At 72.0% G+C, this 55,858-nt stretch carries 50 protein-coding genes (2 of these 50 running past the window's edge); 24 read left to right on the top strand and 26 right to left on the bottom strand.

From position 1 onward, the window contains the following. From ACRWK7_RS02940 to ACRWK7_RS02925, 4 genes are all read right to left on the bottom strand, one after another. On the bottom strand, positions 1–812 hold the beginning of the coding sequence (locus ACRWK7_RS02940) for a PAS domain-containing sensor histidine kinase (RefSeq protein ID WP_431854677.1). The gene continues 1,000 nt to the left of window position 1, outside the view; 812 of the gene's 1,812 nt are visible here — the first part of the coding sequence; it begins with the start codon at positions 810–812; the stop codon falls past the left edge of the window. A gap of 120 nt (positions 813–932) precedes the next feature. Then, entirely contained in the window at positions 933–2,543 is a 1,611-nt protein-coding gene (locus tag ACRWK7_RS02935; protein ID WP_431854676.1) for an ABC transporter ATP-binding protein, read from the bottom strand. Next, on the bottom strand, positions 2,540–3,310 hold the full coding sequence (locus ACRWK7_RS02930; RefSeq protein ID WP_431854675.1) for an ABC transporter permease subunit: 771 nt from the start codon (positions 3,308–3,310) through the stop codon (positions 2,540–2,542). The genes ACRWK7_RS02935 and ACRWK7_RS02930 overlap by 4 nt, the downstream gene beginning before the upstream one ends. 3 nt (positions 3,311–3,313) lie before the next feature. Beyond that, positions 3,314–4,009 carry an ABC transporter permease subunit gene (locus ACRWK7_RS02925; RefSeq protein WP_431854674.1) on the bottom strand — a complete coding sequence of 232 codons (696 nt, stop codon included), beginning with the start codon at positions 4,007–4,009 and terminating at the stop codon, positions 3,314–3,316. A gap of 185 nt (positions 4,010–4,194) precedes the next feature. On the opposite strand from ACRWK7_RS02925, the gene ACRWK7_RS02920 reads away from it, so the two are divergent. Together ACRWK7_RS02920 and ACRWK7_RS02915 are read left to right on the top strand one after the other, a co-directional pair. Continuing rightward, positions 4,195–6,375 carry a VTT domain-containing protein gene (locus tag ACRWK7_RS02920; RefSeq protein WP_431854673.1) on the top strand — a complete coding sequence of 727 codons (2,181 nt, stop codon included), beginning with the start codon at positions 4,195–4,197 and terminating at the stop codon, positions 6,373–6,375. Further along, on the top strand, positions 6,372–7,184 hold the full coding sequence (locus ACRWK7_RS02915) for an endonuclease/exonuclease/phosphatase family protein (RefSeq protein ID WP_431854672.1): 813 nt from the start codon (positions 6,372–6,374) through the stop codon (positions 7,182–7,184). The genes ACRWK7_RS02920 and ACRWK7_RS02915 overlap by 4 nt, the downstream gene beginning before the upstream one ends. Before the next feature lie 294 nt (positions 7,185–7,478). On the opposite strand, the gene ACRWK7_RS02910 is transcribed toward ACRWK7_RS02915, so the two are convergent. After that, the gene (locus ACRWK7_RS02910; RefSeq protein ID WP_431854671.1) at positions 7,479–8,552 is read right to left on the bottom strand and encodes a COX15/CtaA family protein; all 1,074 of its coding nucleotides are present in this window, start codon (positions 8,550–8,552) and stop codon (positions 7,479–7,481) included. A 169-nt stretch (positions 8,553–8,721) separates the two neighbouring features. Between ACRWK7_RS02910 and ACRWK7_RS02905 the strand changes: the two genes are divergently transcribed. Continuing rightward, positions 8,722–12,213 carry an FAD-dependent oxidoreductase gene (locus tag ACRWK7_RS02905; RefSeq protein ID WP_431854670.1) on the top strand — a complete coding sequence of 1,164 codons (3,492 nt, stop codon included), beginning with the start codon at positions 8,722–8,724 and terminating at the stop codon, positions 12,211–12,213. A gap of 100 nt (positions 12,214–12,313) precedes the next feature. Here ACRWK7_RS02905 and ACRWK7_RS02900 read toward each other — a convergent pair whose 3' ends face one another. The 3 genes from ACRWK7_RS02900 to ACRWK7_RS02890 form a co-directional block, all read right to left on the bottom strand. Next, positions 12,314–12,802 (bottom strand): lysozyme, encoded by a 489-nt coding sequence (locus tag ACRWK7_RS02900; protein WP_431854669.1) that lies wholly within the window; start codon positions 12,800–12,802, stop codon positions 12,314–12,316. A gap of 96 nt (positions 12,803–12,898) precedes the next feature. Next, positions 12,899–13,036 (bottom strand): hypothetical protein, encoded by a 138-nt coding sequence (locus tag ACRWK7_RS02895; RefSeq protein WP_431854667.1) that lies wholly within the window; start codon positions 13,034–13,036, stop codon positions 12,899–12,901. A 109-nt stretch (positions 13,037–13,145) separates the two neighbouring features. Next, a complete protein-coding gene (locus ACRWK7_RS02890; RefSeq protein WP_431854666.1) occupies positions 13,146–13,409 on the bottom strand; it encodes an usg protein in 264 nt (87 codons plus the stop codon). Between the two features lie 275 nt (positions 13,410–13,684). Here ACRWK7_RS02890 and groES point away from each other — a divergent pair, with 275 nt between their 5' ends. Beyond that, the gene (groES, locus tag ACRWK7_RS02885) at positions 13,685–13,975 is read left to right on the top strand and encodes a co-chaperone GroES (RefSeq protein WP_431854665.1); all 291 of its coding nucleotides are present in this window, start codon (positions 13,685–13,687) and stop codon (positions 13,973–13,975) included. A gap of 57 nt (positions 13,976–14,032) precedes the next feature. Continuing rightward, positions 14,033–15,676, top strand: a complete 1,644-nt coding sequence (gene groL, locus ACRWK7_RS02880; RefSeq protein WP_431854664.1) for a chaperonin GroEL — start codon at positions 14,033–14,035, stop codon at positions 15,674–15,676. 244 nt (positions 15,677–15,920) lie between these two features. On the opposite strand, the gene ACRWK7_RS02875 is transcribed toward groL, so the two are convergent. Further along, positions 15,921–16,946 carry an NAD(P)/FAD-dependent oxidoreductase gene (locus tag ACRWK7_RS02875; protein ID WP_431854663.1) on the bottom strand — a complete coding sequence of 342 codons (1,026 nt, stop codon included), beginning with the start codon at positions 16,944–16,946 and terminating at the stop codon, positions 15,921–15,923. A gap of 244 nt (positions 16,947–17,190) precedes the next feature. Here ACRWK7_RS02875 and ACRWK7_RS02870 point away from each other — a divergent pair, with 244 nt between their 5' ends. Then, entirely contained in the window at positions 17,191–17,589 is a 399-nt protein-coding gene (locus ACRWK7_RS02870) for a hypothetical protein (RefSeq protein WP_431854662.1), read from the top strand. A 44-nt stretch (positions 17,590–17,633) separates the two neighbouring features. Here ACRWK7_RS02870 and ACRWK7_RS02865 read toward each other — a convergent pair whose 3' ends face one another. Further along, positions 17,634–17,936 (bottom strand): hypothetical protein, encoded by a 303-nt coding sequence (locus ACRWK7_RS02865; RefSeq protein ID WP_431854661.1) that lies wholly within the window; start codon positions 17,934–17,936, stop codon positions 17,634–17,636. Between the two features lie 228 nt (positions 17,937–18,164). Here ACRWK7_RS02865 and ACRWK7_RS02860 point away from each other — a divergent pair, with 228 nt between their 5' ends. After that, complete coding sequence (locus ACRWK7_RS02860; protein WP_431854660.1) at positions 18,165–18,554, top strand: hypothetical protein; 390 nt, start codon at positions 18,165–18,167, stop codon at positions 18,552–18,554. Between the two features lie 15 nt (positions 18,555–18,569). On the opposite strand, the gene ACRWK7_RS02855 is transcribed toward ACRWK7_RS02860, so the two are convergent. Next, on the bottom strand, positions 18,570–19,370 hold the full coding sequence (locus tag ACRWK7_RS02855) for a hypothetical protein (protein ID WP_431854659.1): 801 nt from the start codon (positions 19,368–19,370) through the stop codon (positions 18,570–18,572). Between the two features lie 158 nt (positions 19,371–19,528). Here ACRWK7_RS02855 and tsaE point away from each other — a divergent pair, with 158 nt between their 5' ends. The 8 genes from tsaE (at position 19,529) to ACRWK7_RS02815 (ending at position 29,983) form a co-directional block, all read left to right on the top strand. Further along, complete coding sequence (tsaE, locus tag ACRWK7_RS02850; protein ID WP_431854658.1) at positions 19,529–20,005, top strand: tRNA (adenosine(37)-N6)-threonylcarbamoyltransferase complex ATPase subunit type 1 TsaE; 477 nt, start codon at positions 19,529–19,531, stop codon at positions 20,003–20,005. Further along, positions 20,002–21,003, top strand: coding sequence for an aminoglycoside phosphotransferase family protein (locus ACRWK7_RS02845; RefSeq protein WP_431854657.1), 1,002 nt, complete (start codon positions 20,002–20,004; stop codon positions 21,001–21,003). Before tsaE ends, ACRWK7_RS02845 begins: the two co-directional genes overlap by 4 nt. Next, the gene (locus tag ACRWK7_RS02840; RefSeq protein ID WP_431854656.1) at positions 21,000–21,746 is read left to right on the top strand and encodes a nucleotidyltransferase family protein; all 747 of its coding nucleotides are present in this window, start codon (positions 21,000–21,002) and stop codon (positions 21,744–21,746) included. The genes ACRWK7_RS02845 and ACRWK7_RS02840 overlap by 4 nt, the downstream gene beginning before the upstream one ends. Then, a complete protein-coding gene (addB, locus tag ACRWK7_RS02835) occupies positions 21,743–24,730 on the top strand; it encodes a double-strand break repair protein AddB (RefSeq protein ID WP_431854655.1) in 2,988 nt (995 codons plus the stop codon). Before ACRWK7_RS02840 ends, addB begins: the two co-directional genes overlap by 4 nt. Further along, positions 24,727–28,212 carry a double-strand break repair helicase AddA gene (gene addA, locus ACRWK7_RS02830; protein WP_431854654.1) on the top strand — a complete coding sequence of 1,162 codons (3,486 nt, stop codon included), beginning with the start codon at positions 24,727–24,729 and terminating at the stop codon, positions 28,210–28,212. The genes addB and addA overlap by 4 nt, the downstream gene beginning before the upstream one ends. Before the next feature lie 161 nt (positions 28,213–28,373). Continuing rightward, positions 28,374–28,700, top strand: coding sequence for a thioredoxin TrxA (gene trxA / locus ACRWK7_RS02825; protein ID WP_431854653.1), 327 nt, complete (start codon positions 28,374–28,376; stop codon positions 28,698–28,700). Between the two features lie 103 nt (positions 28,701–28,803). After that, positions 28,804–29,691, top strand: a complete 888-nt coding sequence (gcvA, locus tag ACRWK7_RS02820; protein WP_431854652.1) for a transcriptional regulator GcvA — start codon at positions 28,804–28,806, stop codon at positions 29,689–29,691. Positions 29,692–29,794: 103 nt separating this feature from the next. Next, positions 29,795–29,983: a DUF1127 domain-containing protein gene (locus ACRWK7_RS02815; protein ID WP_431854651.1), complete on the top strand. Its 189-nt coding sequence runs from the start codon at positions 29,795–29,797 to the stop codon at positions 29,981–29,983. Positions 29,984–29,985: 2 nt separating this feature from the next. Here the strand turns inward: ACRWK7_RS02815 and ACRWK7_RS02810 are convergent, their stop codons facing one another. Then, the gene (locus tag ACRWK7_RS02810) at positions 29,986–30,237 is read right to left on the bottom strand and encodes a hypothetical protein (RefSeq protein WP_431854650.1); all 252 of its coding nucleotides are present in this window, start codon (positions 30,235–30,237) and stop codon (positions 29,986–29,988) included. A 211-nt stretch (positions 30,238–30,448) separates the two neighbouring features. Here ACRWK7_RS02810 and ACRWK7_RS02805 point away from each other — a divergent pair, with 211 nt between their 5' ends. Further along, a complete protein-coding gene (locus ACRWK7_RS02805; RefSeq protein ID WP_431854649.1) occupies positions 30,449–31,261 on the top strand; it encodes a Crp/Fnr family transcriptional regulator in 813 nt (270 codons plus the stop codon). On the opposite strand, the gene ACRWK7_RS02800 is transcribed toward ACRWK7_RS02805, so the two are convergent. Both ACRWK7_RS02800 and ACRWK7_RS02795 read right to left on the bottom strand, forming a co-directional pair. Further along, on the bottom strand, positions 31,216–32,061 hold the full coding sequence (locus tag ACRWK7_RS02800; protein WP_431854648.1) for a fructosamine kinase family protein: 846 nt from the start codon (positions 32,059–32,061) through the stop codon (positions 31,216–31,218). The two genes, ACRWK7_RS02805 and ACRWK7_RS02800, sit on opposite strands and share 46 nt — an antisense overlap. Beyond that, entirely contained in the window at positions 32,058–32,531 is a 474-nt protein-coding gene (locus tag ACRWK7_RS02795) for a low molecular weight protein-tyrosine-phosphatase (RefSeq protein WP_431854647.1), read from the bottom strand. The genes ACRWK7_RS02800 and ACRWK7_RS02795 overlap by 4 nt, the downstream gene beginning before the upstream one ends. A 76-nt stretch (positions 32,532–32,607) precedes the next feature. Between ACRWK7_RS02795 and cobB the strand changes: the two genes are divergently transcribed. Next, entirely contained in the window at positions 32,608–33,330 is a 723-nt protein-coding gene (cobB, locus tag ACRWK7_RS02790; RefSeq protein WP_431854646.1) for a Sir2 family NAD+-dependent deacetylase, read from the top strand. Further along, positions 33,327–33,911: a uracil-DNA glycosylase family protein gene (locus ACRWK7_RS02785; RefSeq protein WP_431854645.1), complete on the top strand. Its 585-nt coding sequence runs from the start codon at positions 33,327–33,329 to the stop codon at positions 33,909–33,911. The genes cobB and ACRWK7_RS02785 overlap by 4 nt, the downstream gene beginning before the upstream one ends. A gap of 4 nt (positions 33,912–33,915) precedes the next feature. Here ACRWK7_RS02785 and ACRWK7_RS02780 read toward each other — a convergent pair whose 3' ends face one another. Both ACRWK7_RS02780 and ACRWK7_RS02775 read right to left on the bottom strand, forming a co-directional pair. Further along, positions 33,916–34,674, bottom strand: a complete 759-nt coding sequence (locus tag ACRWK7_RS02780; protein WP_431854644.1) for an SAM-dependent methyltransferase — start codon at positions 34,672–34,674, stop codon at positions 33,916–33,918. Beyond that, positions 34,674–35,090: a metallopeptidase family protein gene (locus ACRWK7_RS02775; protein WP_431854643.1), complete on the bottom strand. Its 417-nt coding sequence runs from the start codon at positions 35,088–35,090 to the stop codon at positions 34,674–34,676. The genes ACRWK7_RS02780 and ACRWK7_RS02775 overlap by 1 nt, the downstream gene beginning before the upstream one ends. An 84-nt stretch (positions 35,091–35,174) precedes the next feature. Between ACRWK7_RS02775 and ACRWK7_RS02770 the strand changes: the two genes are divergently transcribed. Next, positions 35,175–35,477, top strand: a complete 303-nt coding sequence (locus tag ACRWK7_RS02770; protein WP_431854642.1) for a 4a-hydroxytetrahydrobiopterin dehydratase — start codon at positions 35,175–35,177, stop codon at positions 35,475–35,477. A gap of 176 nt (positions 35,478–35,653) precedes the next feature. Here the strand turns inward: ACRWK7_RS02770 and ACRWK7_RS02765 are convergent, their stop codons facing one another. The 5 genes from ACRWK7_RS02765 to ACRWK7_RS02745 form a co-directional block, all read right to left on the bottom strand. After that, positions 35,654–36,931 (bottom strand): bifunctional folylpolyglutamate synthase/dihydrofolate synthase, encoded by a 1,278-nt coding sequence (locus ACRWK7_RS02765; protein WP_431854641.1) that lies wholly within the window; start codon positions 36,929–36,931, stop codon positions 35,654–35,656. A gap of 124 nt (positions 36,932–37,055) precedes the next feature. Then, positions 37,056–38,033, bottom strand: coding sequence for an acetyl-CoA carboxylase, carboxyltransferase subunit beta (accD, locus tag ACRWK7_RS02760; protein WP_431854640.1), 978 nt, complete (start codon positions 38,031–38,033; stop codon positions 37,056–37,058). Between the two features lie 24 nt (positions 38,034–38,057). Beyond that, positions 38,058–38,891, bottom strand: coding sequence for a tryptophan synthase subunit alpha (gene trpA, locus ACRWK7_RS02755; RefSeq protein ID WP_431854639.1), 834 nt, complete (start codon positions 38,889–38,891; stop codon positions 38,058–38,060). Continuing rightward, entirely contained in the window at positions 38,888–40,105 is a 1,218-nt protein-coding gene (gene trpB, locus ACRWK7_RS02750) for a tryptophan synthase subunit beta (protein ID WP_431854638.1), read from the bottom strand. Before trpB ends, trpA begins: the two co-directional genes overlap by 4 nt. Before the next feature lie 116 nt (positions 40,106–40,221). Beyond that, complete coding sequence (locus tag ACRWK7_RS02745; RefSeq protein ID WP_431854637.1) at positions 40,222–41,256, bottom strand: amino acid ABC transporter substrate-binding protein; 1,035 nt, start codon at positions 41,254–41,256, stop codon at positions 40,222–40,224. Between the two features lie 124 nt (positions 41,257–41,380). On the opposite strand from ACRWK7_RS02745, the gene ACRWK7_RS02740 reads away from it, so the two are divergent. Continuing rightward, positions 41,381–44,932, top strand: a complete 3,552-nt coding sequence (locus ACRWK7_RS02740) for a response regulator (RefSeq protein ID WP_431854636.1) — start codon at positions 41,381–41,383, stop codon at positions 44,930–44,932. Positions 44,933–44,935: 3 nt separating this feature from the next. On the opposite strand, the gene nadE is transcribed toward ACRWK7_RS02740, so the two are convergent. Then, complete coding sequence (gene nadE / locus ACRWK7_RS02735; RefSeq protein ID WP_431854635.1) at positions 44,936–46,438, bottom strand: NAD(+) synthase; 1,503 nt, start codon at positions 46,436–46,438, stop codon at positions 44,936–44,938. A 155-nt stretch (positions 46,439–46,593) separates the two neighbouring features. Here nadE and ACRWK7_RS02730 point away from each other — a divergent pair, with 155 nt between their 5' ends. Next, positions 46,594–48,993, top strand: coding sequence for a PAS-domain containing protein (locus ACRWK7_RS02730; protein WP_431854634.1), 2,400 nt, complete (start codon positions 46,594–46,596; stop codon positions 48,991–48,993). Between the two features lie 56 nt (positions 48,994–49,049). Here ACRWK7_RS02730 and ACRWK7_RS02725 read toward each other — a convergent pair whose 3' ends face one another. Then, a complete protein-coding gene (locus ACRWK7_RS02725; protein ID WP_431854633.1) occupies positions 49,050–49,574 on the bottom strand; it encodes a Spy/CpxP family protein refolding chaperone in 525 nt (174 codons plus the stop codon). A gap of 187 nt (positions 49,575–49,761) precedes the next feature. On the opposite strand from ACRWK7_RS02725, the gene ACRWK7_RS02720 reads away from it, so the two are divergent. Both ACRWK7_RS02720 and ACRWK7_RS02715 read left to right on the top strand, forming a co-directional pair. Further along, positions 49,762–50,478, top strand: coding sequence for a response regulator (locus ACRWK7_RS02720; protein ID WP_431854632.1), 717 nt, complete (start codon positions 49,762–49,764; stop codon positions 50,476–50,478). An 8-nt stretch (positions 50,479–50,486) separates the two neighbouring features. After that, complete coding sequence (locus ACRWK7_RS02715) at positions 50,487–51,845, top strand: ATP-binding protein (protein ID WP_431854631.1); 1,359 nt, start codon at positions 50,487–50,489, stop codon at positions 51,843–51,845. 78 nt (positions 51,846–51,923) lie between these two features. Here ACRWK7_RS02715 and ACRWK7_RS02710 read toward each other — a convergent pair whose 3' ends face one another. Continuing rightward, positions 51,924–53,312, bottom strand: a complete 1,389-nt coding sequence (locus ACRWK7_RS02710; protein ID WP_431854629.1) for an ATP-binding protein — start codon at positions 53,310–53,312, stop codon at positions 51,924–51,926. Positions 53,313–53,455: 143 nt separating this feature from the next. Between ACRWK7_RS02710 and ACRWK7_RS02705 the strand changes: the two genes are divergently transcribed. After that, positions 53,456–54,364 (top strand): DUF6976 family protein, encoded by a 909-nt coding sequence (locus ACRWK7_RS02705; RefSeq protein ID WP_431854628.1) that lies wholly within the window; start codon positions 53,456–53,458, stop codon positions 54,362–54,364. Between the two features lie 3 nt (positions 54,365–54,367). Here ACRWK7_RS02705 and ACRWK7_RS02700 read toward each other — a convergent pair whose 3' ends face one another. After that, positions 54,368–55,357, bottom strand: a complete 990-nt coding sequence (locus tag ACRWK7_RS02700) for a magnesium transporter CorA family protein (protein WP_431854627.1) — start codon at positions 55,355–55,357, stop codon at positions 54,368–54,370. Then, positions 55,354–55,858: the 3' portion of a bifunctional methylenetetrahydrofolate dehydrogenase/methenyltetrahydrofolate cyclohydrolase FolD gene (folD, locus tag ACRWK7_RS02695; RefSeq protein ID WP_431854626.1), read on the bottom strand. Its footprint extends 401 nt past the window's final position; 505 of the gene's 906 nt are visible here — the last part of the coding sequence; its start codon lies beyond the right edge, outside the window; it ends in the stop codon at positions 55,354–55,356. The genes ACRWK7_RS02700 and folD overlap by 4 nt, the downstream gene beginning before the upstream one ends.

The raw sequence follows: 55,858 nt of genomic DNA, 5'->3' as shown, positions 1-55,858 counted from the left end.
TCGCTCAGCGCGTACAGCTCGCGGTACTTGGCGTTGCACAGCACCAGCCGGTCGTCGGCGTCGTACAGCACGAAGCCGTCGGCGATGCTCTCGATGGCGTCCACCAGCAACTCGTGCGCGCGGAGCGCCTGCCGCTCGGCCTGCGCCTTGCCGGTGACGTTGCGCACGCTGCACAGCACCCGCGCGCCGTCCAGCAGCGCCACCAGCCGCGCCTCGAAACAGCGCTCACCGTCCGGAGATCCATCTGGCCCGGGCAGCGCGAAGTCCACCCCCGCCACCTCCTCGCCCTGATTCAGACGGTCGAGCGCGGCACCAACCAGCCCGCCGGCCGGCTCGGGCAGCACGTCCTGCACCCGGCTGTTGAGGAAGCGCTCCGCCGGCACGTTCAGCTCGGCCGGGCTGGCAGCGGCGAAGTCGAGGATGGTGCCGTCGCGCGCCAGCTCGAAGCGCATGTCGGGGTAGGCGTAGGACAGCGCCACCAGCTGCTCGGTCAGCCGCAGCACCTCCTGGCGCGCCGGCGTGTCGGGCATCACCTCGACCAGAACCAGGGGCACCCCGCCCGCGGTGCCGGCGGGCGAGAGCCGGATGTCCACTTCCAGCGCGGCGGCGCCCCGGCGCAGCGTCACCCGCGGCTCCGCGGCCCCGGCCGGCAGCGCGACGCTCACCGGACCGCCGTCCCCGATCAACGCCCGGGCCGCGCCGTTCAGCCAGATCGCCGACCCGGCCGGGTCAACCAGGAGCAGGGGCGTCGCCAGCCCTTCGAGCAGACCGAGCCCGTCCGGGTCGGGGTCATCGAGCTGGACACGGGTCATCGGCGCGCGTTCTGGTTAAGGGGCGTTTACCTGGATACCACATCCCCACGCAGCGCTGAAACCTGGGCGCGCACGCACCAGCCCCGCAGGGTGCGGCGTATTGTCCGCCCAGTCTCGCCCTCAGCCGACCTCCGGCTCGTCCCAGCGGTGGCAGGCGACGCGGTGGCCGGGGCGGACCGTCTCCAGCACCGGGACGCTGTCGGCGCAGACGTCGGCGGCGCGCGGGCAGCGGAGCCTCAGCGGACAGCCCCCGGGCGGCCGCAGCGCCGACGGCGGGTCGCCGCGCAGCTCCGGCTTGCGCCCCTCGGCGACGGCGAGCAGCGCCTGCGTGTAAGGATGGCGCGCGTCGGCGCGCAGAGCGGCGGGGTCCGCCTCCTCGACCACGCGACCGGCCAGCAGCACCAGCACGCGGTGCGCCATGCGGAAGGCCAGCGCCGCGTCCTCGGTGGCGAGCACCAGCGTGGTGCGCTGCTGGCCCTGCAGGTGCAGCAGGTGGCCGACCAGCGCCTCGCGGTCGGCGGCGTCGAGGCTCGCCGTGGGCTCGTCGCACACCAGCAGACCGGGATGCGTGACCAGCGCCCGCGCCAGCCCGGCGCGCGCCGCCTCCCCCACCGTCAGCGCCGCCGGGTAGAGGTCGGCGGCGGCCAGTGGCAGCCCCGCGCGCGCCAGCGCGTCGGCGACGCGCACCGGGCGCATCGCCGCGTCCTCCTCCGGAACCAGCGCGGCGTGCGTCTCGGCGACGTGCCCGCCGACGCTGCACAGCGGGTCGAGCGCGGCGCGCGGGTCGGGGAACAGCGCCTGCACGTCGCGCCGCTCGTGCCGCATCGCCGCCTCGTCGAGGATGAGCAGGTCGCGGCCATGCCACGCCACCCGCCCGCCCGCCGCCGGAACCAGCCGCAGGATGGCGCGCGCCACCATCGCCTTGCCGCTGCCGGTCTCGCCGAGCAGCGCCGCCGTCTCGCCCTCCGCCAGCTCGAAGCCGACGCCCTCCACCACGCTGAGCCAGCGCGTGCCGCCCAGCCATGTCCGCCCAACCGGGAAGGCGACGCGCAGGTCGCGCACCGACAGCACCGGCGCGCCGCCGGCCGAGGGCGCGGCCTCGGGATGCTCGCCCGGCTCCGGCGGCGGGCCCAGGCGCCCCAGATCCAGGTGCAGCGCGCGGTCTGCCGGCGCCGCGGCGTCGCGCCCGGCGATCACCAGCCCGGCCCGGCGCTCGCGCGCCCACGCCGCCAGCAGCCACAGCAGCCGCGCCCGCACCGTCGGGTCCAGCCCGGCGCCCGGCGCGTCGGCCAGCAGCACCTGCGGGTCGGACGCCACCGCAAGCGCCAGCGCGACGCGCACCCGCAGCCCCTCCGGCAGCTCGTGCGGATAGAGGGAGAGCCGGCGCGCCGCCATCGGCACCTCCAGCCTTTCCAGCGCCAGCACGGCGCGGGCCGGCGCATCCCCGCCCAGCACCTCGGTGAACTGGGCGCCAAGCGTGCGGTGCGGGGTGAGACGCGCCGTCTGCGGCACCAGCGCAATCCGTTCCGGCCGCGAAACATGACCGTCAGCGACGTAGCCCGTAGGGAGCAGCCCCCCGGCGGCGCGCAGCAGCAGGCTCTTGCCGGCACCGGCCGGTCCGCTGATCGCCAGCACCGCGCCGGGTTCCACCGCAAAGTCGGCGTTCAGCACGATCACCGTTCCGCCGCAGCGCACGGTCAGCCCGTCGGCCAGCAGCAGCGGCGCGCTCATGGACGCTCCGGCGCGAAGGCGGCCTCGATGCCGTGGCCGATGGCGTGCAGCGCCGCCAGAGTCGCCGCCAGCAGCAGCGCCGGCGGCAACAGCGCGGCCAAGCTCCTGGCGGCGCCGATCTGCGCCCCCCAGGTGCCGACCCCGCCCACGCCGAGGACGGCGCCCAGGCTCAGCACCAGCACCGCGCGCGGCAGCGCCGGCCACAGCGCCACCAGCAGCGGCCCCAGGGCGTTCGGCAGCGTGTGCCGCCGCCAGACCTCATACCGCCCCAACCCGGCGGCCCGCGCCGCCGCGTTGATGCCGTGCCGTCCGGCCTCCATCGCAACACCGTGCGTCGCCAGCGCCGCGCCGGGCACCAGCGACAGGAGCACCGCCGCGTCGAACGGCAGCGGCCCGCCCCCGCCCAACCCGGCCGCCACAACCGGCAGCAGCGCCAGCGGCAGCGCCGTCAGCCCGGTCGCGGTCCGCACCAAGGCCCGCCCGACCGGCCCGCCGAGCAGCGCCGCCAGCCCGCCCCACGCTCCGCCGAGCAGCGCCCCGCCCAGCGCCGCCGCGACGGCGAAGGCCAGCGTCGCGTGGCCGCCCTGCAGGGCGTCGGCGATCGGCTCGTCACCGACGACGCCGCGCAGTTGCGGCGCCAGCGCATCGGCCAACACCACCGCCATCAGCAGCGCCAGCCCCTGCATGGCGCCGCGATGGTGCGCGAAGCGGTGGCGCGCGATCCGCCAGGGCGATTCCGTTGCCATGTCGAAGCGGGTGCGCTCCATGGCTCACTCCACCCGCGCGCGCGGGTCGAGGCCGCCGCGCAGCACGGCGCCCAGCCCGCGCAGCAGGAGAACCAGTCCCGCGAGCAGCGCCGCCGCCGCCGCGGTCCCGGCCGCATCCCCGGCGCGCGCCGCCTGCACCAGCATGGATCCGGTGCCCGGCAGCCCGAACAGCGCCTCGGCGGCTGCCCCGCTGGCCACCGTCGCGGCGGCGAGCGGCCCCAGCGCGCCGGCCAGCGGCGCCAGCGCCGCCGGCATCGTGTGGCGCAGGAACGTCTCCCGCGCCGGCACGCCACGCCCGCGCGCGGTCAGCGCAAAGCCCTGCCGATCCGCCGTCACGGCGCCCGCGCGCCCGATCCGCGCCGCCTCGCCCAGCACCGGCACCGCGAGCGCCAAGGCCGCCAGCGCCGGCGTCTTCACACCCAGCGCCACGACCACCAGCGCCACCGCCAGGAACCCCGGCACCGCCGCCCCCACGGTGGCCGCCGCCTCGCCCAAACGCCCCCCGGCCAAGCCAAGGGGCGCGCCGAACGCCAGTCCAAGCGCCAGCGCCCCGCCGACCAGCGCCAGCGTCGCCGGCAGCCCAGCCGCGGCGCGGCCCAGCGCCGCCGTCCCTCCGGGCACGCCGAAGGCCGCCGCGGCCGCGAGCAGCAGCACCGCCGTCAGGGCGGCGGCGAAACGGCGCAGCGCGAAACTCACCATGGGCGGAGGTCGGAACGGGCGGTTGGCAACGGCATCGGGCGCGGTAACTCGTCCGGCGGACGGCAAGGCCCGACCGTAGCGGCGAAGCGCGGCTGCGGGCAACGGGAATCGCTCCCGTGCCGGAGCGGAACGCACCGGTCAGGTGTTCGTTGTCTACCGGCCCTCCTTCCGCGAGCCAACCGCGCATGCCGCTTCCGTCGCCCCACGCCACCACCCTGCCCGTCCCCGTCGCGGCCGAACCCAGCCTGTTCGTGCCGGGCCGCACCTGCTGGCGGGTCGAGCAGGCCCGGCGCATCGGCATCGCCATCGACGCGGAGAACTACTTCACCATCGCCAAGGAGGCGATGCGGCGTGCCCGGCGCTCGATCCTGCTGACCGCGTGGGACCTCGACCCGCGCATGCGCCTGACCCCGCACGAGCGCCCGCCGCGCCGCCCCGACCGGCTCGGCCACTTCCTGAACTGGCTGGCCACCAAGCGCCCGCACCTGGAGATCCGGGTGCTCAAATGGGACTATGCGGAATTGTTCGACATCGGGCGGGGGCAGCACCCGCTGTCGATCCGCCGGCTGTTCACCCACCCCCGCCTGGACTACCGCCTCGACAGCGACCATCCCACCGGCGCCTGCCACCATCAGAAGCTGCTGATCGTCGATGACGCGCTGGCCTTCTGCGGCGGCCTCGACCTCACCGCCAACCGCTGGGACACCCGCGCCCACCGCCGCGACGAGCCCAACCGCCGCCAGCCCGACGGGCAGTGCTACGAGCCGTTCCACGACATCATGATGGCGGTGGACGGCGACGCCGCCCGCGCGCTCGGCGACCTGTTCCGCGAGCGCTGGCTGCGCGCCACCGGCCAGCCGCTGGCCCCGACGCCGCCCGGCTACGACCCCTGGCCGGCCGAGCTGCTGCCGGTTCTGCTGCGCGAGCATCCGGTGGCGGTGGCGCGCACCGACCCGCACTGGGGGGGGCGGCCGGAGGTGCGCGAGGTGGAGGCGCTCTACCTCGACGGCATCGCGGCCGCGAAGCGAACCATCTACCTGGAAAGCCAGTATTTCGCCGCCCAGGCCGTCGCCGAGGCGCTGCGCAAGCGTCTGGCCGAGCCGGACGGGCCAGAGGTGGTGGTGGTCAACCCGGTGCGCGCCAACAGCTGGCTGGAGAACCAGGTGATGGTCTCCGCCCGCAACCGGCTGGCCCGCCAGCTCAAGGAGTGCGACCCGCACGGCCGCTTCCGCCTGTACGCGCCGGTCACCGACCAGACGCACATCACCGTGCACGCCAAGGTGATGGTGATCGACGACCGGCTGCTGCGCATCGGTTCGGCCAACCTCAACAACCGCTCCATGGGCCTGGACACCGAATGCGACCTCGCCATCGAGGCGCGCGCCGGCGACCCGCGCGAGGCCGAGGTGCGCGCCGCCGTCACCGCGGTGCGCGACGACCTGCTGGGCGAGCACCTGGGCGTCGCGCCGGAGGCGCTGGGCCGAGCGGTGCAGCGCACCGGCTCGTTGATCGGCGCCATCGAGTCGCTGCGCCGCCCCGGCGGCATGGGCCGCACGCTGGAGGTGCTGGAGACGCCGGATCCCGGCGTCATCGGCGCCACAATGGCCGATACCGGCGTTCTCGATCCCGAGCGGCCGGTGCCGGCGACCGAGCTGGTCGGTCGCGTGCTGCCCTCGCTGATCCCGCGCCAGCACACCGTGCTGGCGGGGCTGGCGATCCTGCTGGTGCTGGGCGGGCTGTACGCGCTGTGGAGCGTCACCGACCTCAAGGTGCTGGCGACGCTGGACGCGGTGATGGCCGGGCTGGAGTCGCTGCGCGGCACGCCGCTGGGACCGGTGTGGCTGGTGGCGCTCTACGTGCTGGCGGGGCTGGTGGTGTTCCCGATCACCGTGCTGATCGCCGCCACCGCCATCGTGCTCGGCCCGCTGGAAGGTTTCGTGGTCGCAATGACCGGCGCGCTGGCCTCGTCGGCGGTGCTGTTCTGGATCGGGCGCACGCTGGGGCGCCGGCACATCGAGCGGTTCGGCGGGCCGGCGGTGGCGCGGGCCAGCGCGCGGCTGGCGCGCAGCGGAATTCTCGCGGTGGCGACGATCCGGGTTGTCCCGGTGGCCCCGTTCACCGTAATCAATCTGGTGGCCGGGGCGTCGCGCATCCGCTTCCGCGACTTCGTCGTCGGCACCCTGGCCGGCATCGCGCCGGGAACGCTGGCGTTCAGCCTGCTGGGCAACCAGTTGGAACGGACGCTGCGCAATCCGACCGGGGCCGACGTGGCGCTGCTGGTCGGACTCGCCGCCGTGGCGGTCGGGCTGGGCTGGGCGGCGAGCCGGGTGTTGGGCAGGACAGGCTGGGGAGGCAGGGACTCGTGATCCGGTTCACCGACGAGCGGGTTCGGCGCATCGCGTCGGCCCTGCGGGCCGCCCGCGCCCGCCGCCACCTGCGCCCGCCGGACAGCCGGTCGAACCCGCTGCCCGAGGGCATGGCGGCGCTGCGCATCGCCACCTGGAACATCCACAGCTGCGTCGGCCTCGACGCCCGCTTCGCGCCCGACCGCATCGCCGAGGTGATCCGCGGCCTCGACGTCGATTTGATCGGCCTGCAGGAGGTCGGCTGGCACCACCGCGGCGAGGTCGGGCTGGACCAGTTCGACTACCTCGCCAGGGCCACCGGCCTGACGGCGCACGCCGCGCCCACCAAGCACAACGCCCGCGCCCACTACGGCAACTGCATCCTGACGCGGCTGCCGGTGCGTTCGGTGACGCCGATCGACCTGTGCGTCCGCCACCGCGAGCCGCGCGGCGGCGTCGATGTGGTGGTGGAGGTGGAGGGCCGCCCGGTGCGGGTGATCGCCGCCCACCTCGGCCTCGACCCATGGGAGCGCGCCAGCCAGATCGCCCGGATCATCGGCCTGCTCGACCAGCAGCCGGAGCTGCCGTCGCTGTTCATGGGCGATCTGAACGAGTGGACGCCCACCTCGCCGCGCCTGCGCCGCCTGGCCGAGTCCTTTGAGGATTGGGCGAGCCCGCGCAGCTTCCACGCCAAGATGCCGACGCTGCGGCTGGACCGCATGTACGTCCGTGGCGGCCTGAAGATCCCGGCCTTCGAGGTGATCCGCACGCCGATGACCCGGCGGGCGTCGGACCATTTGCCGGTGCGGGCGGTGGTGGCGGTTCCGTAACGGGTGCGTGTCGGATCCTTGCAGGCAACCCGGTCTACACGGATTTCACGGATTTGAGGCACGGATTACACGGATTTTTTTGAGGCTTGAGGCGCGTGCACGATCCCGCAAGCCTTTGCCGGATAGACTTCCCCAGTTGCGGCAACCTCTTTCAATCGTCATCCCGGCGAAGGCGGGGATGACGTGTAAGGAAGCACTCAGGCTGACGAGAAGCTGCGGCTGAACCACGAATAAAAAATCCGTGTAATCCGTGCTTAAATCCGTGAAATCCGTGTGACCCCGTTGTTCCCCGGATCACCGCACCGGCTTCAACTCGTAGATCAGCCACACCAGCAGCCCGACCACGACCAGCGCCCCGCCCTGGTGCGCCGCCGCCAGCGGGATCGCCACCACGCTGAGCAGGGTCGCCACACCCAGCGCGATCTGCACCAGCACCATAGCGCCGAGCAGCAGCGCCACCCGCCCGGCGCGCCCCGGCAGACCGGCCGCCCACACCCGCGCCGCCAGGACCAGCGCCATCGCGCCGGTGGTCAGCGCCAGCACGCGGTGCAGGAACTGCACCGTCGCGGTGTTCTCGAAGGCGTTGATCCACCAGGGCGACAGGTTCCACACCTCGGGCGGCACGACGTGCCCGGCCATCAGCGGGAAAGTGTTGTAGGCGAAGCCGGCGCGGATGCCGGCGACGAACGCGCCCCAGACGATGGTCACCGCCGCCAGCCCCAGGGCCCAGCGGGCGACGCGGCGCAGGCCCGCCGCCTCCGGCCGCCAGCCGGCCAGCGGGGCGGGGTCGAGGACGCCCAGCGCCACCCGGATCAGCGCGGCGTAGATCAGGATCGCCGTGCCCAGGTGCAGCGCCAGTCGGTAATGGCTGACGTGCGGCGCGTCGGCCAGCCCGCTCTTCACCATGAACCAGCCGATGACGCCCTGCAGCCCGCCCAGCAGGAACAGTCCGGCCAGCTGCGGCGCCAGCGCCCGCGGCACCCGCCCGCGCGCCAGGAACCACAGGAACGGCAGCAGGAACACGAAGCCGATCAGCTGCCCCCACAGGCGGTGGAACCACTCCCAGAAGAAGATCTGCTTGAACCCGGCGAGGTCCATCCAGGCGTTGTAGACGCGAAACTCCGGCGTCTGGCGGTACAGGTCGAAGACGCGCTGCCATTCCCCTTCCGACAACGGCGGCAGGATGCCGATCAGCGGCTTCCACTCCACCATCGACAGGCCGGATTCGGTCAGCCGGGTGATCGCCCCGATCACCGCCATGGCGAACACCATGCCGGCGCAGGCCAGCAGCCACACGGCGATCGGCCGCAACGCCCGTTCGGCATGGGGTTCGGCGCGGGAAACGTAAGTGTCGGTCAGGCTCGTCACGGGCAGCGATCCATTGGGGGTAGGCGGCCGGGAGAATGTGGGGACGGGGCCGGGCTGCGTCAAATGGGCCCCGCCCATCGGCGGGATTTGGCTGTACGCTGGTCCCGGGAATGTTACAAATTCGATTGAGCAACCAACAATTTGGGGCAGAAGCCCCCGGCAGGCGGCGATGACGGACCTCACGCTGGGCTACGGCCTCCAGTTCGCGGATCTGTATGAGCGGGAGGGGCTGCTGCGCATCGACCGCGCGTTCCTCGACCATCTCGCCGGCGCCGACGCCGATCTGGCGACCCGGCTGGAGGCGGGGCGCACCGCTCCCGACGCGCTGGAGCGCAAGGCGGAGAGCGAGCTGCTGATCGCCGTCGCCCCACACCTGGAAGATTTCCTCGGCCGGCTCTTCGGCATCCGCGCCGAACTGGACGAGCTGCGCGCCCGCCACCACGAGCTGGCGCCTCTCTACGCTGCCAAGCGCCTGTTCGTGCAGCGCCGCGCCGCCAAGGCGGTGGCGCCCGAGGCGATCCCCGGCCTGGACGGCGCCGAGCTGGCGGCGCGGCTGGAGGACTGGCTGGCCGGCCCGCTGACCGAGATCGCCTTCGCCCGCCAAGTGCTCGCCTGGATGGACGCCGAGGCCGAGCACGCCGACAAGCTCGACACCGCCGCGCAGTACGCGGCCTGGGCGGTGTTCGCCGAGGCCGGCCGCGCCAAGCATGGCAGGGGCGTGCTGTTCCAGGTGCCGCACAAGACCGATCCGCTGCACCTCGTGCCGCTGGCCGTGGAGGAGCGGCACGGCGCCCCCATGGCCAAGGCGCCGGAGGAGCGCTGCCGCCAACGCCAGGGCTTCCACCTCACCGACCCGGGCACCGACCTGAAGGGCGCGCTCGACCAAGCCAACTACTGCATCTGGTGCCACAACCAGGGCAAGGACAGCTGCTCGCACGGTCTGGTGGACCGCAAGGCCGGCGGCTACGCCAAGAGTGCCTTCGGCGTGACGCTGCACGGCTGCCCGCTCGACGAGAAGATTTCGGAGATGCACGCCCTCAAGGCCGAGGGGGCGCCGGTCGGCGCGCTGGCCGCGGTCGTCATCGACAACCCGATGTGCGCGGCCACCGGCCACCGCATCTGCAACGACTGCATGAAAGCCTGCATCTATCAGAAGCAGGAGCCGGTCGACATCCCGCAGGCCGAGACCCGCACGCTGAAGGACGTGCTGGAGCTGCCCTGGGGCTTCGAGATCTACAGCCTGCTGACGCGCTGGAACCCGCTCGACCTGCGGCGCCCGGTGATGAAGGCGACGAGCGGCTACAAGGTGCTGGTGGTCGGGCTGGGGCCGGCCGGCTTCACGCTGGCGCACCACCTGATGAACGACGGCCACACCGTGGTCGGCATCGACGGCCTGAAGATCGAGCCGCTGCCCGCCGACCTCTCCGGCGTGCTGCCCAGCGGCACGCGCGTCGGCTTCCGGCCGATCCGCGACGTGCACGACCTCTACGACCGGCTGGACGAGCGCGTCATGGCCGGCTTTGGCGGCGTGGCCGAGTACGGCATCACCGTGCGCTGGAACAAGAACTTCCTGAAGGTCGTCCGCCTGCTGCTGGAGCGGCGCAGCCGGATGACCATCGTCGGCGGCGTGCGCTTCGGCGGCACGCTGACCATCGACGACGCGTTCGAGCTGGGCTTCGACCACATCGCGCTGTGCATGGGCGCCGGCAAGCCGACCGTGGTGCCGATGAAGAACGGGCTGGCGCGCGGGGTGCGGCAGGCCTCGGACTTCCTGATGGCGCTGCAGTTGACCGGGGCGGCGAAGACCGAATCCATCGCCAACCTGCAGGTCCGCCTGCCCATCGTGGTGATCGGCGGCGGCCTGACCGCCATCGACACCGCCACCGAGTCGCTGGCCTACTATCCCGTCCAGGTCGAGAAGTTCCTGGCGCGCTACGAGACCCTCGTCGCCGAGCGTGGCGAGCCTGCGGTGCGGGGGCGCTGGACGCCGGAGGAGGCGGTGCTGGCCGACGAGTTCCTCGGTCACGCCCGCGCCATCCGCGCCGAGCGCGCCGCCGCCGCGGAGGAGGCCCGTGCCCCCCGCATCGCCGCGCTGCTGGAGTCCTGGGGCGGCGCCACCATCGCCTACCGCCGCCGGCTGATCGACGCGCCGAGCTACACGCTGAACCACGAGGAGGTGGCGCACGGCCTCGCCGAGGGCATTCGCTTCCTGGAGTGCGTCACCCCGCGCGCCGTGGAGATGGACGAGCATGGCGCCGCCAGGGCGCTGCACCTCGCCCACAACCCGGTCGGGCCGGACGGCGTGGTCGCCCCGGCCGCAGTGGACGTCACCCTGCCCGCCCGCACCATCCTGGTTGCCGCCGGCACCCAGCCCAACACCGTGCTGGCCCGCGAGGAGCCGGAGTGGGTGGAACTGGATGGCCGCACCTTCCGCGCCCTGGACGAGGACGGCAACCCGGTAAAGCCGGAGCCGATGCCGAAGCCGGCCGCGACCCACGTGTTGATGGCGAAGGCGCCCGACGGACGCTTCCTGTCCTTCTTCGGCGACCTGCACCCGTCCTTCTCCGGCAACGTGGTGAAGGCGATGGGCGGGGCGAAGCGCGGCTACCCGGTGGTCAGCCGGGTGCTGGAGAAGCGCTCGCCCACCGCGGTGGCGCCGGAGCGGCTGGTGCAGACGCTGAACCACGACCTGCGCCCCAGCGTGCACGCGGTGCACCGGCTGACGCCGACCATCGTCGAGGTGGTGGTGAAGGCCCCCGCCGCCGCCCGCCGCTTCGAGCCGGGCCAGTTCTACCGCCTGCAGAACTTCGAGACGCTGGCCTACCGCGTGGGGCACACCACGCTGGCCATGGAGGGGCTGGCGCTGACCGGCGCCTGGGTGGACAAGCAGCGCGGCCTGCTGTCGATGATCGTGCTGGAGATGGGCGGCTCGTCCGACCTGTGCGCGACGCTGAAGACCGGCGACCCGGTCATCGTCATGGGCCCAACCGGCACGCCGACCGAGGTGCCGGAGGGCGAGACCATTTGTCTGGTCGGCGGCGGCCTCGGCAACGCGGTGCTGTTCTCCATCGGGCAGGCGGCGCGCGCCCGCGGCTGCCGGGTGGTCTACTTCGCCGGCTACAAGAAGCTGATCGACCGCTACAAGGTGGACCAGATCGAGGCCGCCGCCGATCGCGTCATCTGGTGCAGCGACGAGGCGCCGGGCTTCGAGCCCTCGCGGCCGGGCGACAAGACCTTCGTCGGCAACATCGTCGAGGCGATGCGCGCCTATGCGTCGGGCGAATTGGGCCGGACGGACATCCCGCTGTCGGACGTAGACCGCATCGTTGCCATCGGCTCCGACCGCATGATGGCGGCGGTGGGGGCTGCACGGCACGGGGTGCTGAAGCCTTACCTGAAGCCGGGGCACGTGGGCATCGGCTCGATCAACTCCCCCATGCAGTGCATGATGAAGGAGATCTGCGCCCAGTGCCTGCAGCGCCACCGCGACCTGGAGACGGGCGAGGAGAGCGTGGTGTTCTCCTGCTTCAACCAGGACCAGAACCTGGACCGCGTGGACTTCGCCAATCTCAACGACCGCCTGAAGCAGAACGCCGTGCAGGAGAAGCTGACCGCGCAGTGGATCGACCGCTGTCTGCGGCAGATGGGCGCGCGACGGTAAGGAGTGCGCCGCTCCCCAGCCCTCCCCCGCTTGCGCGGTGGAGGGGGCAGAGCAACGGAGTTCCCTCTCCCGCGTGAGCGGGGGAGGGTTAGGGAGGGGGCTAGGCCGTCGCCGCCGGCGTCGGTTCGGCGTTCAGGAAGTCCGCCTCGCCCTGGAAGAGCGCGGCCTCGGCGGCGCGGCGCTTGACGAGACCCTGCAGGACCACCTTGCGGCCATCCACCGTGCTGTAGACCCACTTGCCGAACTCACCGGCAGCACCCGCGAAGTCCTCGGCGTTGACCTTCTTCAGCAGGGTGGACTCTTCGAGATTTCCGACCCCCAGGTTGAACGCGAAGGACGCCAGCGCGCCGCGCTGCTGCGGGTTGATCGTCACTCTCACCAGCCGGTCCACGCCGGCCGCGGCGCCGGTCAAGTCCTCGGCCAGATAGGAGTCGGCCTGCGCCTCGGTGATCGTATCGCCCAGTTTCACGCCCGCCGTGTGGCCATAGCCGATGGTCGGCACGCCGGCCGGGCACAGGTAGGCCTTCAGGTACAGGCCTTCGAAATGCTTCACCAGGTCGACGGCGTCCTGGCAGACCGGCTCTGTCATCGCACACCTCTTTGCGGGAATGAGCCGGAATGCTAACAGATCATGCGTTGTAAGTAAAATTTGATCCGCATCCGAGGCGTTTCCCTCGGCCGGATATCACACCGGCAGATCTTCCAGTGCGTGCAGCAGGAAGAACAGGCCGAAGAAGATGGCGAACAGCCCGGCGATCGTGGCGAACTCCAGAGCCGCCTCGGCCAGCCAGGCGTCGGACTCGTCATGGTCGGTGTGCAGCATGCTCGTTCATCCCTCCGCGTGCGCCCTTGGCGCATCCATTTGCCTAAAAATTTAGACAATTGGCGCAGGAAGGCAGTGACGGCCATCACACCGACCGCGAGGAACGCCCTCAGTGCAGCCGCAGTTCGGCGGCGACCAGCCGCACCTCGGCCGGGGCGATCAGCCCCTGGGTCGCCAGCTTTACCGAATGGAGCTTGCCGTCCAGGTTGCGCTGCCAGTAGTCGAGAAAGCGCTTCAGCACCGGGTAATGCGGCGCCATGTCCAGGTCCTGCCAGATGAAGCTCTGCAGCAGGGCGGGATGGTCGGGCATGTGGTAGAGGATCTCCGCCGTGGTCAGGCGGTAGTCGCGAAGCTGCCGGGCAAGGTCGGTCATGCGCACACCTCCGTGATGGTTGATCCTGCGGCGATCCCCTGTTGCGTTTTGATGAAGCTTGCCGCGCCAACGATCAACGCGCAACGCAGAATTTCGTTCCTTTTCAAAGACTTATCAGCAGACCCGCGCGACTGCTGCCAGCTTTTCGCACAAATGCGCCAACGACCCTCTTGAATCGCATCGGCCGTTCGATTAGCTGTCTGGCACTCACCGGGCGAGAGTGCTAACAACGCCCGAAACCCAAATTCCTTTGAGCCTTTGCAGGAGGCACGCACATGAAGTTCCGTCCGCTGCACGACCGCGTCGTCGTCAAGCGCATCGAGTCCGACACCAAGACCAAGGGCGGCATCATCATCCCCGACACGGCGAAGGAGAAGCCGCAGGAGGGTCAGGTGATCGCGGTGGGCCCGGGCGCCCGCGACGAGGCCGGCAAGGTGGTTACGCTCGATGTGAAGGCCGGGGACCGCGTCCTGTTCGGCAAGTGGTCGGGCACCGAGGTGAAGATCGACGGCGAGGATTTCCTGATCATGAAGGAATCCGACATCATGGGCGTCATCGAGGCCTAAGTCCTCCGCCCGTTTCCGCCGTCATCAACATTATCTGAATTCAGAGGAATCCGAGCTATGGCTGCCAAGGAAGTCAAGTTCTCCGCTTCCGCCCGCGAGAAGATGCTGCGCGGCGTGGACATTCTCGCGGACGCCGTCAAGGTCACGCTGGGCCCGAAGGGCCGCAACGTCGTCATCGAGAAGTCGTTCGGCGCTCCCCGCATCACCAAGGACGGCGTCACCGTCGCCAAGGAGATCGAGCTCGCCGACAAGTTCGAGAACATGGGCGCGCAGATGGTGCGTGAGGTCGCGTCGAAGACGAACGACCTGGCCGGCGACGGCACCACCACCGCGACCGTTCTGGCCCAGGCGATCGTCCGCGAGGGCGTGAAGTCGGTGGCCGCCGGCCTGAACCCGATGGACCTGAAGCGCGGCATCGACCTGGCGGTCGAGACCGTCGTGGCCGACATCAAGAGCCGCGCCAAGAAGGTGACGACCAACGAGGAGATCGCCCAGGTCGGCACCATCTCCGCCAACGGCGAGACCGAGATCGGTCAGAAGATCGCCGAAGCCATGGGCAAGGTCGGCAACGAGGGCGTCATCACGGTCGAGGAGTCGAAGAGCCTCGACACCGAGCTGGACGTCGTCGAGGGCATGCAGTTCGACCGCGGCTACCTGTCGCCGTACTTCATCACCAACGCCGACAAGATGACGTGCGAGCTGGACAGCCCGTACATCCTGCTGCACGAGAAGAAGCTGTCGGGCCTGCAGGCCCTGCTGCCGGTTCTCGAGTCGGTCGTGCAGTCGTCGCGCCCGCTGCTGATCATCGCCGAGGACGTCGAGGGCGAGGCCCTGGCGACCCTGGTGGTGAACAAGCTGCGCGGTGGTCTGAAGGTCGCCGCCGTGAAGGCACCGGGCTTCGGTGACCGCCGCAAGGCCATGCTGGAGGACATCGCCATCCTGACCGGCGGTCAGGTGATCTCCGAGGATCTCGGCATCAAGCTCGAGAACGTGACGATCGACATGCTCGGCACCGCCAAGCGCGTCCAGATCACCAAGGAGAACACCACGATCGTCGACGGCGCCGGCGAGAAGGCTGACATCGAGGCCCGCACCGGCCAGATCCGCGCCCAGATCGAGGAGACCACCTCCGACTACGACCGCGAGAAGCTCCAGGAGCGTCTGGCGAAGCTGGCCGGCGGCGTCGCCGTCCTGCGCGTCGGCGGTGCGACCGAGGTCGAGGTGAAGGAGCGCAAGGACCGCGTTGACGACGCCATGCACGCCACCCGCGCCGCGGTGGAAGAGGGCATCGTCGCCGGCGGCGGCACCGCCCTGCTGTACGCCACCCGCGCCCTGAACGCCCTGAAGCCGGCCAACGACGAGCAGCGCGTCGGCATCGAGATCGTCCGCCGCGCCCTGCAGGCCCCGGTCCGTCAGATCGCCTACAACGCGGGCACCGACGGCTCGATCGTGGTTGGCAAGCTGCTGGACCAGAAGGACAGTAACTTCGGCTACGACGCCCAGAAGGGCGAGTTCACCGATCTGGTGAAGGCCGGCATCATCGACCCGGTGAAGGTGGTCCGCACCGCCCTGCAGGACGCGGCCTCGGTCGCCGGCCTGCTGATCACCACCGAGGCGATGGTCGCCGAGAAGCCCGAGAAGAAGGCCCCGCCGGCCGGCATGCCGGGCGGCATGGGCGGCATGGACGACATGGGCTTCTAAGCCCAAGTCTCCGGCACGTTACAGGAAAGGGCGCCTCCATCGGGGGCGCCCTTTTTCCTTTCTTACAACTTGGTCTTCACGGATTGCACGGATTTGGGCACGGATTACACGGATTTTCTTATCCGTGCCTACGCCTGCGCTTGCGGAACCACCGTGGCGCCGCAAGCATGAAAAGATCCGTGAAATCCGTGCCTCAAATCCGTGAAATCCGTGAAGACTTGGTTGTCTCCATGACAGCCGAAGCTCACTCCGCCCCCGGCACGCCCTTGCTGGTGGAGTACTCGAAATGCAGCGCCTCGCCCGGGTGGACCAGCGGGTGGATGGCGTGCGCGGCCTGCGCGGCCTCGGCGAAGCCGCAGAGGATCAGCTTCAGCTTGCCCGGATAGGTCGCGATGTCGCCGATGGCGAACACGCCCTCGGCGCTGGTGGCGCAGGAGGGCTGCGTCACCGTGATGTGGCTGCGCTCCAGGTTCAGGCCCCACTCGGCGATCGGCCCCAGGTTCATCGACAGCCCGAAGAAGGCCAGCAGCGCGTCGGCCGGCAACGCCTTCTCCTCACCGTCCAGCGTGGCGACGCGCACCGCGGTGATCTGCCCGTCCGCACCGTCCAGGCCGGAGAGCTGGTAGGGCACCACCAGCTCGATCCGGCCGTCGCGCGCCAGCGCCTCCATGCGGGCCACGCTCTCCGGCGCGCCGCGGAACTTCGGCCGGCGGTGCACGACGTAGACCTTCTCGGCGATGTCGGCCAGCGACAGCGTCCAGTCGATGGCGGAATCGCCGCCGCCGGCGATCACCACCTTCTTGCCGGCAAAGTCCTGCTTGCGGCGGACCATGTAGTGCACCGACTTGCCCTCGTACGCCTCCAGGCCGTCCAGCGGCGGGCGGTTCGGGCCGAAGGCGCCGACGCCGGCGGCGATGATCACCGCCTGCGCATCGATCTTGGTGCCGATGTTGGTCTCGACCAGCCAGCGTCCTTCGGCGGTGCGGGTCAGCGTCGAGACCTGCTGGCCCAGATGGTAGGTCGGCGCGAAGGGCGCCGCCTGTTCGGCCAGCCTGTCGATCAGGTCGGCGGCGTCGATGGCCGGATGCCCGGGGATGTCGTAGATCGGCTTTTCCGGATACAGCGCCGTGCACTGGCCGCCCACCATGTCGAGCGCGTCGATGACGTGGCAGTTCATCTTCAGCATGCCGCACTCGAAGATGGCGAAGAGGCCGACGGGGCCGGCGCCGATGATGGCGACGTCGGTGCGGTGGGCGGTGGAAGCCGACATGGGAACTCCGGGATCAGGAACGGTCTTCGACGGGAAAACGGTCCCTACATGCACCCGATCCGGCACACCGATCAACCCCTGCGGCGGTCCGGCGCAGGGCAGCTCTGCCTTGGGCGCGGCCACATGTCGCAAATTTACGCAAAATTTTCGTTGAGTGCGAGCTATCCCGAAGGGATTATGAATCATGGGATGGCGCACCGGTTCGCGCCGCATGCGAACGGCCCGGCCGGGCCGGAGGTCTCCGATGAAAGAGCTGCGCTGCCTCGTCTTCACCGAGCAGGAAGTGGTCAAGGCCGTCCTCGATCGCCGCCGCAAGGTGCGCGACGCGCTGCCGATCGGCACCGTCCAGGGCGTGGTCTACACCATGAATCACGACACCGTCACCACCACCATCCGCATCATCGACGACCACGGCGGGGACCAGTCGCTGATGCTCGGCCCGACCGAGGTGGCGGCGGCCCTGGTCGGCTACTGCATGGGGCGCAAGGTTCCGCTGCCGGTGGATTCCGACAAGTGCCTGCACCTGATCAACGGCGCGCTGACGCTGATGATCACCATGAACTTCAACAAGGCGCCGCGCATGGTGGCGGAAACGCACGTCGCCGCCCACGCGGCCGACCAGCCGTCCCGTCTCGCCAGCTGACCAAGCCAGCGGAGATGGGGCTGCCCGGCCGCGGGCGACGGACGCTACTGGGCGATCCGGTCCATCTGGTTGTTGGCGATACCGCCCGGCGGGCCGTCGCCGACGCCGTTCGACGAACCGCTTCCCGCCTTCGCCCCTTCCCACGCGCCGGGGTACTGGCCGTTGTCGATGCCGCCGAGCGGCGCGACGCTGACCACGCGCTGCGGCGCGCTGGAACCGGTGGGAGCCGCCGCATAGGGCCCCGACGCTCCGTATGTTCCCGCCATGCCGGTGTCGCTGGAACCGAAGCCGCTGCACGCGGCGAGCGATGCGCTGAACGCGCAGACGATGAGGGTTCGGGTGAGCATGGGTTGCCTCCTTGCAGGGGTGCAGGTCTCGCCAGCGAACTGGTCCCATGCTGCGACGCAACAACCGCTGCCCGTCGACAGTGCCTACCGGTGATAGGGCGAGGTGGCCGGATGAGCCTTCCCGCCCCGATTGGACGACCCTCGCCTGCCCTTGCCGAAAGGCGCATTGAAGCCGGCTCGGCGGCCCCCAATACTCGCTGACCGATCGGCTTGGGTCGGGAGGCTCCGATGAGGGAACTGCGTTGCCTCGTCTTCACCGAGCAGGAGGTGATCAAGGCGGTCATCGAGCGCCGCCGCAAGCTGCGCGAGGCGCTGCCGGCCGGCACCATCCGCGGCGTCGCCCACGCCGTGCACGACGAGGCGGTCACCACCACCCTCCGCATCGTCGATGACCATGGGGAGGACCAGTCGATGACTCTGGGCCAAGCCGAGGTGGCGGCGGCGCTGGTCGGCTACTGCATGGAGCGCGGCATCCCCCTGCCGGTGCAGTCCGACAAGTGCCTGTACCTGATCAACGGCGGGCTGACGCTGATGATCACCATGAACTTCAACAAGACGCCGCGCTTCGCCTCCAGGGCACGGCCGGCCGCCGAAGGCCCGGCGCCGATGGGCGGCTGACGCGCCGGACCGGCGTCACACCAGCATGTCCAGCCCTTCCATCGGGCTTTCCCCCACGTTGCCGCCCGGAAGGCTGCGAACCGTCCGCTCGGTCTCGCGCAGCGTGTCGAGCGCGTCCTTCACGTCCTTCTCGACCAGCCGGGCGTCCCGGCCCGACTCGCTCCGCAGCCGTTCCGCCTGCGTGGAGAGGAAGCTCTTCAGCTTCTTGGCGAGCACGCGCGCCTGCTGGGCGAAGCCGTCCGACCCCGGCGCCTCCTTGTCCCCGTCCGCCTTGGCGTCCGCGGCCTTGCCGGTCGCGGCCTCGGCGGCCTGTGCCTCCGCGGCCTTGGCCTCGGCCAACCCGGGGTTACTGGCAGCCTCGGCCGCCGCCGCATCCGCAGACTCCCCGACATCGCCCTCGGCCTTCGCCGTGCTCCCGGCCTCGGTCCCGGCGCCATCGACCTTGCCGGCGACGGCGGAGGCGCCACCGGCCGGCGGCGCGGCCGGAGCGGCGGACGCGCCGCTGCCGCCGGCGGCGGTGTACTCCCTGACCGCCTTGGCAAGTTCCCGGGCCAGACGGGCGGCTTCGCGCGCCGCCGTCTTCGGGTCGCCGCCGAACATCTTCAGCGTGCGCAACGCCTCATTGATCATGTCCAGCCGCTGCTTCGCGGCCTGCTTGCGCTGCGCCTTGGTGTCGACCTTGGAGGCCTCAAGGGTCTTCGCGGCCTGTTCCGCGGCCGCGCGCGTCTCCTGGAGACGCTTGGCGGTGGCATCGTCCGGCGCCGTCCCGTCCGGCTTCGCCGCGGCGGTGAACCGTTGCGCGAGTGTGCGCACCATGACCTGTGCCACGCGTTGTGGCGGAAGAGTGATGCCGGCCATGACCAACCCCATCACGCGATTTTCCTCAACCAAAGCAGAATAGGCTGAAACAACGCCGAAGGCCATCGCCGCGGGGCTTGCCGAGCGAGGGTCCGGTCGACCAAAATCCGCCCGCCATGCCCCAGCCCGCCACTCTCCGCACCGTTCCCCTGCCCGACGAGGCCGCCACCGCGGCGCTTGCCCGCCGGCTGGCGCCCGCGCTTCAGCCTGGTGACGTCCTGGCGTTGCGCGGCGACCTCGGCGCCGGCAAGACCGCCTTCGCCCGCGCGCTGGTCCGCGCCCTGCTGGGCGATGCGGAAGCCGAGGTGCCCTCGCCCACCTTCACGCTGGTGCAGACCTACGACGCCCCGGCCGCGCCGGTCTGGCACTTCGACCTCTACCGGCTGTCCGGCCCCGACGAGGTGCAGGAACTGGGCTGGGACGAGGTGGCCGACGGCATCGCCCTGGTGGAGTGGCCCGACCGCCTCGGCCCCCTGCTGCCCGGCGACCGCCTGGAGCTGACCATGGCCTTCGACGGTCCCGAAACGCGCCGCGCCGAACTGGCCGGGTTCGGCGCCTGGGGGTCGCGCCTCGCCGCGCTGGAGCTGCCGTGAGCGACCGGATCGCCGCCTTCCTCGCCCGCCACGGTCTCGCCGACGCCGCGCGCCGCCCGCTCGCCGGCGACGCCTCGGCGCGGCGCTACGAGCGGCTGCGCGCACCCGACGGCCGCCCGCTGATCCTGGCCGACACGCCGGCCCCCAAGGACGACTTGATCCCCTTCATCGCCATCGGCGACGCGCTGGCCGCCCTCGGTCTCTCGGTGCCCGCGGTGGTCGCCGCCGATGTGGACGCGGGCTTGGCGCTGCTGGAGGACTTCGGGGACGCGACGTTCTCCCGCCTGCTCGAGTCCGGCGAGGATCCGGACAGCCTCTACGCGCTCGCCACCGACGCGCTGGTCGCGCTGCACCGCCGCTTCCGCCCAGGCGGGCTGGAGTTGCCGGTCTACGATGCCGCCCTGTTCACCGAGCAGGTGATGCTGTTCGCCGATGTCTACGTGCCCGTCGCCACCGGCCGCCCGCTGCCGGCGGCGGACCGCGCGGCGTTGGAGTCCGCCTGGGCCGGGGTGATCGCCGACGCCTGCGCTGGCCCGGCGTCGCTGCTGCTGCGCGACTACCACGTCGACAATCTGATGCGGCTCGACCGGCCGGGCGTCGCGGCGGCCGGCCTGCTGGACTTCCAGAACGCCGGGATCGGCCCCGTCGCCTACGACCTCGTGTCGCTGCTGGAGGACGCGCGGCGCGACGTGCCGCAGGCTCTTGCGGCGCGCATGGTAGAGCGGTATGTCAGCGCCTTCCCGGACCTCGACCGGGCGGCGCTCCGCCGCTCCTACGCGGTCTTGGGGGCGGTGCGCCACGCGCGCATCGTCGCCGTCTTCACCCGCTTGGCGCTGCGCGACCGAAAGCGCGGCTACCTTGTCCACCTGCCGCGCGTCTGGCGCCTTCTGGAAGGCCAGCTCGCCAAACCCGACCTCGCCCCGGTGACTGCGTGGTTCGACCGCCACCTGCCGCCGGGCCTTCGTGCCGACTTTGTCATTCCGGAGACGGAATTATGAGCAAGCCTTCCTGGATGCCCCGCAAGGCGATGGTGCTGGCCGCCGGCCTCGGCCTGCGCATGCGCCCGCTGACGCTGGAGCGCCCGAAGCCCCTGATCAACGTCGGCGGCAAGCCGATGCTCGACCACGCGCTCGACCGTCTGGCCGAGGCCGGGGTCGAGACCGCGGTGGTCAACGCCCACTGGCAGGCCGACATGATCGCCGCCCACCTGAAGGGCCGCAAGAAGCCGAAGATCGTCGTCTCGCACGAGGACACGCTGCTGGAGACCGGCGGCGGCGTGAAGAAGGCGCTGCCGCACCTCGGCAAGGACCCGATCCTGGTGGTCAACGCCGACATCCTGTGGCTGGACGGCCCGACGCGGGCGCTCGGCCGCTGCGCCGCGCACTGGAACCCGGAGACCATGGACGCGCTGCTGCTGCTGATGTCCACCACCCGGGCGGTGGGCTACGACGGGCGCGGCGACTTCCACATGGACCCGCTGGGCCGCCTGATCCGCCGCGGCGAGGGCGAGATCGCCCCCTTCGTCTTCGCCGGCGTGCAGATCATCAAGCCCGAGCTGTTCGCCCAGGACACGCCGGACGGCGCCTTCTCCACCAACCTGGTGTGGGACCGCCTGCAGGAGTCGGGGCGGCTGTTCGGTCTGGCGCACGACGGCCCGTGGTTCCACGTCGGCACGCCGGCGGCGCTGCTGGAGTCCGAGGAGCTGCTGGCGACCGGCGGCATCCGCTGGTTCTGGCCGTGAGGGCGGGCGGCACGAACGTCCACACGATCCCGGCCGGCGCGCCGTTCGTCGACACGCTGGCCGCCGGCATCCTGGCGCGCGTCGGTGACGACCCGCTGGAGCTGGCGGCGTACACCGTGCTGCTCCCCACCCCGCGCGCCTGCCGGTCCTTGCGCGAGGCGTTCCTGCGCCTGTCCGGCGGCCGGCCGATGCTGCTGCCGCGGCTCAGCCCGCTCGGCAGCGTCGATGCCGACGCGCTGGCGCTGACCTCCGAATCGCTGCCCAGCCTGCACGACGCGCTGGATCTGCCCGAGGCCGTGTCGCCCCTGAAGCGGCAGCTGCTGCTGGCCAAGGCGGTGCTGGCCGCCCCCGACCTCGCCGTCACCCTGCCGCAGGCGGCGCGGCTGGCCGCCGACCTCGGCCGCTTCGTCGACGAGGTGCACACCGAGCGCCTGCGCTTCGACGGCCTGCACGCGGTGGTGCCGGAGGACTACGCCGCGCACTGGCAGGAAACGCTCAAGTTCCTGCGCATCATCACCGAGCATTGGCCGCTGATCCTCCAGCAGGAGGCCGGCGGCATCGACCCCGCCGCGCGGCGCAACACCGTTCTGGAGACGCTGGCCGCCCTGTGGGCCGCCGCCCCGCCGCCCGGTCCGGTGATCGCCGCCGGCGACACGGGCTCGATCCCCGCCACCGCCGACCTGCTGGCGGTGATCGCCGGGCTGCCGAACGGCACGCTGGTCCTGCCCGGCATCGACCAGGACAGCGACGACGCGACCTGGGACGCCATCCGCGCCGACGAGGCGCACCCGCAGCACGCCCTCGCCCGCCTGCTCGACAAGCTGAGGCTCGACCGCCGCGCCGTCCGCCCCTGGAACTGCACCGCCGAGCCGCGCCCGGCGCGCTCCTGCCTGCTCGCCGAGGCGATGCGCCCGGCCGCCACCACCGAGGGCTGGCGGTCGCTGGAGGCGCTCGGGCCCGAGGCGCTGGACGGCCTGACCCGCATCGACGCCGCCAACCCGGAGGAGGAGGCGGCGGTCATCGCGCTGCTGATGCGCCAGGCGCTGGAGACGCCGGAGCGCCGGGCCGCCCTGGTCACCCTCGACCGCGGCTTGGCGCGCCGCGTCGCCATGGCGCTGAAGCGCTGGAACATCATCGTCGATGATTCCTCGGGCCGGCCGCTCGCCGACACCGCGGTCGGCACCTACCTGCGGCTTGCCGCGCAGCTGGTGGCGACGCGCGCCCACCCGCTGGCGCTGCTGGCGCTGACCAAGCACCCGCTGTCCGCCGCCGGGCAGGACGCGCATGATTTCCGCGCCACCGCCCGCGCGCTGGAACGCACCGTGCTGCGCGGCCCCCGCCCGGCCGAGGGCTTCGACGGCCTGCTCACCGCCCTCAAGGCCACCCAGTATTTCGAGTTCGACGGGCAGCAGGCGTTCCTGATCGACTGGGTCGAGCGGCTGCGCACCCTCGCCGCCCCCTTCGCCGCGGCGATGCAGGGCAAAGCGCCGCTGAAGGACCTCGTGGACGCCCACGTCGCCTTCGCCGAGGATCTCGCCCGCAGCGCCGACGAATCTGGCGCCGAGCGCCTGTGGCGCCACGACGACGGTGAGGAGGCGGCGCGCTTCATCCACGATCTGCGGCAGGCCGCCGATGGATTCAGCGACGTTCCGGGCCCGGAATATCCGGCGCTGTTCGAAGCCCTGATGGCCGGCCGCGAGGTGCGTGTGCGCTTCGGCCTGCACCCGCGCCTCGCCATCTTCGGCCCGATGGAGGCCCGCCTCCAGCACCACGACCTGATGATCCTCGGTGGGCTGAACGAAGGCACCTGGCCGGCCGACCCGACGGCCGATCCCTGGATGTCGCGCCCGATGCGCAAGGCCTTCGGCCTGCCCAGCCCGGAGTTCAAGATCGGCCTCACCGCGCACGACTTCGTGCAGGCCTGCGGCGCCGAAACGGTGGTGCTGACCCGCGCCGAGCGCGTCGACGGCACCCCCACCGTGCCGTCGCGCTGGCTGCTGCGCCTGGAAACCGTGCTGAAAGCGGTGAACCTGGACGGCCGGCTGGACGCGCAGGGCGAGCTGTGGCTCGCCTGGGCGCGCCAGCTCGACGAGCCGGACCGCGTGCAGCCGGTCTCCCCGCCCGAGCCCCGCCCGCCGGTCGCCGCGCGCCCGCGCAAGCTCTCGGTCACCAAGGTCGAGACCTGGATGCGCGACCCCTACGCCATCTACGCCCAATACGTGCTGCGCCTGAACGTGCTCGACCCCATCGCCGCCGACCCCGGCGCCGCCGACCGCGGGCAGTTCATCCACCAGGCGCTCGACGACTTCGTGCGCGCCTACCCCGGCGTTCTGCCGCCCGACCCGCTGAACGAACTGCTGCGCATGGGCCGCGCCGCCTTCGGCCCGCTGCTGGAGACGCACCCGGACGTCTGGGCCTTCTGGTGGCCGCGTTTCCAGCGCATCGCCGAGTGGTTCATCACCGTCGAGCGCGAGCGCCGCCCCACCGTCAGGCCGCTCGCCACCGAGGTGAAGGGGCAGTTGGAGCTGTCCGGCCCCGGCGGCCCGTTCCTGCTGACCTGCAAGGCCGACCGCATCGACCGCGACGGGCGCGCGCAGGGCCTCGTTCTGATCGACTACAAGACCGGCACCCCGCCCTCGGCACGGGAGATCGAACTGGGCTTCGCCCCGCAGCTTCCTCTGGAGGTCGCCATCGCCGAAGCCGGCGGGTTCGAGGGCGTCCCGGCCGGCCCGGTGGCGGAGATCGCCTTCTGGCGGCTGTCCGGCGGCAACCCGGCCGGCGAGGAGCGTCCGGTGAAGGGCGACGTCGCCACCCTCGCATCCGACGCCCGCGCCGGCCTGGAGGCGCTGATCCACGCCTTCGACGATGAGCGCACCCCCTACCGCTCCTGCCCGCGCCCGAGCATGGCGCCGCGCTACACCGACTACGCGCATCTGGCGCGGGTGCAGGAATGGTCCGCCGGCGGCGGGGGAGGTGGGGAATGAGCCTTTTCGAGCTGACGGGGGCGGACCGCCCCCTCGATCCCAACGTCCTGCAGCGCCGGGCCTCCGACCCGCTGGCCTCGGTGTGGGTCGGCGCGTCCGCCGGCTCCGGCAAGACCAAGGTGCTGACCGACCGCGTGCTGCGCCTGATGCTGGCCGGCACGCCGCCCTCGCGCATCCTGTGCCTGACCTTCACCAAGGCGGCGGCGGCGGAGATGTCGATCCGCATCAACCGCACGCTCGGCACCTGGGCGACCGCGTCCGAGGAGTCGCTGACCGACCGCCTGTACGACCTGTGCGGCGAGATGCCCTCGCCCGAGACGCGCACCGAGGCGCGCCGGCTGTTCGCCCGCGTGGTGGACTGCCCCGGCGGCATGAAGATCCAGACGATCCACGCCTTCTGCCAGTCGCTGCTGCGCCGTTTCCCCATCGAGGCCGGGCTGGCCCCGCACTTCGAGGTGATGGACGACCGCACGGCCGCCGCCCTGCTGACCGAGTCGCGCGACGCCGTGCTGCACGCCGGCCGCGCCGACCGCGACTCCGACTTGGGGGCCGCGCTCGGCCGCCTGACCGCCGACCTCAACGCCGAGGAGTTCGCCGACCTGATGGCCGAGCTGGCAGCGGAACGCGGCCGCATCCGCCGCATCTTCGACCGCCACGGCAGCCGCGAAGCCACCGTAGCTACAATCTTCGATACCCTGAACGTCCCGCCCGGCACCAGCGAGGCCGACATCCTCACGGAGGCCTGCGGCGACGCCGCGCTCGACATCCCTACCCTGCGCGAGGCCTGCCGCGCCCTGTCGCTCGGCAGTGCCAGCGACCAGGAGCGCGGCATCGGCATCCAGCAGTGGCTGGACGCGGCGGAGTCCCGCGTCGCCGCCTTCCAGGCCTACGCGCGGCTCTACCTCACCGCCGAGGGGACGCCGCGCAAGACGCTGATGACCAAGAAGCCGGCGACCTCCCATCCCCACGCGCTCCGCGCGCTGGAGGAGGAAGCGAACAGACTCGTTTCGCTTGTGGAACGGGTCAAGGCGGCGGGGGTGGCGGCCTCCACCGCGGCGCTGCTGACGCTGGCGGAAGCGCTTTTGGGCACCTACGAGACGGCCAAGCGCCGCCGCTCGCTGCTCGACTACGACGACCTGATCCTGTTTGCGCACACGCTGCTGACCGGCGACGGGCGGGTGCCGTGGGTGCTCTACAAGCTCGACGGCGGCCTCGACCACATCCTGATCGACGAGGCGCAGGACACCAACCCCGAGCAGTGGCAGGTGGTCTCCTCCATCGCCGAGGAGTTCTTCGCCGGCCTTGGCCGCCGCGAGGAGCAGGGGATGGTGCGCACCGTCTTCGCGGTGGGCGACGAGAAGCAGTCGATCTTCAGCTTCCAGCGCGCCGACCCCGCCGAGTTCGCCCGCATGCGCCGCCACTTCCAGGACCGCGCGCATGCGGCGGAACGCACCTGGGTGCCGGTCGACCTGGACATCTCCTTCCGCTCCACCGCCGCCGTCCTCCAGGCCGTCGATGCCGTGTTCGCCAGCGACACCGCGCGCGACGGCGTCGCCTCCGAGACGAACCCGACGATCCGCCACCGCGCCTTCCGCCGCGGCCACGCCGGGCTGGTCGAGCTGTGGCCGCCGGTGAAGCCGCAGGACGCCGCCGATCCGGAAGCCTGGGCGCCACCGGTAGACCGCGAGGCGGCGGATTCGCCCTCGGCCCGCTTGGCCTCGGTGATCGCCGACACGGTGGCCGACTGGATCCGCCGCGGCGAGCGGCTGGAGGCGCGCGGCCGGGCGATCCAGCCCGGCGACGTCATGGTGCTGGTGCGCCGCCGCACCGGCTTCGTGGCCGAACTGGTGCGCGCCCTGAAGGACCGCAGCGTGCCGGTGGCCGGCGTCGACCGCATGGTGCTGACGCAGCAGCTCGCCGTCATGGACCTGATGGCGGTGGCCGACTTCCTGCTGCTGCCCGAGGACGACCTGACGCTCGCCACCCTGTTGAAGGGCCCGCTGATCGGCCTGACGGAGGACGAGCTGTTCACCCTGGCGCACGGGCGCCGGGGCACGCTGTGGCAGGCGCTGCTCGGCCGCGGCGCGGTGGACGCGACTTTCGGCCCGGCGCGCGGCTACCTGCTCACCCTGCTCGGCCGCACCGACTTCGTCCGCCCGTACGAGCTGTTCGCCGGCATCCTCAGCGCCCCCTGCCCGGCCGACACCGTGTCGGGCCGCCGCGCCATCCTGCGCCGCCTCGGCCCCGACGCGCACGACCCGCTGGACGAGTTCCTGGCCACCGCGCTGAACTTCGAGCGCACCGAGGCTCCGTCGCTCCAGGGCTTCCTCGCCTGGCTCGCCGCCAGCGAGGCGGAGATCAAGCGCGAGCTGGAACAGGGCGGCGGCCGCGTGCGCATCATGACGGTGCACGGCTCCAAGGGGTTGCAGGCGCCCATCGTCTTCCTGCCCGACACCACCGCCACGCCGACGCAGAGCCCGCCGATCCTCTGGCCGGATGAGGGCAGCGCCGTGCCGCTGTTCGCCCCGCGCCGCAGTCACGAGGACGCGCTGTGCGCCCAGGCCCGCACGCGGGCCAACCGCAAGCGCGACCAGGAGTACCGCCGCCTGCTCTACGTCGCGCTGACCCGCGCCGAGGACCGGCTTTACGTCTGCGGCTGGCAGGGCAAGCGCGACCCGGCCGAGGGCTGCTGGTACCGCCTCGTCGAGGAGGCGATGCGCGAGATCGCCGTGGAGGCGGAGTTCGATTTCACCCGGCTGTGCCCCGCCGACGGCTGGAACGGCCCCGGCTGGCGACTCGCCGACCAGCAGATCGTCCCCGCCCACCCGGACAACGCCGACTGGACGCCGGCCGACGCCAAACCCGCCCTGCCGCCCTGGTGGAACACCCGCCCGCCGCCGGAGCCGGAGCCGTCGCGCCCCCTCACCCCGTCGAAGCCCGAGGGGGAGGAGCCGGCGGTGCGCTCGCCGCTCGGCGCTGACGACGGGAAGCGCTTCCAGCGCGGCATCCTCGTGCACCGCCTGCTGCAGACGCTGCCCGACCTGCCCCCCGACCTGCGCGAGTCCGCCTGCCGGCGCTTCCTGGCCCGCTCCGCCCACAAGCTGACGGCCGAGCAGCAGGACGAAATCGCTTCCGAAACGATGGCCGTGCTGACCGCGCCGGAGTTCCGCGCCCTGTTCGCCCCCGGCTCGCGCGCCGAGGTGCCGGTGGTCGGCGTGGTGCAGGGGCGCGCGCTGTCCGGCCAGATCGACCGGCTGACGATCACCGACGAGGCGGTGTGGGTGGTGGACTACAAGACCAATCGCCCGCCGCCGCGCCGGGTGGCGGACGTGCCGCCGGTCTACGTGCAGCAGCTGGCCGCGTACCGCGCCGCGGTGGCGGCGATCTACCCCGACCGGACGGTGCGGTGCGTGCTCTTGTGGACGGACGGGCCGTTCCTGATGGAGTTGCCCCCGGATCTCCTTGCGGGATCAACGGGTTGATGCGCGCAAAGCAGGTCCGGCATACCACACCTTGACCGAACCGCCGGGAACGACCTACATTTTGCCCCGTTTCCCCTGTCAGGGACGATCCCGCCCCGAACGCCGGGCCGGGTCCGCCGCATGGCCCGCGGCGACCGCCCTGAACCGATGCAAGAGGTCCCATGAGCAGCACCGTTAAGGTCACCGACGCCAGCTTCGAGCAGGATGTCCTCAAGGCCCCCGGGCCCGTCCTGGTCGATTTCTGGGCGGAGTGGTGTGGTCCCTGCAAGATGATCGCCCCCGCGTTGGACGACCTTGCGGCGGAGTTCGAGGGCAAGCTGACGATCGCCAAGATCAACATCGACGAGAACCCGCAGACGCCGAACAAGTACGGCGTGCGCGGCATCCCGACGCTGATGATCTTCCGCGACGGCAACGTCGCCGCCACCAAGATCGGCGCCATGCAGAAGAGCGCCCTGAAGACCTGGATCGAGAGCTCCATCGCCTGATCCGGCGCCTGATCCGCCGCCGCATCGCGGCGCACCGGACCCCGCCGGCCCTCCGGCGGGGTTTTCGTTTGCGCGCCGCCCGCGCGATCCGCACACTCAGGCCATGGCCTACCGTCTGCCGCCCCTCACCACGCTTCGCCTGTTCGAGGCCTCCGGCCGCCACCTCTCCTTCAAGCGCGCCGCGGAGGAGCTGAACCTCACCCCCTCCGCCGTCAGCCATGGCATCCAGACGCTGGAGGACTGGCTGGGCGTGCCGCTGTTCGTGCGCGGCAACCGCACCCTGGCGCTGACCGAGGCGGGAAGCGCCTACCTGCAGCCGGTGGGAGCGGCGCTGGAAGCGCTGGCGCGTGCCACCGACGCGGTGCCCGGCCGCCGCCCCGCCGGCCGGCTGCACGTCAGCTCGGCGCCCAGCTTCGCGCTGTGCTGGCTGATCCCCCGCCTGCCCGCCTTCCAGGAACGCTACCCGGACATCTCGGTGTCGCTGGACACCGCGCACCGTGTCCTCGCCTTCCCGCGCGACGGCGTCGACCTGGGCATCCGCCTCGGCCGCGCGCCGTGGCCGGACCTCGTCTCGGTCAAGCTGCTGGACGAGGTGCTGGTCCCGGTCTGCGCCCCCGCGCTGGCGGCGCGCATCCACAGCGTGGCCGACCTCGCGCGCGTGCCGCTGCTGCACGTCGCCTCCGTCAGCGAGGACTGGGAGGCATGGCTCGCTGCGGCCGGGCACGCCGGAGCATTGGACGTGTCGCGCGGGCTGCGCTTCGACGCCCTGCGCTACGCCGCCGACGCCGCGGCGCAGGGGCTCGGCGTCACCATCGGCCGGCGCCCGACGCTGGACGCGATGATCGCATCCGGCGCGCTGGTCCCCGTGCTCGACCCGGTGCCGGCGCAGACCGCGTGGTGGCTGGTGGAAGCCCCCGAATCGGCCGGCCGCGCCGACATCGCCGCCTTCCGCACGTGGCTGCTGGCGGAGATGGCGAAAGCCGCCGAATGAATCCCACTCACCCGAAGCGCAGGGCTTCGCGTTTGCCGGATGCCGCGGCGCGGGCGAAGCTGATGGGCATGGACCATCCATTCCGATCCCGAAAGGAACGGTCATGCACATCACCTTACCTCGCCTCCACTGGCCTTTCCCGACGCGCGCCGCAGCCTTCCTCCGCCGCTGGTGGCGGTGGCGGGTCGAGCGCTGGGAGCTGCTCGCCATGAGCGAGCGCGAGTTGCGCGACATCGGCCTGACGCGCACCGACGCCCGCGCCCTTGCCAGCCGGTCGCTCTGGCGGCGGTAAGGTCAGCGAGTCCGCCCGGGTCGCGGCCGGGCGGCCTCCACCTGCGTCGCCATCCGCTCGATGATGTGTTCCGCCGCCTTGTGGCGAGCCTGCTGCGCCGCCGTCATTTCCTCGCGGCGGTGCGCGGCCGCCGCGTCTTCCAGTGCCGCGCGCGCCTCCTCTGCATTCACCACCCCCTTCTCGACCAGCAACAGAAGCACCGACTCACAGATCGACAGCGCGGCCAGCCCCGCCGCATCGTCGTTCGCTGACATGTCTGCCCCGTCCTCCAGCACCACCCCAACGCGCGTATAAACACCCGCCGCGCCTCCCTATCCCGTCCGCCCCGAGAAAAATTGCAGACCATTAACCTATGTTATGGCCCCCGGCCGAAGAAGATTTAAACGTTCGCCAGCGCCCAGCCGAGGCGCCGCTACGCTTCTTCTGGCGTGGCGACGACGGAATACTGAAGGCCGGGAAACAACGATGGTTCGCGCACCGGCAGGAAAGGCGCCGGGAAGTCCCCTCTGGCTGAAGCTCAGCAGTTACGTCACGCTGACCCGCGACGAAACCGCGTTCCTTTTGGCCCTGGAGCGCAGCGTCGCGCGCCAGCCCGCCCGCGCCGACCTGCTGCGCCAGGGCGACCGCTACGGCGAGGCCAGCGTGCTGCGCGACGGCTGGGCAATCCGCCACAAGGCGTTGCCGGATGGGCGGCGGCAGGTGGTCAACTTCGTGCTGCCCGGTGACATCATCGGCATTTATTCGAACCTGTTCGAATGCACGGACCATTCCGTCACCACGCTGACTCCGGTCGAGGTCGCCAGCTTCCCACCCGAGCGCATCGTCGAGCTGTTCCGCAACTTCCCCCGTCTCGCCGCTGCGCTGGCGTGGTCCGGCGCGCGGGAGGAGGCGATGGTGGCCGAGCGGCTGCTCAGCCTCGGCCGCCGCACCGCGCTGGAGCGCGTCGCCCACCTGATCGTCGAGCTGCTGCGGCGCCTCAGCGTGGTCAACATGGCGCAGGACGGCCATTTCACGCTGCCGGTGACGCAGGAGATCATGGCCGACGCGCTGGGCCTCAGCATCGTGCACGTCAACCGCACGCTGCGCCGCCTGCGCGACAGCGGGCTGGTCGAGGTCAGCGGCCAGCGCATCACCGTCCAGGACGTGTCCCGGCTCGCCGTCGTCGGCCAGTTCGACGAGCTGTACCTGCACCTGATCCAGGCGCCCGGCCATCTGGAGCGCGCCTTCTCCGATCACCCGGCGAAGCGCCGGACGATCCGTTCCACCGACCCGACGTAGGACCCGCCGAACAGCCGCACGTGGACCAGCAGCGGGTAGAGGTTGTAGAGGTCGCGCCGCACCTCGAAGAAGCCGGGGCGCAGCGGCCGGATCTCGCCGTAGCGGCGGAAAAACGCCGCGCCGAAGGTGCCGAACAGCGTGGTGAAGGCCAGCTCGATCTCCGGGTCGGCGTGGTGGATGGCTGGATCTATGAAAGCCGCCACGCGCCCGCCGCGCACCAGCACGTTGCCGGTCCACAAATCGCCGTGCACCAGCGCCGGCGGCGCCGGGGTGCCGACCAGCTCCGGCAGGCGGCCGGCCAGCGCCTCGATCCGGCGCATCAGCGCGGAGTCGATGCGGCCTTCCGCCAGCGCCGCGCGCGCCATGGCCAGCAGCCGGCGGTCGCGGAAGAAGGCGATCCAGTCGTCGGACTCCGCGTTGTCCTGCGGCAGCGGCCCGATGGGCGTCGAGCGCGGGAAGCCGTAGCGCGGCGCCGCGATGCCGTGCAGGGCGGCGATTAGCTCCGCCGCGTGCTCCTCGGCCTGCGGCGTGATGGCGTCGCCGCCCTCGACGAAGTCCATCAGCAGCAGCCGGTCATCGCCATGGTGCACGGCCGGCACCGGCAGCCGGCTGTGCGCCGCGAGGTGGCGCAGCATGAAGCCCTCCGGCTCCAGCCCGTGCCCGGCCTTGGCGACCAGCGTACGCCCGTCGGTCAGAGCGACAGTGAACAATTCGGCGTTGTGACCGCCGGCGAGCGGCCGGACGGACGCGACCGCGCTGCCAGTCGCGGATTCGATGAGGAGGTGGAGGTCGGGAGTCACACCCCCGCCCGACGGATGTGCTCCAGCAGCCCCCTGGCCCCCGCCTCGACAAGGTCGAGCACCTCGTGGAAGTGGCTGCCCTCGCCGTAGTAGGGGTCCGGCACCTCGCGCTTCGGCGCGGCGGGCGCGTAGTCCATGAACAGGCGGACCTCCGCCGTGCCGTCCGGAGGCGCCAGGCGGCGCAGCTGGCTCAGGTGCCCCGCGTCCATGGCGAGCACGTAGTCGAAGCGGCGGAAGTCGGCCACCGTGACCTGCCGCGCCCGCAGGTCGGCGATGTCCACGCCACGCGCCTCGGCGGCCTGCTGGCTGCGATGGTCCGGCGGCTCGCCGGTGTGGTAGTCGCTGGTGCCGGCCGAGTCCGTGCCGATCGCGCCCTCCAGCCCGGCCTCGCGCACGAGGCGGCGGAACACCCCCTCGGCCGTGGGCGAGCGGCAGATGTTCCCGGTGCACACGAACAGGACCCTGACCATACGCTCTCCCCCCTTGGCATTCCCGGCGCGTGTGGTCAACTTAGCCGATCCGGACCTTCGACCGCCAGGGTTGCCCATGCCGCTCCACCCTACCGCCCCCATCGTCGTCCTCACCGGGGCCGGCATCTCGCGCGAGTCGGGCCTGCACACCTTCCGCGACGCCGACGGCATCTGGGCGCAGGTCCGGATCGAGGACGTCGCCACGCCCGAGGCCTTCGCCCGCAACCCGCGGCGCGTGCAGGAGTTCTACAACGCGCGCCGCCGCGGCCTGCTGTCCCCGGAGGTCCGCCCCAACCCGGCGCACGCCGCGCTGGCCGAACTGGAGCGGCGCTGGGCCGGCGACGTCCTGGTGGTCACCCAGAACATCGACGACCTGCACGAACGCGCCGGCAGCCGCACCCTCGTGCACATGCACGGCGAGCTGCTGAAGGCGTTCTGCGCCCACTGCCGCTTCACCCTGGAGATCCGCACCGACCTGTCGGCGGAGGACGTCTGCCCGAACTGCGGCCGCAAGGGCGGCCTGCGCCCGGACATCGTCTGGTTCGGCGAGATGCCCTACCACATGGAGCGCATCTACGAGGCGCTGACCGCCTGCGACCTGTTCGTCTCCATCGGCACATCGGGCAACGTCTACCCCGCCGCCGGCTTCGTCGCCGAGGCGGGGGCGGCCGGCGCCCTAACGGTGGAGCTGAACCTGGAACCCTCGGCCGGCGCCACGCTGTTCGACCGGAGCATCCACGGCCCGGCCACCGAGGTGGTGCCGGCCTTCGTCCGCGACCTGCTGGCCGGTTCGGTGTGAGCGGCCTCGACGCCCTGCTGGACCGTGTGCGGGCCTGCACGCAGTGCGCCGCGCACCTGCCGCACGGCGTGCGCCCGGTGCTGCGCGCCAGCCGCACGGCGCGGCTGCTGATCATCGGGCAGGCACCGGGCGCGCGGGTGCACGCCACCGGCATCCCCTGGAACGACCCGTCCGGCGACCGGCTGCGACAGTGGCTGGCGTTGGACCGCGACGCCTTCTACGACGGGAGCCGCATCGCCATCGTGCCGATGGGCTTCTGCTACCCCGGCACCGCGCCCAAGGGCGGCGATTACCCGCCCCGCCCGGAGTGCGCGCCGCGCTGGCACGCCGAGGTGATGGCCGCCCTGCCCGCGGTGGAACTGACGCTGCTGGTCGGCAGCTACGCGCAGGCGCACTACCTCGGCGACCGGCGGAAGCCCACCATGACCGAGACGGTGGCGGCGTGGCGGGAGTACGGGCCGCGGTTCATTCCGCTTCCGCATCCAAGCTGGCGCAACACAGCCTGGATCAAGCGGAATCCGTGGTTCGAGGAGGATCTGGTGCCGGCGCTGCGGGAGCGGGTCCACAACCAGCTCGGCTGACGCCTCACCCCATCCGCCGCAGCAGATAGAACACGTACCCGTAGCTCGCGCCGAACCGCCGGTACAGGTCGATCTCCGCCGCCGCGGCGTCCAGCACCGCCGTCCAGCGCTCGTCGAGCGGGTGGCGCTCCCGGAACTCGGCGATCCGCGCCTCCAGCGGCCGGTAGTACTCGTCCCACCACGCCGAGGCCGGCAGCGTGACCGTCTCCAGCACCCGCCACCCCGCGCGCTCGGCCGCCGCGCGGTTCTCCGCCTCGGTGGCCATCGCCGGGTAGGCCTCGGCCCAGAAGGCGCGGGCGTCGGACGGCGGATTGCCGGTCAGCCAGGTCAGCTCGCTGACCGCCGCCAGCGCCCCCGGCCGCATCAGACGGCGCCAGCGTTCCAGCCCGCGGCCGAAGCCGATCACGTAGATGGCGCCCTCGGCCCACAGCAGGTCGAAGCTCTCCGGCGGATAGGCGACGTCCAGTTCCAGCATGGAGCGCCGCTCGACCTGAAGCCGGCGCCCCAGCCCGGCGTCGTCGATCTTCCGCTGCGTCTCGCCGAGAAAGGGTTCGTGGAGGTCGATCGCGGTCACCCGCGCGCCGGTGTGCCGCCCCAGCAGCAGCGTCGCCCGCCCGGTGCCGCAGCCGACCTCGAGCACCGCCGGTTCGTCCGGCAGCCCGTGCCGGCGCAGCCGGTTCAGCGCGTCGAGCGTCGCGGCGTCGGATCCCGGCGCCTGCCGCGGCAGGCCGTCGTGCAGCTGGAAGAAGCGTTGCTCGTCCATCAGTCGAAATCGCTGCTTTCGATGCGGTCCATGTCGTCGTCGGAGAAGCCGAAATGGTGGCCGATCTCGTGGATCAGCACGTGGCGGACGATGCCGTACAGGTCCTCGCCAGTCTCGCACCAGTAGTCGAGGATCGGCCGGCGGTAGAGGAAGATGGCGTCGATCTCGGTGCGCACGTGCGACACACTCTGCCGCGTCAGGTCGACGCCGCGGTAGAGGCCCAGCAGGTCGAACGGGCTCTCCAGCTCCATCTCCTGCTCGGTCTCCTCGTCGGGGAAGTCCTCGACGCGGATCAGCACGTTCCGGACGTGGCGGCGCAGCGGCTCGGGGATGGTGGCGAGGGCCTCGTCGGCCATGCGCTCCAGATCGGCCAGCGTGGGCGGGGCGGTGAAGGCGTGCGGGCGGTTCGCGGTCATGGTGGCCTGAGCCTAGCGGAGCTTGACCCCCGCGCCAAGCGGCGGTAAGCCGGATCGACATGACGCGTTAGGGGGAGGAAACCCATGTCGGAGAAGCTGGTCGGCGCCAAGCGCCAGGGTGCGCTGCGCGAACTGCACGGCTGGTCGGAAGTGCTGGAGCGCGACGCCATCCGCAAGACCTACCACTTCGCCGATTTCTCCACCGCCTGGGGTTTCATGACCCAGGTGGCGCTGCTGGCCGTCAAGCACGACCACTGCCCGGAATGGTTCAACGACCTGGGCCGCGTCGAGATCATCCTGTACACCCGCGCCACCGACGGCGTGACCGGCAAGGACGTCGAGTTCGCCCACCGCCTGGACGCCATCGCGCCGGCGCACGACCGGTAAGGGCGGCCGCTCAGCGCCCTGTACGTCTCTCTTTCGTCATCCCCGCGAAGGCGGGGATCCAGGAAGAGCCCTGGCAAGGGCGACATGAGTCATCTGGCTCGCGGACGCGAGCGCTGGATCCCCGCCTTCGCGGGGATGACGGAAAGGAATGTGCGCGTAGCGGGCCGACAACCCGCTCAGCCATTCTCCGCCAGCACGGTTCCCGCCAGGTACAGCGAGCCGCAGATCAGCGCGCGGCCTCGCTCGGCCTGCGTGACGGAGGCAAGCGCCGCCGCGGTATCGGCCGCCGGCTCGGCGTCGGCGATGCCCACCGCGCGCGCCGCAGCCGCCGCGGCTTCGGCCGGCAGCGACGCGTCCTCGCCGGGGATAGCGACGGCGCGCAGGCGGCGGACATGCGGCGCCAGCGGGCGCAGGAACTCCGCCGGTTCCTTGCTGGCCAGCATGCCGAACACCAGGTCGAGCGGCCGGCCGTCCTGCGCCGCCCAGGCGGCGGCCTGCACCGCCAGCACCTCGCCGGCGGAATCGTTGTGGCCGCCGTCCAGCCACAGCTCCCAGCCCGGCGGCAGGCGGTCCAGCAGCGGGCCGCGGGTCAGCCGCTGCAGGCGCGCCGGCCAGTTGGCCGTCGCCACCCCGCGCGCCGCCGCCGCATCGTCCACCCGCACCGGCAGATGGTCGAGGCAGGCCAGCGCCAGCCCGGCGTTGAGGATCTGGTGCGCACCGGCCAGCCCCGGCGGCGGCAGGGCGAGACGGCGCGCGGCGCTCTCGAAACGGAAGCCGGTGGGCGACGGCTCGGCCCGCCAGGAAAACACCGGGGCGCCCACTGCGGCGGCGCGGTCGGCCAGCACGCGGGCGACCTCCACGTCCGGCTGCGGCGCGAACACCGCCGGCACACCGGGCTTGAGGATGCCGGCCTTCTCCCCCGCAATGGCGGTCAGGCTGTCGCCGAGGAACTGGCGGTGGTCGTGCGAGACGCGGGTGATCGCGGTGACCGCCGGGCACTCGATCACGTTGGTGGCGTCCAGCCGCCCGCCCAGCCCGGTCTCCAGCAGCACCACGTCGGCCGGGGTGCGGGAAAAGGCCAGGAAGCCGGCGGCGGTGGTCACCTCGAAGAAGGTGATCGGCGCGCCGCGGTTGGCGGCCTCGCACTCCTCCAGCAGGGAGGTCAGGTGGTCATCGGTGATCAGGGTGCCGGCCAGCCGGATGCGCTCGTGGAAGCGCACGAGGTGCGGCGAGGTGTAGACGTGCACGCGCAGCCCCGCCGCCTCCAGCATGGCGCGCAGGAAGGCGACGGTGGAGCCCTTGCCGTTGGTGCCGGCAACGTGCACCACCGGCGGCAACCCCTTGTGCGGGTCGCCCAGCGCGGACAGCAGCCGGTGGATGCGGTCGAGCGACAGGTCAATGACCTTGGGGTGCAGCGCCGTCAGCCGCTGGAGCACGGGGTCGGAGAGGGCCATGGGTCCCTGTGAGCGTCGTGGCGTCGGGCCCCCCTCCTAACCTCCCCCCACTGCGCGGGGGGAGGAACAAAGCCCTCCCCCGTCGAAGATGGGGGAGGGTTGGGTGGGGGCCCAGCGAGAGGACTTACCGCGCCTCTTCCCGCACCGCCTCGGCCTGCGTAGGCGTGTGGTCGGCGGCGTCCGCCTGGACGACGTCGCCGTCCTCCTCGCCGTCGGCGCCCACGGTGTCCAGCTCCAGCGGCGCCTTCACCGCCTTCGGGCGCATCAGCAGGTCGAGCACGCGGATCAGCGTCGTGCGCAGATCCTTGCGGTGCACCACCATGTCCACCATGCCGTGGTCGAGCAGGTACTCGGAGCGCTGGAAGCCCTCCGGCAGCGTCTCGCGGATGGTGCTCTCGATGACGCGGGCGCCGGCGAAGCCGATCTGCGCGCCCTTCTCGGCGATGTGGATGTCGCCCAGCATGGCGAAGGACGCGGTGACGCCGCCGGTGGTCGGGTCGGTCAGCACCACCACGTAGGGCAGGCCGGCCTCCTTGACCATCTCCACCGCGATGGTGGTGCGCGGCATCTGCATCAGCGACAGGATGCCCTCCTGCATGCGCGCCCCGCCCGACGCCGGGACGACCACCAGCGGCGCCCGGCGGGCGACCGCCTGCTTGGCGGCGGCCAGCAGCCCCTCGCCCACCGCGATGCCCATGGAACCGCCCATGAAGCCGAAGTCGAAGGCCGCCACCACGGCCGGCAGACCGCCCATGGTGCCGTGGCCGACGACGATGGCGTCGTTGCGGCCGGTCTTGCCCTGGGCTTCCTTGAGGCGGTCGGTGTAGCGCTTCTGGTCGCGGAACTTCAGCGGATCGACCGGCGTCTTCGGCACCTCGATGGCGTGGTACTCGCCGCCATCGAACAGCATGCCCAGCCGCTTCAGCGGGTCGAGCCGCATGTGGAAGCCGCAGTGCTGGCAGACCAGGAGGTTCTCCTCCAGGTCGCGGTGGAACAGCATGGCCTCGCAGTTCGGGCACTTGTGCCAGAGGTTGTCGGGCACATCCTTGCGGGCGACCAGCGCGCTGAGCTTCGGACGGACGTAGTTGGTGAGCCAGTTCATCGGACCACTCTTCAGGAAATCGTGTTAAGCGCGCGCGCCGCGCACACCCGCGGCCAGTTGCCGGACGAAGCCGAGCACGTCGGGAACCAGCCCCGGCTGCGGCGCTCCGTCCTCGCCGAGGCTCGCCGCCACCCGGCTGACGATGGCGGAGCCGACCACCGCCGCGTCGGCGACGCGGGCGACCGCCGCCGCCTGCTCCGGCGACTTGATGCCGAAGCCGACGGCCACCGGCAGGTCGGTGTGGCGCTTCAGCCGCGCCACCGCCTCGGCCACCGCGGTGTCGCTGGCGGACGCGGCACCGGTGATGCCGGCCACCGAGACGTAGTAGACGAAGCCCGAGGTGTTCTTCAGCACCGCCGGCAGCCGCGCGTCGTCGCTGGTCGGCGTGGCGAGGCGGACGAAGTTCACCCCCGCCTTCAGCGCTGGGAGGCACAGCTCCTCGTCCTCTTCCGGCGGCAGGTCGACGACGATCAGGCCGTCCACGCCCGCCGCCTTGGCGTCGGTCAGGAAACGCTCCACGCCATAGCTGTAGATGGGGTTGTAATAGCCCATCAGGATCACCGGCGTGTCCTGGTCTTTGGCGCGGAAATCCGCCACCAGCTCCAGCACCCGCCTGGTCTTCGCCCCGGCCTTCAGCGCGCGCAGGCCGGCGGCCTGGATCGCCGGGCCGTCGGCCATGGGATCGGTGAAGGGCATGCCCAGCTCGATCAGGTCGGCGCCGGCCCCGGGCAGGCCCTCCAGCACGGCGCGGCAGGTCTCGTGGTCGGGGTCGCCGGCGGTGATGAAGGTGACGAGGCCGGCGCGGCCCTCGGCCTTCAGCGCGGCGAAGCGCCGTGCGATGCGTCCGGTCTCGCTCACAGCTTCACTCCGAGTTGATTGGCGACGGTGAAGATGTCCTTGTCGCCGCGGCCGGACAGGCACATCACCATCAGATGATCCTTGGGCAGCGTCGGCGCGCGCTTGACCACCTCGGCCAGCGCGTGCGCCGATTCCAGCGCCGGGATGATGCCCTCGGTGCGGGCGCAGAGCTGGAAGGCGTCGAGCGCCTCCTGGTCGGTGGCGCTGGCGTACTCGACGCGGCCGATGTCGTTGAGCCAGGCGTGCTCCGGCCCGATGCCCGGGTAGTCGAGGCCGGCGGAGATCGAGTGGCCTTCGAGGATCTGCCCGTCCTCGTCCTGCAGCAGGTAGGTGCGGTTGCCGTGCAGCACGCCCGGCCGGCCGCCGGCGATGGAGGCGGCGTGGTCGTCCGGCCCCTTGTCGAGGCCGCGCCCGGCCGCCTCGACGCCGACGATCTTGACGCTCTGGTCGTCCAGGAACGGGTGGAACAGCCCCATGGCGTTGGAACCGCCACCGACGCAGGCGACCAGCGAATCGGGCAGGCGGCCTTCCAGCTCCTGCATCTGCCAGCGCACCTCGTCGCCGATCACCGACTGGAAATCGCGGACCATCGTCGGGTACGGATGCGGGCCGGCGACCGTGCCGATCAAATAATAGGTGTCGGCGACGTTGGTCACCCAGTCGCGCAGCGCCTCGTTCATCGCGTCCTTCAGCGTCCGCGCGCCGGAGGTGACCGAGACCACCTCCGCGCCCAGCAGCTTCATGCGGAAGACGTTCGGCTGCTGCCGGGCGATGTCCACCTCGCCCATGTAGATGACGCAGGGCATGTCGAACAGCGCGCACACCGTCGCCGTCGCCACGCCGTGCTGGCCGGCGCCGGTCTCGGCGATGATGCGGGTCTTGCCCATGCGCCGGGCCAGCAGGATCTGCCCGATGCAGTTGTTGATCTTGTGCGCGCCGGTGTGGTTCAGCTCCTCGCGCTTGAAGTACACCTTGGCGCCGCCGAGCCGTTCGGTCAGCCGCTCCGCAAAGTACAGCGGGTTCGGGCGGCCGACGTACTGCTTCAGCCGCTCCTTCATCTCCGCCTGGAAGTCCGGGTCGGCCTTCGCGGCGTTGTAGGCCTTCTCGACCTCCAGGATGAGCGGCATCAGCGTCTCGGCGACGAAGCGGCCGCCGTAGATGCCGAAATGGCCGTGCTCGTCCGGCCCGGCGCGGAAGGTGTTGGGAATGGTCATCGCGGGATCGGGGACTCGAGTGCTGGGACGGGCGGTCTCACCCGGGAAGGCGCCACCATAGCGGCGCGCGCCCGACTTTTGAAGGGCGATGGGACCGGAATCGCGTCGGGAAGGCGCTATCCCCCCAGCGGCGGCGCGTACAGCAGCCCGCCCCTGGTCCACAGCGCGTTCGGCCCGCGCTCGATGTTGAGGCGCGAGCCGGCGCCCAGGTGGCGCTCGTACAGCTCGCCGTAGTTGCCGACCTGCGCGATGGCGCGGCGCGCCCACAGGTCGTCGAGGCCGAATCCCTCGCCGAGCCCCGGCGTCAGGCCCAGCAGCCGGCGCGCCTCCGGATCCGCCCCCTCGCCCAGCGCCGGGAAGGCGGCCCGGGTGGCGGTGATCCCCTTCTCCTCGGCCAGCACCAGCGCGTGCAGCACCCAGGCGACCAGCCGCTCCCACACGCGGTCACCGGCCTTGACGGTTGGGCTGACCGGCTCCTTCGAGATCACCTCGGGGAAGACCACGTAGTCGGCGGGGTTCGGGGCGTTCTGCAGGCGCTGGGCGAACAGGCTGATCCGGTCGTTGGTGAGCAGGTCGCAATGATGGTTGAAGAAGGCGCTGAGCGCCCCCTCCGTCGTGCTGACCGTGCGCACCGTCAGCTTGGCGCCGGTGGCGGCGATCCATCCCGCCAGGTTCTGGTGCGTCGTGGTCTCCTCGATGACGCAGACGCTGGCCGCGCCGACCTCCGCCAGCCGGCCCGCGCCCAGCGAGCGGTGCGCCATGAAGCCCTGGCCGTCGAACATGTAGACCGCCGGGAAGGCGATCCCCTGGGTGGCGAGACGGTGCAGCGTCACCGTCGAGCCGTCGGCCACCAGATCGACCTTGCCGTCGCGCAGCGCCTGAAAACGGCTGGCGGTGCTGGTCTCCAGAAAGTCCACGTTGTCGGCGCTGCCGGTCACGGCCGCCGCCACGGCGCGGCAGAAATCCACGAAGAAGCCCTGCCAGCGCCCCTGCGTGTCGAGCATGGCCAACCCGGCGCCGCTGGTCGTCACCCCACAGCGCACGAGGCCGGCGGCGCGCACCCGCTCTACCGTGCCCCCGTCCGGGCCGGCGACCGCCGGGCCGGCCAGCAGCCCGGCGCACGCCGCCAGGACGACGAGGATCTTCCGCATGCCGCGCTCCGCCTTCAGGGACGGCCCAGCATCCTCCCGGCAATCCGCGCCGGTCAAGCGCGCCGCAGGCGGCGCCGGGCGTGGCGAATTGCGCCCTTCCGCGGCGTCATGGTAGGTTTTCCATATGCTGTTCCCCCGGCTCGGCGTCGCCTTCCGCATCCTCGCTGGTCTCACCGTGATCGGCGGCCTCACCGCCGCCACCAGCGTCGTCGCCGTGTCGCTGTTCTCGCAGTTCCACGAAGGCTTCGCGCAGGTCGCCACGGCCAAGGTGCCGGGACTGGTCAGCGCCTCGCAGCTGGCGCAGCAGAGCGGCACCATCGCCGCGAACGCTCCCGCCCTGGTCGCAGTGCAGAGCCAGTCGGTGCGAGAGGCGGTGATGGCGCGCATCGGCGACCAGATCGACCTGCTGGAAGACCTGATGAACCGCCTGCGCGGCCGCAGCGGTGGCGACGCCGATCTGGCCGAGCTGGAGCGCCGCAAGACCGAGCTGCTGGAGAACCTGCGAACCCTCAACGCCCAGGTCGAGCGCCAGCTCGCCGTGACCGCCGAGACCGGCGCGCTGGTCGGCCGCGTGCTGGAACTGGACCAGCGCATCCGCCGCGTCGCGCAGGGGCTGGCGGAAGGCGACACCATCGCCCGCTTTCTCCCCGACGCCGCGTCGGCCGCCGAGGCGGAGGCGGTGCGCCAGTTGGAGCGCGACGTGCAGCGCTGGGCCGACCACGCCGGCCACGCCATGACGCTGATGCTGGCCAGCACCCGCGCCGACCACGAGGCGAAGGTCGAGCGCCTGCGCCAGGACTACCTGACGGCGCTGGACGAGGCGGCGGTGCCGCTGTCCCGCCTGCCGCCGGCCCCGAGGACGGCGCTGGAACCGCTGCACCGCGAGCTGACCTCGCTGGGCCTGGGCGAGCGCAACCTGTTCGCCGGCCGGCTGACCGAGATCACCCTGCAGCGCGCGGTCAAGGGCGCGGTCACCCGCAACCAGAACGTGTCGGACCGACTGGTCGCCTCGGTGTCCGACTATTTCCTCGGCATCGAGCAGGACATCGCCGCCCGCTCCGCCGAATTCGAGCGGGTGATCCGCGAGGGCGAGCGGGCGATCGTCGGCATGGCGCTGGTCTCCATCCTCGGCGCGCTGGCGATCTTCCTGTACATCCACCGCAACGTGGTGCGGCGGCTGCGCCTGCTGCAGGCCGCCATGACCGCGCACGAGGCCGGTCAGCCGGTGGCGATCCCCACGCGCGGCGCCGACGAGATCGGCGACATGGCGCGCGCGTTCCAGTTCTTCGTCGCCACCATCAAGGCGCGCGAGCGCGACCTGCTGGACAGCGAACGCCGCCTGCGCGCCATCCTGGAGCAGAGCCCGGTCGGCGTCTCCATCGGCCGCGCCGACGGCACGGTGGCCTTCGCCAACGCCCGCGCCGCCGAGCTGGCCGGCGTGCCGTTGGCCCGCTTCGTCGGCCGCCGGCACGCGCTCGCCCCCCGGATGCAGCCGTCCGTGACCGGCCGCGCCCTGCTGCCGTCGGGCGAGGCCGGGGTGATGGCGCGCGACGTCGAACTGGCGGTGGACCGCCCCGACGGCAGCCGGGTGTGGGCCCTGCAAACCCTCCAGCGCACCGAGTTCGAGGGCCAGCCCGCCGTGCTGGCCTGGAGCTACGACATCACCGAGCGCAAGCAGGCCGAGGAGGCGCTGCGCCACGCCAAGGACGCCGCCGAGGTCGCCGCGCGCTCGAAGTCCGAGTTCCTGGCGACCATGAGCCACGAGATCCGCACGCCGATGAACGGCGTGCTGGGCATGCTGGAGCTGATCGCGCTGACGCCGCTCACCGGCGAGCAGCAGGCACTGCTGACCACCGTGCGCGACAGCGCCACGGCGCTTCTGCGCATCATCGACGACATCCTCGACCTGTCGAAGATCGAGGCCGGCAAGCTCGACCTGGAGGAACTCGACCTCTCGCCGGTCGAGTTGGTGGAGGGCGTCGCCGACCTGCTGGCCCCGCAGGCGCACCACCGGCAGTTGGCGCTGGTCTGCCAGATCGACCTCTCCGTGCCGCCCGCGGTGCGCGGCGACCCCGGCCGGTTGCGGCAGATCCTGTTCAACCTCGCCGGCAACGCCATCAAGTTCACCGAGGTCGGCCGCGTCGTCCTGCGCACCACCGTCGCCGGTACCCCGGCGCCGGGCATGGTCACCCTGCGCTTCGAGGTGGAGGACACCGGCATCGGCATCAGCGAGGAGGGGCAGGCCCGCCTGTTCCAGCCCTTCAGCCAGGCCGACAGCTCGACCACCCGCCGCTTCGGCGGCACCGGGCTGGGGCTGGCGATCTGCACGCGCCTCATCGAGATGATGGGCGGCGCCATCGGCGTCGCCTCGGCGCCGGGCCACGGCTCGACCTTCTGGTTCACCGTCGACCTGCCGCTGGGCGACGCCGACCGGGCCGCGGACGCGCCGGACCTCGCCGACCTCACCATCGTCGTCGCCGAGGGCGAGCCGGCGCAGCGCACGGCGCTGGTGCGCTATCTCCAGGGCAAGCATGCCGCCGTCGCCGACGCCGCCAGCGCCGACGAGACGGTGGAGCTGACCGAGCTGGCGGCGCCCGACGTGCTGGTGCTGGCCAGCCGCCTGCCCGACGCCACGGCGGCGGAGGTGCTGGAGCGCCTCGCCGCGCTGGGCGCGCCGCCGCCGCCGACGCTGCTGCTGACCGACGGTCGGGAGGCGGGGGAGGCGCTGCCGCTGCCCGACGGCGTGCCGCAGGACACGCTGGCGCGCCCGTTGCACCGGGACCCGCTGTTCCGCAAGATCGCCGTGCTGGCCGGCCGCGCCGCCCCGCCGCTGCCCGCCCGTCCCGACGCCGCGGCGGACGGCGGCGTTCCGCAGCCCGGCGCCCGGCGCGAACCGCACGCCGAGGAGGCCACGGTGCTGGTCGCCGAAGACCACCCGACCAACCAGCAGGTGATCCTGCGCCAGCTGCGTCAACTGGGCTTCGCCGCGGACATCGCCGCCGACGGCATCGAGGCGCTGGCGGCGCTGCGCGCCAAGCGCTACCGCCTGCTGATCACCGACTGCCACATGCCGCGCATGGACGGCTATGAGCTGTCGCGCCAGATCCGCGCCGGCGAGCAGGAGGCCGGCACCGGCCGCCGCCTGCCGATCATCGCCATGACCGCCAACGCGCTGGCCGGCGAGATGGAGCGCTGCACCGCTGCCGGCATGGACGACTACATCGCCAAGCCGGTGACGCTGCGGCAGCTGGCGGACGCGCTGAACCGCTGGAGCGGCGCCACCGCCGCCCCCCTGCCGCCGGAGGAGCCACCGGCCCCCGCCGCCGCGCTGCCGGTGCTCGACCTCGACCACGTCCGCACCATGTTCGGCGCCCTGGACGACGAGGCGGTCACGATGCTGGAGTATTTCGTCGAGACCACCACCCCGCTGCTGGACGAGGCCGCGGCGGCGTTGGCGCGCGACGACTTCGAGGCGCTGCGCCACGCCGCGCACGCCGCGGCCGGGGCGGCGCGCACCGCCGGCGCCAAGGTGCTCGCCCAGGCCTGCTCCGCGCTGGAGATGGCGGCGGCACGCGGCGACCGCAGCGGCGCGGAAGCGGGCCGCGCCGCCATGGCGGCCACCTTCCCGGCGGTGGCCGACGCGATCCGGGAGTTGCGGGAGGAGGTGCCGGCGTAGCCGTCACCCCGTCCGCCCCAACCCCATCAGCAGCGCCGCGCGGATGGTGTGGGCCAGCACCTCCTTGGGCGAGCCGGGGAAGCGGTGCTCCTCCACCCGCGGCTCCTCGCCGCGCTTGGCGACCGCGACGTACACCAAGCCCTGCGGCTTGCCGCAATCCGGCCCCGGCCCGCCGACGCCGGTCACCGCCAGCGCCACCGTGGCGTGCCCGGCCCGCTCCAGCGCCCCCAGCGCCATGCGCCGCGCCACCTCGGGATGGTACGGCGTCTGCTCCTCGATCAGGCCGGTTGGCACGCCCAGCGCGTCGGTCTTCATGGCCGAGCGGTAGGTGACGAACGACCCGGCGAACACCTCGGAGCTGCGCGGCACGGAGGCAAGGCAGACGCCGATCAGCCCGGCCGTGCAGGACTCCGCCGTCACCACCCGGTCGCCGGACTCGGCCGACGCCTCAACCAGCCGCTTGGCCAGATGCTCCAGGTCGGAGGGCAGCTTGAACAGCGCCTCGTCGGCGCGCAGCACCGCCGGCCGGAACAGCCGCGCGTCCAGCGCGTCGAGCGGCCCGAAGCGGTCCTTCACGGGGTGGTCGAGCCGGATCGGGTTCACCCGCTTGAACCACGTCCGGCCCAGCCGGCCGAGCGTGCTGCGGAACACCCGCTCCGCCCGCTCGTCGCCGCCAAGCTCCAAAAGCCCTGCCAGATCATCCTTGCCGGCGCCCGGATGGCGGAACGCCGCCTCCATGACGGCGAACACCATGACGTCCCATTCCAGGTAGCTGGACCCGATCTGCGCCTCGTCGCCGGCGCCGATGCCCAGCCCGTCGGTCGGCGTGGCGCGCCACGTCCGCTCCGGCACGCCGTACGCCCGCGCCATCCACGGCACCTCCCACGACTTCACCAGCGACTGCACCGGGGCGAGGTCGCCGACGTCGCCGTGCAGGGTCCAGAATCCCGCACCCAGCTCGGAAAAGTTGTCGGTGCTCGCCACCAGCCCGCCGAAACGGTGCGCCTGGTCGTACAGGGTGACCATGCGCAGCCGCGCCCGCACGTTGCCGCGGCGGACGCGCAGCGCCTCGTCGTCCGCGCCGGCCAGCCGGGGGTCGAGGCTGCCCAGCTCCTCCACCGTGGCGCGGTACTGCCGGGACAGGTCGAGGTGCAGGTGCTCGATCCCCAGCGCCTGACATGCCTCGACGCCGCGCTCGGTCTCCACCGGGTCCTGCTCGATCGGCAGGGTGAAGCCGATCACCCGCCAGCCGGCGCGCTTCAACAGCGCCGCCGTCAGCGCGCTGTCCACCCCGCCGGACATGCCGAGCACCGCCGTTCCGGCCCCGGTCTGCGTGCGGTAGTCCTCCAGGTCCTTGACCAGCTGGCGGCCGACGCGCTCCAGCTCCTCTTCCGGCAGGAACAGCCCGCGGTCGATCTGCTCGTCGAAGCGCCGAGAGAACCACGGCGACAGGGGAGCGATCCGGCTCTGCCGGCTGAGGTCGAGAATGCGGTCGCGTAGCGTCATCGGCGCGTCCTTCTTCCGATAGGATCCCGCTGCGGGAAACGCCCGACCGGCCGATCCGTCTCGCGGACTACGACCTTGGTGCAAAGGAGGGGCGCCGCTTGCCCCGCCCGGTGTCCGGCTTGCCCGGCCGCCGGGGCTGGGCTAGTTTGTGCGCCGTGAGCGTGTTTACCAAAACCTACGCGCCAGCCCTGGCCGCCCTCGGGCTGGCCGTGGGCATCGGGCTGACGGGGCAGGCCGAGTCGCCGACCGCCTGGGGCGTGCTGTGCGCGCTGTGCGTCGGCGCGGTGGGCGCGCTCGGCTGGTGTCTGCAGTCCGAGCGCCGCCGGGCCGACCGTGCGGCAGCCGAGATCGCCCGGCTGGAAGCCCTGCTCGCCGCGGCGCCGCAGCCCTGGTTCGGCTGGGACGGCACCGGCGGCCACCGCGCCGCGCCGGAGTTCGTCTCGCTGCTGCACGGCGCGACGCCGGAATCGGGAGAGGACATCGCCGCGCTCCTTGCCCCCGCCGACGCCGGGACCTTCGCCGACGCCCTCCAAAGGCTGCGCGCGGACGGACGTCCCTTTCGCCTGGACGTCACCGCCACCGACGGCCGCCGCCTGCGGCTGACCGGCCGGCGCGGCCACGCCGCCGACGGCGGCGCGCTGCACGACGTGCTGTGGCTGGAGGACGTCAGCGACGCCTGCCAGTCCGCCGAGCAGGCCAAGACCGACCGCGCCGCGGCGGAAACCGCGGCGGCCGAGTTGCGCACCGCGCTCGACGCGCTGCCGCTGCCGGTCTGGCTGCGCCGCGCCGACCTGGGATTGGCCTGGTGCAACGGCGCCTACGCCCGCGCCGTGGACGCCGACCCCGACCGCGCCGTCGCCGAGGGGCGCGAGCTGGCCCCCGGCGGCGCCGTGCGCGAGCTGGCAAGCCGGGCGCGGACCGGCGGCTTCGCCCAGTCGGAGAAGCTTCCGGTGGTGGTCGGCACCCAGCGCCGCCTGCTGGAGGTGACCGAGGCCCCGCTGCCCGGCCCCGGCGGCGGCACGCTGATGCTCGGCTATGCGCTGGACGTGACGCCGCTGGAGGATCTGCGCACCGAGCTGGACCGCCACCTTGCCGCCCACGCCGAGGTGCTGGAGCGCCTGGGCTCCGCCATCGCGGTGTTCGGCCCGGACCAGCGGCTGAAGTTCTTCAACCAGGCCTACGTCCGCCTGTGGGACATGGACGAGGCGTTCCTGCGCAGCGAGCCGACGCACGGCGAGCTGATGGAGGAGCTGCGCTCCCGCCGCAAGCTGCCGGAATACGCCGACTTCCAGAGCTACAAGCGCGAGCGGCTGACCCGCTACACGCGCCTGATGGAGGCCACGGAGGAGTTGATGCACCTCCCCGACGGCACCACCCTGCGCTCCCTGGCCGCACCCCACCCGCTGGGCGGCATCATCACCATCATGGAGGACGTCACCAACACGCTGGCGCTGGAGTCCTCCTACAACACGCTGATCGCCGTCCAGCAGGAGACGCTGGACAACCTTGCCGAAGGCATCGCGGTGTTCGGCGGCGACGGCCGGCTGAAGCTGTCCAATCCCGCCTTCGCCCGCATCTGGGAGCTGCGCGACGAGGACCTGCAGGGCGAGCCGCACATCACCGAGGTGTTCGACCGCATGCACCCGTTCTTCGCCGACGGCGGCGACTGGGACGGGCTGAAGGACGAGATGGTCGGCTCGACGCTGGAGCGCTCGGTGCGTTCCGGCCGGCTGGAGCGCACCGACGGCTCGGTGATCGAGTTCTCGACGGTCCCGCTGCCGGACGGAGCGGTGCTCAACAGCTACCTCGACGTCACCGACAGCGCCCGGCTGGAGCAGGCGCTGCGCGCCTCCAACGCCGCGCTGGAGGCCGCCGACCAGCTGAAGGGCGAGTTCATCGCCAACGTCTCGCACCACCTGCGCACGCCGCTGAACGGCATCATCGGCTTCGCCGAGGTGCTGGCGAACGAGTATTTCGGCACGCTGACGCCGCGCCAGCTGGAGTACGTCAAGGGCATCCTGTCGGGCGGCGAGCGGCTGCTGGCGCTGATCGACGACGTGGTCGACCTGACCAGCATCGGCGCCGGCGTCACCACGCTGGAGCACGATTCCGTGGACGTCGCCGACCTGCTGGACTCGGTGGCCGGCCTGACCCGCGAGTGGGCACGCCGCGAGGGCCTGCGGCTGGAGGTGTCGGCCGATCCGGCGCTGGGCATTCTGGAAGGCGACGAGAAGCGGCTGAAGCAGGCGCTGTTCAACCTGGTGGTGACGGCGATCCGCACGCCGTCGGCGAATGGGCGGATCGTGCTGTCCGGCCGCCGCACCGACGACACGGTGGTGCTGGCCATCGGCGACGGCACCACGGCGCCGGTGGAGGACGCCCGTGTCCCGGCCCGTTTCGACCGCCTGGACCGCGCCGCCCCGGTGCTCGGCCTGACGCTGGTAAGGAACGTCATCGAGATGCACGGCGGCCGGATGGAGGTGGACGACACCCCCGGCCCGGGCCTGCGCGTGCGCTGCGTGCTGCCGGCGAAGCGGCAGAGCGCGGCGGCTTAGATAGGGGAAAGCCCCTCTCCCATGACGGGAGAGGGGCTTCAAAGGAGCGCGAAGACTTACCCCCGCTGGCCGCCCGGCCCGCCCATCATGCCGCCGCCGTGGCGATGCCCGTGCATGCCGCCGCGGCCCGGGCCGCGGTTCAGCATCTCGTCGGCGACCTTCTGCTGCTCCGGCGTCAGCTGGGCGTACATCTCCTTGATGGCCGGCACCATCTGGTGCATCTGCTGCTGGCGCGCGGTCATCATGGTATCCATCCGCTCCAGCCGCTCGATGGCGTTGGCCGGCTGCGGCTTGTCCTTGAGCGTGGCACAGGCCGCCTGCAGCGGCGCCCCGCTGGCGCGGGCCTGGTCGGCGAACTTGGTCCAGGCGCCCTTCTGGGCGTCGGTGATCTTCAGCTTCTTCTCGGCGAAGGCCAGCATGCCGGCAAGGCGCGCCTCCTGGTTGTCGCACATGCGGGTGAAACCTTGGCCGGTGCCCGGGCCGCCGCCCGGACCCATGCCCCCACCCTGCTGGGCGAAGGCCGGGATCGCCACGGCGAGGCTGCCGGCGACCGCGAGCGTGGTGAGCAGAGCGCGTTTCATGGAACTGAACTCCCTGGTTTGGAAGCGGAACGTCTGTCCCGATGACCCCAGACTGCCCCACGACCTTTGCCGCTTGATGTCCGCCGGGGGCCTGTTTGGTAACGCTGTGTAACAGCCGCCGGGCCCGTAACCTTCCGTAACACTTTTCCTCTTAACCGCCGGCCCGCCCCGGCGGACAATGCCGCCCATGGACCGCATGCCCCACCTCCTGGTCGTCGACGACGACCGCGACATCCGCACCCTCGTCGCCCAGTTCCTGACGAAGCACGGCTACCGCGTCACCGCCGTGCGCGACGGGGCGGAGATGATGAAGGCGCTGGAGGCGTCCCGCGTCGATCTCATCGTCCTCGACCTCATGCTGCCGGGCGAGGACGGGCTGAGCCTGTGCCGCCGCCTGCGCGCCACCTCGGCGACGCCGATCATCATGCTGACCGCCATGGGCGAGGAGACCGACCGCATCGTCGGACTGGAGATGGGCGCCGACGACTATCTCGCCAAGCCGTTCAGCCCGCGCGAGCTTCTGGCCCGCATCAAGGCGGTGCTGCGCCGGGCCGGCGCACCGCAGACTGTGGGAGAGGGCGCCACCGCGCTGCGCTTCGAGGGCTGGAGCCTCGACCTCACCAAGCGCGAGCTGCGCTCCGCCGACGGCGTGCTGGTGCAGCTCTCCGCCGGCGAGTACGACCTGCTCGTCGCCTTCGTCGAGCACCCGCAGCGCGTGCTGACCCGCGACCAGCTGCTCGATCTGGCGCGCGGGCGCGCCGCGGTGCCCTTCGACCGCTCCATCGACGTGCAGGTCAGCCGCCTGCGCCGCAAGATCGAGCCCGACCCGGCCGAGCCGACGCTGATCAAGACCGTGCGCGGCGGCGGCTACCTGTTCACCCCCGCGGTCACGACCGGCGGCTGAGGACACCCATGCGCCGCTTCCTGCCCGACAGCATCGCCGCCCGCACGGCGCTGACCATCGTCGTCGCGCTGATCCTGACCCAGTTGGTCAGCGCGCTGCTCTACCTGCTCGACCGGCCGGAGGGACCGCCGGTGCACAGCCCGCGCGTGCTGGTCGAGCGCGTCACCGCCATCGTCCAGCTGGTGGACGCCACGCCCGCCCAGGACCGGCCGCGCGTGGTGCGCGCCATCGACGACCCCGTCCTGCGCGTCACGTGGCAGACGGAGCGCCCCGCCCTGCAGCCCGCCCGCGAGGGCGCACCGCGCAATTTCCTGCAACGCCGCCTGCGCAGCGAGCTGGGCGACCCGAAGCGCGAGGTGCTGCTGGAGGTCCGCCACCGCGGCCCGCCCTCCGGCCCGCCGCTGCCCATGGGGCCACCGGACGAGCCGCGCTGGACGCACGACATGCGCCTCTACGTCGGGCTCACCGACGGCTCCTGGCTGGCCTTCGCCTCGGGCGAGCCGCTGGAGGGGCCGTTCCGCCTGCTGCGCTTCGCGCTGTGGATGGCCGGCATCGTCGGCGTCATCGCGCTGCTGTCGGTCTGGGCGGCGCGCCGGGTGACGGCGCCGCTGGCCCGCTTCGCCGGGGCCGCCGAGCGCCTGGGCGTGGACGGCGAGGCCGAGCCGCTGCCCGAGGCCGGCCCGCGCGAGCTGCGCGCCGCCACCCGCGCCTTCAACCGCATGCAGGAGCGGCTGCGCCGCTTCGTCGCCGACCGCACGCAGATGCTGGCCGCCATCAGCCATGACCTGCGCACCCCGCTGACCCGCCTGCGCCTGCGGGCCGAGCTGGTGGACGACCCGGAGATGCAGCGCAAGATGCTGGCCGACCTGGACGAGATGGAGGCGATGATCACCGCCACCCTCGCCTTCGCCCGCGACGACGCCCAGCGCGAGCCGCGCGGCCCCCTCGACCTCGCCGACCTGCTGCAGAGCCTGTGCGAGGACCGCATCGACGCCGGCCACCAAGCTGGCTACCAGGGGCCGGTGCACAGCGTGGTGGACGCCCGCTCGGTGGCGCTGCGGCGCGCCTTCGCCAACCTGATGGACAACGCCATCGCCTACGGCGGCGGCTGCCGCGTGCGCTTGGCGGAGGAGGAGGGGCAGGTCCGCGTGGAGATCGACGACGACGGCCCCGGCATCCCGGAGGACCAGCGCGAGAAGGTCTTCGCGCCCTTCTACCGGCTCGACCCCTCGCGCAACAAGGACACCGGCGGCGTCGGTCTCGGCCTTTCCACCGCCCGCACCATCGTCCGCGGCCACGGCGGCGACATCACCCTGGCGAACCGGAAGGAAGGCGGCCTGCGGGCGACGGTGACGCTGCCAAGGTAGAAGCCGCATCTGGGCTTCACATATCCGCCATCCCCACCTTCACAAGGACGACGAGAAATTTAGATTATTTATTTGATCCTACTTTTCAGCCACATCCTCAATGGCCCGCCGCCCCACTTCATAGCAGTACTGGCTTGCCGGCCGGTGCCAGACCTCCACCCCATCGTGCGCCTTCAGCGACGCCACCGTCCGCGTCGTCGAGCCCACCCAGCGCAGCGGTGCGTTGCGCTTCGCGAATTGGATCATTCCATTGATCCTAGATCCATCCCCCACCGCTGCGTCGCTTCCAGACAGTACGCAGGCCCAGGCCGGACGGTCGGTGATGGCGTCGAGCGCCACCAGATCCACCGGCCCCTCCGGCAGGCGGGCGTAGGCCAGCCGGGCGCGCTCGGCCGAGGTCAACCATTGACCGACGATGGCGCTCTCGGTCAGCGCCGCGAAGGTTGGATCGTCCGGCGCCACCGGGCCGAACAGCGCGGCGTAGAGACACGGCGCGGTGAGGTGGACCTTAAAGGTGCGCATGCGCTGGAAGCGGTCGCCCGCCGGGTGGACGCGCCCCATGCGCAGGATCAGGTGGCTGGCCTCCAGGTAGTCGAGATGCCGACGCACCGTGTTCTTGGCGAGGGCGGCGCGCTCGGCTATGGCCTCGATGGACACCTCGCGGCCGGTGTTGCGGGCCAGCAGGGTGAACAGCGCGTTCAACTCCGCCGTGCCGGCGATGCCGGCCAGCCCCGGCAGGTCCTGGTGCAGCAGCGCCCCCAACACCTCGCCGCGCAGCAGGCGGGCGGCGTCCCGGCCCGGCCGCAGCAGCACCACCTCCGGGAAACCGCCGCCGTTGATGTAGTGGGCGAAGCGCTCGTTCAGCGCCGCCATGTCGCGCACCACGTACATGGGCGGCCCCTTGCCGAACACCATCGGCTCGACGAGATCGCGCTCAGCACCGGTCAGGCGCAGGTACTCGGCGAAGGTCAGCGGCGGCAGCACGAAGGCGCCGGCGACCCGCTGCGCCGCCCCCGACGCCACCGCCACCACCCGCAAGTCCGGCTGCGCCGTCGCCAGGGCGGCGACCTCCGCCTCCCAGCCGCGCACGTTGTGGACCCCATCGAGCACCAGCACGCCCGCTCCGTCCAGCCCGGCCACCGCCCGCAGGCCGCGGGCCAGCCGCTCCAGCGGGACGCCGTGCGCCGCCGGCGCGGTCAGGTCGGCGTAGAGCAGGCCGCGTGGCGGCGTGCCGTCCTCGATCAGGCGGGCGATGGCCTGCCGGACCAGCACCGTCTTGCCGACCCGCCGCGGGCCGACCATCAGCAGCGGCCGCTCCGGCCCGGTCCGCTCCAGCCGGCGCAGGAAACCATCGAAGAAGGCGCGCTTCGGCAAGCCCGCCACATCCGGATCCGGAGCGCCGCCGCGCCACCACGGATTGTCGAGGGCGAGCCGGTCGAGAATGGCGCTGTCAGCGAGGGTCAGCATGCGCCGCCAAAACAAGATCAATGGAATGATCCTAGATGCCAGGGCCGCCGCCCCTCGGTCAATAGTCGGATGCCCTGTGCGTCCCCTTGCGCGGCGTGGATGGCCTTGCCTCAATGATTCGCAGGTCCACAGGGAGTTCGCGGGTGCCGCACACGCTCATGCGGCCGGACGCCGTGGCGGCACGCATCGCCGCGGGCCGGCCGCTGGTCATCGCCGGGGAGGAGGCCCTTCTGGCCGGCCTTCCGCGCGGCCGCTGGATCGGCGGCACCGCGCCCGCTCCGGACGGATGGCTGGTGGTCACCGAACTGCCGGAGGCTGCGACCGCCGTCGCCATCCGCTCCTACGACGAACAGGCACTGACCGGCATCGGTGCGGCGGCGCCGGAGAACGGCTTCACCATCCTGGCCATCCCCGGCTTCTCGCCGCCGCACGCCGCCTACGCCGAGGGGGTGTTCCGGGTGGAAGGGCTGTTCGACCGCCCGCTGGTCGGCTGGATCGCGGCGGAGCACGGCGCGCGCACGCCCAAGGTGTTCGACGGCGTGACCGGCACCGTATCCGACCAAGTGGCGGTGGCGGCGCACGTGTGGCTGCCGCCGCGCCTGACGCCGCGCGCCCACGTCGTCAACCCCTACCGGCCCGGCGACGGCGACGAGCTGGTGTTCGGCGCGTCCGGCTTCTCGGCTCGCCACTGTCGGATCGGGGGGGAGCCGGTGAACCTCGCCGCCCACATGCGCGAGCGCAGCATCGGCCAGGACCGGCCGCTGGTCGCCGACTGCTTCGGCACACCGGTCAACGTGTCTGTCCGCGCCGTGGACGAGGACGCCGGGGAGGTGCGGTTCTGCGCGCCGGTTTTCGCCCACCTGCGCTACCGCTTCGCCGCCCCGCTGCCGCCTGGAGCCGAGCCGGCCCTGCCCGCCGGCGTGCGTCCGGCCTTCGCCTGCGGCTGCGTGCGCAACCCGCCGCTGGTCGCCGGCCTGCTGGGATACGGCGAGATCGCCTACGTGGTGCACAACCAGACGCTGGCGTACCTGACGATCGACGAGACGGGGTGAGGGCTACAGCCAGCCGCGCCGCTTGAAGTACCAGAGCGGCAGCACGCCCGAGAGCACCATCATGACGATGGCCATGGGGTAGCCGTACTCCCAGCGCAGTTCGGGCATGTGCTGGAAGTTCATGCCGTAGGCCGAGGCGATCAGCGTCGGCGGCAGGAAGGCCACCGCCACCACCGAGAAGATCTTGATGATGGCGTTCTGCTCGATGTTGATGAGGCCCAGCGTGGCGTCGAGCAGGAAATTCGCCTCGTGCGCCAGGAACCCCGCGTGCTCGTTCAGCGAGCGCAGGTCGCGCGTCAGCGTCTTCAACGCCGCCTTCTGCTCCTTGCTCAGGCGCCCGGCGGTGACCGAGGTCAGGAACGCCACCAGCCGATCGAGGCCGGCCAGGCTGTCGCGCACCTTGTGCGTCAGGTCGCCGGCCCGGCCGATGCCGCGCAGCACATCCTGCAATTCGTCCGGCTTCTTCTTGCGGCCCAGCCCACCCGGCTCCAGCGAATCGGTGAAGACGCGGGTGGACAGGCTGTCGATGCGGGCGCCGATCAGCTCCAGCACGTCGGCCACCCGGTCCACCACGGCGTCGAGCATGCCCAGGAGCGCGTCCTCGGCGCTCGCCAGCAGTTCCGGCTGACGGCCGGTGCGCGCCGCGAAGGTGGCGACCGAGCGCGGCTCCATGAATCGCACCAGGATCAGGTGCCGCGGCGTCAGCACGAAGGTCAACTCGCCCGCCTCCGGGTGCGGGGTGTCGGCCCGGGCGATCACGGGCGTGGTCAGGTAGATGGCCTCGCCCTCGGTGTAGAGCTGGCTGGAGGCCTCGATCTCCTTCATCTCCTCGCGCGTCGGCAGGTCGCAGCCCGTGAGGCTGCCGACGTGGGCGCGCTCCGTCTCGTCCGGGCGCAGCAGGTCGATCCACACGGTGCCCGGCGGCAGCGGGTCGCCGACGGCGAGCGGCTGCTCGACGACGCGTCCCGACACCCGGGCGTGGACCGTGATCATGCCAGCGCCTCGGCCGGCACGGCGGCGCCGGCGGCGCGGCAGGCGGCCGTCAGCGTGTTGAGCATCAGGCAGGCGATGGTCATCGGCCCGACGCCGCCCGGCACCGGGGTGATGGAGCCGGCCACCAGCTTGGCCTCGCCGAACGCCACGTCGCCGACCAGCCGCGTCTTGCCCGGCTCGGCGCCCGGAACCCGGTTGATGCCGACGTCGATGACGCAGGCGCCCGGCTTGATCCAGTCGCCGCGCACCATCTCCGGCCGGCCGACGGCGGCCACCAGGATGTCGGCGCGCCGGCACTCGCCAGGCAGGTCCGCCGTGCGCGAGTGCGCCACCGTCACCGTGCAGTCCTGCTGCAGCAGCAACTGCGCCATCGGCTTGCCGACGATGTTCGAGCGGCCGAGCACCAGCGCCCGCTTGCCCCGGAGGTCGCTGCCCAGCGTGTCGCGGATCAGCAGCAGGCTGCCCAACGGCGTGCAGGGCACGATGGCGCCCTTCTGGCCT

It is taken from the genome of Azospirillum sp. (assembly GCF_050789165.1).
This window is presented reverse-complemented; position numbering and strand designations above follow the sequence as displayed.

Coding starts and splice junctions, on each gene's coding strand:
- cobB (WP_431854646.1), top strand. CDS start 32,608: ATGCCGCTCCACCCTACCGCCCCCATCGTCGTCCTCACCGGGGCCGGC.
- ACRWK7_RS02920 (WP_431854673.1), top strand. CDS start 4,195: ATGCCGCTTCCGTCGCCCCACGCCACCACCCTGCCCGTCCCCGTCGCG.
- ACRWK7_RS02710 (WP_431854629.1), bottom strand. CDS start 53,312: ATGCTGACCCTCGCTGACAGCGCCATTCTCGACCGGCTCGCCCTCGAC.
- ACRWK7_RS02930 (WP_431854675.1), bottom strand. CDS start 3,310: ATGGAGCGCACCCGCTTCGACATGGCAACGGAATCGCCCTGGCGGATC.
- ACRWK7_RS02890 (WP_431854666.1), bottom strand. CDS start 13,409: ATGACCGACCTTGCCCGGCAGCTTCGCGACTACCGCCTGACCACGGCG.
- trxA (WP_431854653.1), top strand. CDS start 28,374: ATGAGCAGCACCGTTAAGGTCACCGACGCCAGCTTCGAGCAGGATGTC.
- ACRWK7_RS02855 (WP_431854659.1), bottom strand. CDS start 19,370: ATGGTGCGCACACTCGCGCAACGGTTCACCGCCGCGGCGAAGCCGGAC.
- ACRWK7_RS02725 (WP_431854633.1), bottom strand. CDS start 49,574: ATGAAACGCGCTCTGCTCACCACGCTCGCGGTCGCCGGCAGCCTCGCC.
- ACRWK7_RS02700 (WP_431854627.1), bottom strand. CDS start 55,357: ATGATCACGGTCCACGCCCGGGTGTCGGGACGCGTCGTCGAGCAGCCG.
- ACRWK7_RS02770 (WP_431854642.1), top strand. CDS start 35,175: ATGTCGGAGAAGCTGGTCGGCGCCAAGCGCCAGGGTGCGCTGCGCGAA.
- ACRWK7_RS02815 (WP_431854651.1), top strand. CDS start 29,795: ATGCACATCACCTTACCTCGCCTCCACTGGCCTTTCCCGACGCGCGCC.
- ACRWK7_RS02780 (WP_431854644.1), bottom strand. CDS start 34,674: ATGGACGAGCAACGCTTCTTCCAGCTGCACGACGGCCTGCCGCGGCAG.
- trpB (WP_431854638.1), bottom strand. CDS start 40,105: ATGACCATTCCCAACACCTTCCGCGCCGGGCCGGACGAGCACGGCCAT.
- ACRWK7_RS02765 (WP_431854641.1), bottom strand. CDS start 36,931: ATGGCCCTCTCCGACCCCGTGCTCCAGCGGCTGACGGCGCTGCACCCC.
- ACRWK7_RS02715 (WP_431854631.1), top strand. CDS start 50,487: ATGCGCCGCTTCCTGCCCGACAGCATCGCCGCCCGCACGGCGCTGACC.
- ACRWK7_RS02795 (WP_431854647.1), bottom strand. CDS start 32,531: ATGGTCAGGGTCCTGTTCGTGTGCACCGGGAACATCTGCCGCTCGCCC.
- ACRWK7_RS02895 (WP_431854667.1), bottom strand. CDS start 13,036: ATGCTGCACACCGACCATGACGAGTCCGACGCCTGGCTGGCCGAGGCG.
- ACRWK7_RS02865 (WP_431854661.1), bottom strand. CDS start 17,936: ATGCTCACCCGAACCCTCATCGTCTGCGCGTTCAGCGCATCGCTCGCC.
- ACRWK7_RS02840 (WP_431854656.1), top strand. CDS start 21,000: ATGAGCAAGCCTTCCTGGATGCCCCGCAAGGCGATGGTGCTGGCCGCC.
- groL (WP_431854664.1), top strand. CDS start 14,033: ATGGCTGCCAAGGAAGTCAAGTTCTCCGCTTCCGCCCGCGAGAAGATG.
- gcvA (WP_431854652.1), top strand. CDS start 28,804: ATGGCCTACCGTCTGCCGCCCCTCACCACGCTTCGCCTGTTCGAGGCC.
- accD (WP_431854640.1), bottom strand. CDS start 38,033: ATGAACTGGCTCACCAACTACGTCCGTCCGAAGCTCAGCGCGCTGGTC.
- addA (WP_431854654.1), top strand. CDS start 24,727: ATGAGCCTTTTCGAGCTGACGGGGGCGGACCGCCCCCTCGATCCCAAC.
- ACRWK7_RS02870 (WP_431854662.1), top strand. CDS start 17,191: ATGAAAGAGCTGCGCTGCCTCGTCTTCACCGAGCAGGAAGTGGTCAAG.
- ACRWK7_RS02720 (WP_431854632.1), top strand. CDS start 49,762: ATGGACCGCATGCCCCACCTCCTGGTCGTCGACGACGACCGCGACATC.
- ACRWK7_RS02810 (WP_431854650.1), bottom strand. CDS start 30,237: ATGTCAGCGAACGACGATGCGGCGGGGCTGGCCGCGCTGTCGATCTGT.
- nadE (WP_431854635.1), bottom strand. CDS start 46,438: ATGACGCTACGCGACCGCATTCTCGACCTCAGCCGGCAGAGCCGGATC.
- ACRWK7_RS02745 (WP_431854637.1), bottom strand. CDS start 41,256: ATGCGGAAGATCCTCGTCGTCCTGGCGGCGTGCGCCGGGCTGCTGGCC.
- ACRWK7_RS02925 (WP_431854674.1), bottom strand. CDS start 4,009: ATGGTGAGTTTCGCGCTGCGCCGTTTCGCCGCCGCCCTGACGGCGGTG.
- groES (WP_431854665.1), top strand. CDS start 13,685: ATGAAGTTCCGTCCGCTGCACGACCGCGTCGTCGTCAAGCGCATCGAG.
- tsaE (WP_431854658.1), top strand. CDS start 19,529: ATGCCCCAGCCCGCCACTCTCCGCACCGTTCCCCTGCCCGACGAGGCC.
- ACRWK7_RS02905 (WP_431854670.1), top strand. CDS start 8,722: ATGACGGACCTCACGCTGGGCTACGGCCTCCAGTTCGCGGATCTGTAT.
- ACRWK7_RS02805 (WP_431854649.1), top strand. CDS start 30,449: ATGGTTCGCGCACCGGCAGGAAAGGCGCCGGGAAGTCCCCTCTGGCTG.
- ACRWK7_RS02935 (WP_431854676.1), bottom strand. CDS start 2,543: ATGAGCGCGCCGCTGCTGCTGGCCGACGGGCTGACCGTGCGCTGCGGC.
- ACRWK7_RS02860 (WP_431854660.1), top strand. CDS start 18,165: ATGAGGGAACTGCGTTGCCTCGTCTTCACCGAGCAGGAGGTGATCAAG.
- ACRWK7_RS02775 (WP_431854643.1), bottom strand. CDS start 35,090: ATGACCGCGAACCGCCCGCACGCCTTCACCGCCCCGCCCACGCTGGCC.
- ACRWK7_RS02875 (WP_431854663.1), bottom strand. CDS start 16,946: ATGTCGGCTTCCACCGCCCACCGCACCGACGTCGCCATCATCGGCGCC.
- ACRWK7_RS02900 (WP_431854669.1), bottom strand. CDS start 12,802: ATGACAGAGCCGGTCTGCCAGGACGCCGTCGACCTGGTGAAGCATTTC.
- ACRWK7_RS02740 (WP_431854636.1), top strand. CDS start 41,381: ATGCTGTTCCCCCGGCTCGGCGTCGCCTTCCGCATCCTCGCTGGTCTC.